Below are 57671 nucleotides of genomic sequence, written 5' to 3'. Positions count from 1 at the left end.
CCCTGCGCCCGCCGCGCCGGTTGGTCATTTCCGGAGGACAGATCGTGGCGCGTGACGGCGTGACGGAGGCGACATGGCAAACGGCATGAGGCGCACGGCTCTGACCGCCGCTTGGGTCGTCGGTCATGCAGGCGGCCAGCACCGTCTCTTCCGCAATGGTACGGTCGTCGTTGAAGGGGAAAAGGTGCTGCACGTCGGCGATGACTTCGACGGTGACGTGAGCGAAACCATCGATTTCGGAGAGGCCATGATTGGGCCGGGGTTCATCGACCTCGACGCGCTGGCCGACCTCGACACCACCGTGCTGGGTTATGACAATCATCCGCCCGAACTCAAGGGTCGGGTCTGGCCCGAGAGCTATATGCAGGCCGGGCCACGCGAGATGTATTCGCCCGAGGAACTGGCACTTCAAAAACGCTACGCCTTCTCCCGCCTTATTCGCAACGGCATCACCACGGCACTGCCTATCGCTTCGCTGTTTTACCGCGCTTGGGGAGAGACTGCGGAAGAGTTTGACGCCGCGGCGGATGCAGCAGCGGACCTCGGGCTGCGGGTCTACCTTGGCCCCGCCTATCGCAGCGGCAATCTGGTGGTGAATGCGGAGCGGCAGATCGGTTTTCACTATGACGAAGCGCGCGGGTTTCAGGGGCTTGCAGATGCCGAAGCCTTCATCACCCGCCATGAGAACACCCACGGCGGGCTGATCCGGACGATGCTGGCGCCCGACCGGATCGAAACCTGTACGCCCGACCTCCTGGCCCGAAGCGGTGCCGCCGCACGCGCCCATAACGTACCGATCCGGCTGCATTGCTGCCAGTCCCGGCTGGAATACGATCTGGTGTTGCAACAGCACGGCAAAAGCCCGCTGGAATTGCTGCGGGACACCACCTTCTTCGCCCCCGCAACGATCCTGCCGCATGGTCTGTTCCTATCGGGCGTCAACGGGATCACCCATGACGCGCCGGACCATGACATTCTGTGCCAATCAGGCGCGGCCTTGGTGCATTGCCCGCTGGTAATGGCGCGGGGCGGGAAGGTGATGCAGTCCTTTCCACGCTTCCGCGACCTTGGGGTGACCATTGGCATGGGCACCGATACGCATCCGGCGGATATGATACAGAATATGGCGATTGGCGTGATGACGGCCCGGATTGCCGAAGGGAATGCGACCTGTGTGAGCGCCGCCGATTTCTACAATGCCGCCACTTTGGGTGGAGCGGAGGCGTTGAACAGGCCAGATCTGGGGCGGCTCGTCCCCGGTGCGGCAGCGGATCTGAATGTGATCCGCCTTGATAACCCCGACATCGGCCAGCGCATCGACCCGATCCAAACCCTGCTGCTGAACGGCTCGGGCCGTGATGTGTCTGACGTGATGATTGCCGGGCGATTCGTCATGCGCGATGGCATCATCCCCGGTGTCGATGAGGGGGAGTATCACCGCCGCGCGCAGGCGCAGTTCGATGGCATGGTGGCACAATATCCTGATCGGACGCTGTTTCATCCGCCGGTCGAGGAGATCTTCCCCACAAGCTATCCGCTAGGTTGACGCCCCATTCCAAGCGGCACGGAAGGCTGCGTAGCCTCTCGCATAGGCTGGTTTGAGTGCGGGATTGGGGGCGATACTCTTGCGGATTTTCGGGGGCACAATCACTTCTGGTTGCGCCACCTCACCGCTGCCCAGCATCGCCAGCCGCGCCGCCCCAAGCGCTGCCCCCTGCGCGCCACTTTCGGGCACGTCGAGGGTCAGGCCAGTGATATCGGCGATCATCTGAAGCCAGGTTTCCGACTGGCTGCCCCCACCCGCCACGCAGACACGCTCAGGCAGGGAGCCACAGTGTTCGAGCGCACGACAGCAATCGGCAAATGCAAAGCCGACCCCCTCCATCACCGCTTGCACCATATCGGGCAACCCATGCGCGCGGCGCAGACCGTGGAAGGCACCGGTGGCATTGGGTGCGTTATGCGGGGTCCGTTCGCCCGAAAGATAGGGCAAGAAAGTGATTGGCGAGGGCTGCGCCACGTCCCCCACCATGCCCGCCAGCGCCGCCGGGTTCTGCCCGGTGATCTGCCCCAGCCAAGCCAACGCATCCGTGGCCGATAAGATCACGCCCATCTGGTGCCATGTCTCGGGCACCGCATGGCAGAAACTATGCACTGCGCTCTCAGTGTTACTGGCGAAACGGTCAGTCACGGTGAACAGCACGCCCGAAGTGCCGAGTGACAAAAACCCCTGCCCCGGTTGCACCAGCCCCAGCCCCACGGCGGTGGCAGCGTTGTCGCCTGCACCGCCCGCAACGGCGACATTGCTGACACCCCAGTCGGCGGCCAGATCCGCCCGAAGCCCGCCCGCCCGCGCGCTGCCTTCGACCAAGCGTGGCATATGATCACGGGTCAGGTCCGTGGCGGCGAGCAATTCATCAGACCAATCGCGGTTGCCGACATCAAGCCAAAGCGTGCCTGCCGCGTCAGACATTTCCGAGACATGTTCCCCCGTCAGCCAAAGACCGACATAGTCCTTGGGCAACAGAACTTTGCGGACCTGTGCGAAAACCTCAGGCTCATGCTTTTGCACCCACCGCAACTTGGGCGCAGTAAAACCTGCCATGACAATATTGCCGCCTAGCCCGCGAAAATCGGCGCGCGCTTCCAACTCCGCGCATTCGGCGTGGGCGCGGCCATCGTTCCACAAGATTGCCGGGCGCAGGGGCCGGTCGTTGGCATCCAATAGCGTGGCACCGTGCATCTGGCCCGACACGGCAATGCCGCGCAGCGCTGCAAAGTGCACGGGGGCCACCGCGCGGACCTGCGCAATCGCGGCCTCGCAGGCGGTGATCCATGATTGAGGGTCCTGCTCGCTCCACATCGGGTGTGGGCGCTGAACCTCCAACGGGGCATGACCCTCGGCCAAGGCTTTTTGGCCTTCGTCGATCAAAAGCGCTTTGACGCCCGAGGTGCCTAGGTCCAAGCCGAGATAGGTCATGCGGTACTCATTACTATACAAATGAAAGGGGGCCACCGGCGGGCTGCCGGTGGCCTTGGCCATCAGAACGGGCTGTCAGGATAGTAGAAATCCATCGCGTTCTCTTGGGTCACCAGAACCGAACCGATGACGAAAGTGCCCGAGACCGGCGCGTTGGAGGTGAGGCCCACGGCGGTCAGTTCAATCGCGGTGGCGATCATCGAAGGCGGATAAGTCACATTGGCCGGGATCATCGCGTCGCCATCGGCTGTGCGCTTGATCATCTCTTTCATGCCGGCACCGCCGAGTACGAATTTCACATCATCGCGCCCTGCGGCCTCAATCGCGGCCAGCACGCCAATCGCCATATCATCATCCGAGGCCCAGACCGCGTCGATATTGGGGTATTTCGACAGGAAATCCTGCATCACGGTAAAGCTGTCGTCGCGGTTCCAGTTGCCATGCTCCATGTCGAGCACATTGATGCCGGAGCCTTCGATCGCCGCGTTGAAGCCCTCGACACGCTCATTGTCGATGGTGGTGGGGATGCCGCGCAGCACGACGATATCGCCGCCATCGGGCATTTGCTGGGTCATAAACTCACCCGAGACCTTGCCAAAGCCGCTGTTGTCGCCCGCCACATAGAGGTCTTGAATGCCTTCAACCGACAGACCCCGGTCGACCACCGTCACCCATGCACCGCCGTCGGCCACAGCCTGCACCGGCGGGGTCAGCGGATCGGATTCGAACGGCAGCACCACCAGCGCGTCGATGTTGCGTGTGGCGACCATGTCTTCGATATCGTTGACCTGTTTGCCGGGGTCCGACGCGGTGGCGAGCACGAAGTCGAGGTCAGGATAGACCTCTTCCAACCGCTCGACGGTTTCCTTGGCGTGGAAGTTCATGCCCCCCGCCCAGCCGTGGGTCGCCGCCGGGATCGAGACGCCGATGACCTTGGTCTCTTGGGCAAAGGCGCCCGTACCGACAGCCGTGGCCAGCGCTGTGGCAATGAATGTTTTGGTAAATGTCATTTTTGCTCCTCCCATGAAGCATTCAACTACGGCTTAAAGCGCCGTCTTCCTTTCGCGCTGTAGGATCACAGCGAGAATGATGATAATCCCTTGGATCGCCCCGTTGAGATATGGCGATACGAAATCGGTGAGGTTCAGAATATTGCCGATGAGGCTTAGGATCAGCACGCCGATGACGGTGCCCCAGACCCGACCGAAACCGCCCTTAAGCACGGTGCCGCCTATGATAACGGCGGCGATGGCCTCCAGCTCCCACAGCACCCCGGTCGAGGCCGAGGCCGAGCCGAGGCGCGGCACATACATGATCGTGGCGATGCCCACCAAGATGCCCAGAGCGGCATAAGAGATCAGCCGCGTGCGGTTGACGTTCACATTGGAATAATGCGCGACATGTTCGTTGGAGCCCGTGGCGGCGCAGTGGCGGCCATAGACGGTGCGCGACATGATGATTTCGCCGATGATGACCACCAGCGCAAAAACGATGATCGGCCAACTGATCCCGAGGATCCCGTCAAAGTAAACGGGCCGGTAGAAACTGCGCAGACCAAAATCGAGCGACAGGGTGCCGCCATCGGCCAGCCACGTCACCAGCGAGCGGTAGATGCCCATGGAGCCAAGCGTGACGATGAACGCCTCAATGCCAAGCGCGGTGATCAAAAAGCCGTTCAACAACCCCGCCAGTAGCCCCGCGACGATGGCCGTGAACATCCCCAACAGGATAATCGGCACGCCGACGCCGAGGCTTGGCAAAGCGGCGTTCATCACCAAGATCATCAGCCCCGCGATAAAGGCCGCCATCGACCCGACAGAGAGGTCAAGCCCCCCGGCGGTAATGACAAAGGTCATCCCCACCGCGATGATCCCGATAAAGGCCGAGCGGGCAAGCACGTTGGTGATATTCGCCGCACTTAGGAAGTTGGAGTTCATCAGCGCGCCGATGACCAAAAGGACGATCAGCGCGATGATTGGCCCGAGGACGGACATCGACGGCATCCGGAAGCTTTTGGTGTGAGGTGTGGTTACATCTGTCATCTTCGTTTCCTTAGGCCGTCATCGGCATTTGTTCGGCGTGCAGCCCCATGGAGAGGCGGACAATCGCGTCTTCCGTGATCTCATCCGGGCCCAACGTGCCGCTGACCTCGCCTAAGCGCATGACCATCACGCGGTCGGCAAGGCCAATGAGTTCGGGCATTTCAGAGGTGATCACGATGATCGCATGGCCTGCGGCAGCCAATTTGCGCAGAAAGGCATAGATCTGTTGTTTGGTGCCGATGTCGATGCCTCGCGTCGGCTCATCGACGATTAGGATGCGCGGTTCAGAGAGCATGATCTTTGCCAGCAGGAGCTTTTGCTGGTTGCCGCCCGACATATTGCCGACACGCACATCGCGGCTGCCCGCGCGGATATCGAAATCGCGGATCGCGTCTGTAAGAGCGGCTTCTTCTGCGCTTCGATCAATTATGAAGCCGCCAAATTTATGCAGGTTTTGCAGAGTCAGGTTTTCACGCATTCCGCGTTCCAGCAGCAGCCCGCGCAGCTTGCGGTCTTCGGTAAGATAGCACAGCCCGGCCTGCTGCGCGTCACTGGGTTGTTTGAAATGTACCGGCAGGCCGAAGAGCGTGATACGTTCAGAAGTCGCCGGACGCAGGCCCGCCAGCCCTTCCATCACCTCAGTCCTGCCTGAGCCGATGAGCCCGCCGACACCCAAAATCTCGCCCTGTTGCAGAGAGAAGGATACGTTGCTGGCAAAGCCCGGCACGCTGAGGTTTTCGACCGACAGCACCTCGGCAGCGTCCGGTGCCACGCCGGGCTTGGCGGGATAGAGGTCGGACACATTGCGGCCCACCATGGCGGTGGCCATTTCGTCTTCGGTGATCTCAGAGGTCGAGCTGGATTGCACCACTTCGCCGTCGCGCATGATGGTGACATGGTCCGAGATCTCGGCCACTTCGTCCAGCTTATGCGAGGTGAACAAGACCGCGGTCCCTGCCGCGCGCAGGGCCGCGACCTGTTTGAACAGCACATCGGTTTCGCGTTTGGTCAACACCGCCGTCGGCTCATCCATGATCAGCACCCGCGCATCGCGCGACAGGGCTTTGGCGATTTCGACCATCTGTTTGTCGGAGTTCGACAGGCTCGACACCAGCGCGTCGGGGGAGACGTTGCAGGCCACCCGATCAAGATAGTCCCGCGTGCGTCGCCGCATCTCAGCTTTGTCGAGCAGCGGCCCGCGTTTCAACTCGCGGCCCAGAAAGATGTTCTGCTCAACTGTCAACTGTTCGGCCAGATTGAACTCTTGATGGATCATCACAATCCCGGCCATCTCGCCCTCGTACAGACTGTTGAAACGGGCGGTCGCACCTTCAAGTTCGACAGCGCCTTTGGAGGGCAGTTGATAGCCCGCCATGATCTTCATCGTGGTGGACTTGCCCGCCCCGTTCTCACCGATCAGCGCATGAACGGTCCCCGGCTCCAGCGCGAGGGTCACGCCGTGCAGCACTTCGATCGAGCCGAAGCTTTTGCTCACGTCGCGCAGGGCAAGAACGGGGGTGGCACTCATAGCTTGGTCCACGCCGCATCATTGGCCGAGGAGGTGACACAGGCGTTGATGAAACGCATCCCCGCCATGCCCGCAGTGATGCCCGGGAGCACGCCCATGGAGCTCTCGCGGCTGGCACCGCCCTGCACCGCGCGGATCGCATCGGCGGCTTCGTTATAGATTGTGGCGAACCCTTCGAGGTAGCCTTCGGGGTGGCCGCCGGGAATGCGGCTCACGGATTGCGACGCCTCAGACGCCCCTGCCCCGTTGCGGGTGATCAGGCGCTTTGGCTCTTCCAAGGGGGTGAACCACAAGTAGTTGGGATCCTCTTGCGACCATTCCAAGCCACCCTTGTCGCCATAGATACGCAGCTTCAGCGCGTTCTCATTGCCCGGGGCCACTTGGCTTGACCACAGCATGCCGCGCGCGCCACCGGCGAACCGCAGCATCATATGGGCGTTGTCATCCAGCTTGCGGCCCGCGCCCCAGCATTGCAGATCGGCGGCAAGGCTTTCGACCTCCAGACCGCTGACAAAACAGGCGAGGTTATGGGCATGGGTGCCGATATCGCCCACCGAGCCGCCCGCGCCCGAGCGTGCGGGATCGGTGCGCCATTCGGCCTGTTTGACGCCTTCTTTCTCCGCCGGGGCAGTCAGCCAGTCCTGCGGGTATTCCGCCTGAACGATGCGGATCTCGCCCAGATCACCTGCCGCCACCATGGCCCGTGCTTGGCGGATCATCGGATAGCCGGTGTAATTATGGGTGAGAATGAAGAGTGCGTCGGCCTCCGCGACGCTGGCCGCCAACGCCTCCGCATCCTCCAGCGTGGAGGTCAGGGGCTTGTCGCAGATCACATGGATGCCCTTGGCCAAGAAGGCCTTTGCGGCAGCGGCATGAACGTGGTTGGGCGTGACGATCGAGACCGCCTCGATCCCGTCTTCGCGGGCGGCTTCGGCCTCGGCCATCTCTTCGAAACTGCCGTAGGAGCGCGGGATGCCCAAAGCCTCTGCACTCGCGGCGGATTTCTCGGGGGTCGAAGACAGCGCGCCTGCGACCAGATCGAACCGGTCGTCGATGCGCGAAGCGATGCGGTGCACCCCGCCGATAAAGGCGTCATTGCCGCCGCCCACCATGCCAAGTCGAATACGCGCCATCAGTCGATCCCCAGCATCTTGCGGTTTGCCGCCTCATCGGTGCCGCCATCGGCGAAGTCGTCAAAGGCTTTGTCGGTTACGCGGATGATGTGATCGGAGACGAATTGCGCCCCCTCGCGCGCGCCGTCTTCGGGATGCTTGAGGCAGCATTCCCATTCCACCACGGCCCAGCCATCGAAATCATTCGCCGCCAATTTGGAAAAGACCGCGCCGAAATCAACCTGCCCGTCGCCCAGCGACCGGAACCGCCCGGCGCGGTCCGTCCAGCTTTGGTAGCCTGAATAGACCCCCTGCCGACCCGTCGGATTGAACTCGGCATCCTTGACGTGGAACATCTTGATCCGGTCTTTATAGATGTCGATGTTATCAACGTAATCAAGACATTGCAGCACATAGTGGCTGGGATCATAGAGCATGTTGGCCCGTACGTGATTGCCCGTGCGTTCCAAGAACATCTCATAGGTGATGCCATCATGCAGGTCTTCGCCGGGGTGGATCTCATAGCAGACATCGACACCGCAATCCTCGGCGTGGTTCAGGATCGGCAACCAGCGCGCGGCCAACTCGTCAAAGGCCGTCTCGATCAACCCCGCAGGGCGCTGTGGCCATGGGTAGACATAGGGCCAAGCCAAAGCGCCCGAAAAGGTCGCATGTGCGCCGATCCCCATGTTTTTCGACGCCGAAAGGGCCATTTTGACCTGCTCGACCGCCCATTCCTGACGCGCCTTCGGATTGCCGCGCACTTCCTCTGCCGCGAAGCCATCGAATGCGGTGTCATAGGCCGGGTGCACCGCGACCAACTGGCCCTGAAGGTGGGTCGAAAGTTCGGTGACCTCTACGCCGTTCTCGACTGCCTTGCCCTTGAACTCATCGCAGTAATCCTTGCTCGATGCCGCTTTGGCCAAGTCGATCAGCCGCGCGTCCCAACTGGGCACCTGTACGCCTTTGTACCCACAATCGGCAGCCCATTTAGTGATGCTATTCCAAGAGTTGAACGGCGCTTCGTCGCCTGCAAACTGCGCCAGAAACAGCGCTGGTCCCTTGATCGTTTTCATGGTGGTCCTCCCTTTCCCCGGCTCAAACGAACCGGTTCACGATATTCTCCAGAATTTCCTGCCGGCCCGAACGGGGCTGCGGATTGATGCCGTCTTTGGCGACTTGCGCCGCGATGCTGGCCAGATCCCCCTCCAGCATGGCCTTGGCGTTGGGGCTCTCCCACCCCGCGTAGCGTTCATCACGCATGGCCTCGAGCGTGCCATCCTCCAACATCGCGGCGGCGGCTTTGAAGCCCCGCGCGCAGACGTCCATCGCGCCTGCATGGGCCGCGACCAGATCGACCGGGTCAAGCGATTGCCGCCGCAGCTTGGCGTCGAAATTGGTGCCGCCGGTGGTGAAACCGCCCGCTTTGAGCACCTCGTAATAGGCCAACGCGACCTCGGGGACGTTGTTGGGGAATTGATCCGTGTCCCAGCCCGATTGGTAGTCGTTGCGGTTCATGTCGATGGAGCCGAAAATGCCCAATGAGGACGCCAGCGCCAGCTCATGCTCGAACGAATGGCCTGCAAGGATCGCGTGGCCCTGTTCGATGTTCATCTGAACCTCGCCCTCAAGCCCGAACTCCTTGAGGAAACCGTAAACCGTGGCGACATCGAAATCATACTGGTGTTTGGTCGGCTCCTGCGGCTTCGGCTCCACCAGAATAGCGCCCTTGAAGCCGATCTTGTGTTTGTACTCCACCGCCATCTGCAAGAAACGCCCCGCCTGCTGGCGCTCGCGTTTCAGGTCGGTGTTGAGCAGGGTCTCATAGCCCTCGCGCCCGCCCCAAAGCACATAGTTCTGCCCGTCCAGCTTGTGGGTCGCGTCCATACAGGCTTTGACCGTCGCCGCGGACCAGGCAAAGACCTCCGGGTCGGGGTTGGTGGCCGCACCCGACATAAAGCGGCGGTGACCAAAGAGGTTCGCGGTGCCCCAAAGCAGCTTGGTCTTGGAGCTTTCCATCTTGGTGCCGAGGTAGTCGATGATCTCTTCGAAATTACGCAGGCTCTCAGCGAATGTATCGCCTTCGGGGCGGATGTCGGCATCGTGCCAGCAGAAGAAAGGCGCGTTCAAAAGGTCGAACATCTCAAACGCCACATCGGCCTTGAGGCGTGCCATGTCCATCGTCTCGCCAAACCACGGGCGGTCGAATGTCTGGCCGCCGAATGGATCGCCGCCGGGCCACGCAAAGGAATGCCAATAGGCCACGGCAAAACGCAGGTGGTCTTCCATCCGTTTGCCCATGACCATTTCGTCAGGATTGTAGTGCCGAAAGGTCAGGTCAGACCCTTCTGGATCATAGGACAGGGGCTTAATATCTTTAAAGAAATCACTCATGAATCTTGGGCCTTCATCTGATCGGTCAAAGCGTCGGCGGGCAGATTGTCCCGCACATAAATCGTCGGCACGAGTTCCGGCATCGGCGGCAACTCCTTTTGGTCGATCAGGGCGCGCAGCACGGTAAAGGCGCGATTGATCTCCACATCGGGGCGCTGGTCGATCACCAGATCGATGTTCTGGTCGAGCAGCGCTTGGCGCGAGTGGGCGACCAGCTCATGCACCACACAGAAGGGCCGTTTGGCTTGAGCCTCTCGCAAAGCCGCGATCAAGCCGCTGTTCCCCGCCCCGACGTTGTAAAGCGCGGTAAGACCTGCCTGACGAAGCGCCTCTCGCGTCTGCGCGCGGAGTACCTGTGCATCATCCTTGGTCATGATAGGATCGAGCACCTCGATCTGCGGAAAATCGGCCCGCAACACTTCGCGAAACCCGGTTAGGCGCTCTGCATGGTCGCGGGCGTCAAGCGAGCCTGCGAAGGTCAGGACCTCACCGCCCTGCCCGGCATGCGCCAGCCCCACCATCCGCGCGGCGGTGCGCCCTGCGGAGATATTGTCGATCCCGATATAAGCGGCGCGGGCAGCCTGCGGCAGGTCGGAGACGAGCCCCACAACTGCTACCCCTTTGGCCCGTAGTGCCGCCAATGGCGCTTCCAGCGTGGCGCTCTGCAAACCGACGATAGCAATGCCATCAAAATCATGCTCAAGCAGGTCCGAGATACTGTCCTGCAGCCCTTCGACCGCGAAGGCCGCGATCTCGATCACTTCGGCAGTCACCCGTTCGGTGGCCTGATGGTTGGCGGCGTGCTGAATGTGCTGGCGTATGCGGTCGAAAAAGGCGTTGGAACCACGCGGGATCAGGAAGGCGAGCCGGTAAATGCGCCCGCGCGACAGATTGGCCGCGGCGACATTGCGCACATATCCAAGCGCCGACACAGCTTCGCGCACCTTGGCGATGGACTTTTCGGCCACATTGCCGCGGTTGTTGATCACCCGGTCCGCGGTGGCATAGCTCACCCCGGCAGCACGTGCGACATCGCTCAGTGTCGGACTTGTCATGATCCCTCCCCCATCGCGCCAACCCTCCCAAGCAGCGCCGCTTGGACCTATCTATCTGCATATTTTGATATACGTCAATCATTTTTGATAGACGTATATCATTTTAGGTTGTGTGAGGGGGTGGTGATGATGGCATTTCGTCCGAAAGAGTTGACACCCGCGGCACAATTGGCCTGCGCCCACAGGCCGCGGCCCCGGAAAACGCAACCCGAGGGCGGATCTACTGGAGGCGCAAATCATCGGTCATCAACACGACCTTCCTAGCGCGTTCGGCAACGGGATCACGGGTCGATACGGCAGAGAGCGGCGCCTAGTGGTGCTGTTTGAAAGCGCGTGTCATGATCGCAGAGCAATCAACGAAAACGAAGAGCCTATACAGGACGTTGTATCGCACCAGTCTAAGACGGCGGCTTCGCGCTGAGGCAAAACCCCGGCGGCAGGTCCTGCGTCAGAGACGTTGCCTGTCAGACCCAGACTTGATCCGGGTCCGGCAGCGGAATCGCATCCAGCAGCCTGCGGGTATATTCCGCCTGTGGCGCGGCAAAGAGGTCTGCGGTTTGCGCCTGCTCCACGATCTCTCCTTGATAGAGCACGATGATCTGATCACAAAGCCGCCGGATCACCGACATATCATGGCTGATAAAGGCCAAGGTCAGCCCCAATTCGCGCACTAAGTCCTGCAAGAGGTTCAGCACCTGCGCTTGAGAGGACACATCAAGCCCTGAGACGATCTCATCCGCGAGGATAAATTCGGGCCTGAGCGCAATGGCGCGCGCGATGCCGACACGCTGCCGCTGCCCGCCTGAGAGTTCATGGGGATAGCGATTGGCGAAACTGCGCGGCAGCCCCACCATGTCCAGCGCCTTTGTCACCTTGGCGGGGATGCCGTCATGCCCCTGCACCCGCAGCGGACCGGCGATGATGCCCCCGACTTGCCGACGAGGGTTGAGCGAGGACATCGGGTCTTGGAAAATCATCTGCATCTGCGCGCGCATCGGGCGCAAAGCGTCCTCCTCCAAATGGGTAATGTCGCGCCCGTTGAAGGTGATGCTGCCGCCCGTCGGCTCCAACAGCCGCAGCATGGCGCGGCCCAATGTGGATTTGCCCGAACCCGAACCACCGACGATGCCAAGCACAGCACCTTTCGGCACGTCGAAACTGAGCCCGCGTAGGATTTCGATCCGCGGGGCTGCGCCGAACAGCGGTTTGCGGGTCATGTCTGGGAAAGACAGCCGCAGGTCTCTCACTTGATACATCAAAGGCCCGCCCTCCGGTCATGGTCCGTCACTTCGCGTTCCACCTGATCAATCACCGATTGCGGCACCGGGGTCAGCGACCCTTCGGGGTCTTTGTAACTGGGCGTCGCCGCCAAGAGTGCAGCCGAATAGGGATGTATCGGATGCATGAAAAACCGCCGCATCTGCGCCTCTTCCACGACCTTGCCTGCATAAAGCACGCTAAGCGTGTCACAGACCTTGGACACGACGCCAAGGTCGTGGGTCACGAACAAAAGCGCCGTCCCATGGCGCGTCTGCATGTCGGCTATCAATCGCAGGATCTGCTTTTGCACCGTCACATCCAAGGCCGTCGTAGGCTCATCTGCGATGATGAGCTTCGGCTCGGCGGCAAAGGCCGCAGCGATCAGGATGCGCTGGCGCATGCCGCCCGACAGCTCATGCGGGTAGCTGCGCATCACGCGGGCGGGGTCGGGGATCTGGACCTCTGCCAACAGCTCCAGCGCACGCGCCTCAGCATCGGCGCGGGACCAGCCGAGGATATCCACCAGCCGCCGGGTGATCTGCGGCCCGATGCGCCGGGCGGGGTTGAGTGCAGTCAGCGGGTCTTGGGGGATCAGCGCCGCCAATGCGCCGATACGGCGGCGACGTTCAGCCGGGCGCAGGGTTTGCAGATCGACCCCATCAAGCCAGATCTCGCCTCGCGTCACCGCCAGCGCGCGGGGCAAAGTGCCCAGCACGGCCTTGCCGATCATCGACTTGCCCGCGCCGCTTTCGCCCACCAGCCCATGAACCTGCCCTGCCGCAACGCTGAGCGAGACATTGCGCAAGATCGGCGCGCCGCTTTTGAGCGTGACGCAGAGGTTGCGGATTTCCAAAAAAGCACTCATCGCAGCACCGGATCAAAGCGGTCTTTCAACCCTTCGCCCAGTTGAGAGAAGCTGAGCACCGTCAGAAACAACGTGACCAGCGGAAACACCAGCACCCACCACGCCTGATGGACCGAGGTGCGCCCTTCAGAGATCATGCCCCCCCAAGTGGGGCTATCGGTCGAGATCGACAGGTTCACGAAGCTCAGGATCGCTTCAACGATCACGGCAATGCCCATCTCAAGCGTCAGCAGCGCAATGATTGTGGGCAGCACATTCGGCAGTATCTCGGTCAGCATCGTTCCCATCCGCTTGCGCCCCGCCACTTGGGCAGAGGCGACATAATCCATCGCGCCTTGGGTCATCGCTTCGGCCCGGATCACGCGGGCAAAGCGGGTCCAGTCGATCACCACGATGGCGATAATGATTGAGGTGCGGCCCGTGCCCAAGACCGCGATCAGCAGAATGGCGAAGAGCACCGGCGGGAAGGCCATCCAGATGTCGACAAAGCGGCTGATGATCCGATCCGGCCAGCCGCGATAATAGCCCGCGATGAGCCCCAGAGCCGTGCCGATCACACAGGTCAGCGTGCCTGCCACCAGCGCCACAATCAGCGCCAAACGCGCGCCGTGGATGATACGGCTCAGCACATCGCGGCCCAGGGAGTCCGACCCCAGCCAATAGCCCGGCTCGGCCCCTGCCTCCCAAAATGGCGGCAGGCGTGACGTGAAGAGATCCTGCGCCAGCGGATCCTGCGGGGCGATCCACGGTGCCAGCAAAGCGGCCATCACCAGCAGGATCAGCCACCCGCCCGACAGCCAAAGCCGCAGCCCGATGGGGCGTTTTACATCACCTCTCGCATCACGCATGGCGCAACCTCGGGTTCAGCACGACATAGAGCATGTCGACAGCTAGGTTCACGAGGGTGAAAATCAGCGCGAACAGGATCACGATCCCTTGGATCAACGGCAGGTCGCGGTTGATCACCGCGTCGATGGCCATATTGCCCAATCCTTCGTAGCTGAACAGCCGCTCGATGATGACTGTGCCGCCGATCAGAAAGGTAAACTGCACCCCCACCAAGGTCAGCGTCGGCAGGATCGCGTTGGGCAACGCGTCGCGGGTAATGACATGGTGTTCGCCATAGCCATGAGTGCGCGATAGGGTAACGTAATCAAGATGCATGGTTTCTTTCAGGCTTTGCTTGAGCAGCTGCGCGATGATTGCCGACAGCGGGATTGCCAGCGCCAGCGCGGGCATGAACATATGGCCGATCAGATCGCCCAACACGTCAAAACGCAGCCGCAGCAGGGCTTCGAAAAGGTAAAAGTTGGTGGTGAAATCAATGTCGAGCGCGGGGGATATGCGCCCCGAAATATGAAACACCGGCCAGAGCACGCCAAAGAGCAGGATCAACACCAGCCCCCAAAGGAAATCCGGGATCGACAGGGCCATGCCTGTTGAGACATCAATGGCACCCTCCTTGCGGGTATTGCGCCAGCGCGTGCCGGTCAGCGCCATGGTGCCGCCGATCACCACCGCAATCACCAAGGCGATAATGCTAAGCTCCAGCGTAGCAGGCAGACGGTTCAGCACCAAAGCACTGACCGGCTGGCGCAGCGAGATCGATGTGCCGAAATCACCCTGAACCACCCCGCCCAGCCAGATCGTGAACTGCTCAAAGATCGATCTATCAAACCCATATTGCGCCTGAAGCCGTGCAATATCCGCCTCTGTCGCCCCGGGCGGGAGCATCATGGCGATGGGGTTGCCCGGCACGACACGGATCACCACAAAGATGATCACGGCCACACCAAAGAGCGTGATGGCGATGCTCAGCAGCCGCATCAATATATTGCGCAATAGGGTCATTTTGCCTCTGAAAGGTTGGGGTGACGGGGCGACAAGCGCCGCCCCGTCAAAGCCAGCTGGCGTTAAGCGCGCGTCATCAGATGCGGCAGCAACGCGCCTGAACGGTGTGGCACCACATTGACGGCAGAAACGTGCAGGATCGGCTGGACATATTGCAGCAGCGGGATCACCTCCGCGTTCTCGGCGATGTGGCGGTCAACGGCCTTCCAGCCCTCGATGCGTTTGGCCTCGTCCTTCTCGCCCCAAAGCGGCAGGATCATGTTGAAGGTCTCTTCCCCATCCCAAACCGAATGCGGCGAGGGGCCGAACATGGCAAAACCGGTCGAGGTTGTTGGATCACCCACCGAGTTACCCCAGTTGTAAAAGGCCGCAGGCGCCAGCGTATCGGCGGCGCGCAACTCATAGTGTTTGGCGATCTCATAGACCTCGATCTCGGCTTCGATCCCGACCTTGCGCCAGAGCCCGACAATGGCTTGCACCATCTCGTAGTCCTTGGGTTTGAAGCCCTTGGTGGTCTGGATGGTGAACTTCACCGGGTTCTCGGTGCTAAAGCCCGATTCCGCCAACAGCGCCTTGGCCTTTTCAATGTCGTGGCCGACAGTGATGGTCTCATCATAGGCGGCGTAATCGGGGGTTTGCAGCGTGTCGATTGGCACCCCATAGCCCGACAAGAGCCGGTCGATAATCAGCTTCTTGTCGATCGCCAAAGCGGCAGCCATGCGCACATTGGGGTCGGTCATCGCTTCGATATCGTTAAGGAAGATCATGCCGATGTCAGAGATCGGTTCGGCCACGCCTTCTATGCCGTCCTTCGCTTTCAGGCGGTCGAACTCTTCATAGGGCACTTCGAGCGTGACATGAGCATTGCCTGATTCAATTTCCGCCACGCGGGAGGCCGCGTCGGTCACAAATTTGATTGTCACGGATTTGAACTCAGGTGCGCCGCCCCAGTAATTCTCGTTCGCTTTCAGCCGCACAAAAGCGTTGCGCTCAAACTTCTCGACCATATAGGGGCCGGTGCCAATGGGTGCGGCCTCAAACCCGTCTGCGCCGACTTCCTCGTAGTATTTCTTGGGCAGCACATAGCCGGTAAGAAATGACATCCACTTAAAGAACGTCGGCTCATATTCCTTCACATCCGCCGTGACACGGTTGCCCTCGGCGGTGATGTTCTCGACCTTGCCCCAGATGAATTGGATCGGGTTGCCCGTCTCGGCATTGGCGGCGCGTTCAAGCGACCATGCGACATCTTCAGCGGTGAAGGGATCACCGTTGTGCCATGTCACCCCGTCGCGGATCTCCAACCAAATTTTCGTTTGATCGTCGTTCCAACCGTAATCGGTGATCAAGCCTTGGCCGAAGGACAGGTCTGGGTTCTGCGGGATATAGAGATCGAAAACCGACTGGTAGAACCCTTGGATCGTCGGGTTCACCGCCGAAGGGCCAACGGTCGGATCCCAGCTGGGCAGGTTGACGTTGTAGGCGATGACCAATTCTTCGATTTCTTGGGCAAAGCTGGGCAGGCCGACGGTGGCAAAGGTTGCTGCCGCGGCGCTGGTCTTGAGTAGGCTACGTCTGGATAGTTTCATTGTCTTTCTCTCCCTGAGAAATGGTTATTTTGGTTTTTATTGTTATTTTCCGGCGAGTTTTCGGGCGAGCAAGGTGCCGGGCCCTGCCCCCGTGCCACCTCCGGGCCAAACAGCGGCGCCGGTGTGGTAAAGTCCTCTGATCGGCGTGCTGCCATCGGCAAAGCCGCGCGCGGGGCGGTTCATGAAATGTTGGTGCAGGTGATGGCTGCCGCAAACCTGATCGCCGCCGATAAGGTTGGGGTTATCGGCCTCCAGCATCGTGGGTGTCACCACATGGCGGTCGAGGATACGGGTACGGGTGCCCGGGGCGTAGCGCTCCAGCAGATCAAGCGCGCGCTCAGCCATCGGCGTGGCGGCGCTCTCCCAATCCCGCGCCGCGATTACGCCCTTAGCGTCCCCTTTGATCTGCCCCGGCACCATTCGCACCTGAAGCCAGAGCACATGCTTCCCCTCTGGCGCACGGCTGGGGTCAACCACCGTAGGCTGGCCGCAGACGATCACCGGCTCGTCCGGCAGCATCCCGGCTTTTGCCTGCGCATAGGTGCGCGCCATCTGGTCCATCGATGGGGCAAGATGCACATAAGCGAAGCGGTTCAACTCGGCGGCAGGCCAGTTCGGTAGGTCGTCCATCGCCAGATGGATCATCATCGTGCCGGGCGCGTGTTGGAAGGACTTCATCGCCTTATCATGCCGCGCGTCGCCGCTGCCTCCGGTCAGGCGCAGCAGAGCCGACGGCGCGACATTAGCGATCACCGCCTTGTCGGCCCCGATAAAGCACCCATCGGCAAGTGTGACCCCGGTCGCCCGGCCACCGGCCTCTTCGATGCCCGTTACCTCTGCGTTGCAGGTGACGCTGCCACCGCGCGCTTCGATCATCCGCACCATCGCGCGGGTCACTTTATCCGCGCCGCCTTGGCCCAACACCATGCCGAAGGCTTGCGCCGCCATCGCTTCGAGATAGGGGAAAAGCGCGCCGCCCGCGATGTCAGGGGCGAAATCAAGATGCATGCCCCACGCAGCGAAAGTGGCTTTTACCCGGTCATCCTCAAAGGTCTGATCTAACCAAGCCCGCGGCGACATCAGCAAAAATTGCGCGAGATCAAGGCTGCCGCCCGCCCCGCGTTTTCGGAATGTCGACCAGCCGAGTTTGGCCATTGACCCTGCCCGCATCGGGCTGCCAAGCAGGGCAAAAATCGTCTCAGCCTCAGCAGGAAAATCATCGCTCAGCCGGTCCCACGCCTCGGCGTCCACCGTGCTAAACCCGGCAATACGCGCCCGGTTCAACGCGCGGTCATTTGAAATTCCCAGCCAACGCCCGTTCGGAAACAGGCTCGCAAAAGGGTTCGCCGTGGGCGCAAAGCCCAGCCCATGGCGTGCAAGCTCTTCGCCGTGTTCCGTATGGAACGCAGACCCTGCAAAAAGCGACAGGTTCATCGCCGCCCAGTCATGGCGGAACCCCGGTTGCGTGTAGGCGCCCGACTTTACCGCACCCCCCGGTTCAGCCGCTTGCTCATAAACTGCCACACGCCAGCCCCGCGCCGCCAGATGGCAGGCACAAGCAAGGCTATTGTGCCCCGCGCCAATGATGACAGCGTCAACATTTGATGTCATTACCCTAGTCTCCCTGAGCAAGATAATTGCAAACGCATATTTTTTTGTCTAGCTTTGTTTCAAATATCTTGAACGTCATGAAACATTTGCGGAAGGATTGGGCATGGCCGATGTCGATCACATCATCATTGGGTCCGGCATCAACGCGCTGGTCGCGGCGGCCTTGCTCTGCCGCAAGGGCGACAGCGTGCTGGTGGTTGAGCGCGAAGACCGGATCGGTGGCTGTATGATGACCGAAGAGGTCACCCTGCCCGGCTTTCATCATGACGTCATGGCCGCGACCTTCGTTCTATTTCTGACGGGTCCCGCCTATGGGGCATTGGGCGAAGATCTCGCCAAACATGGGCTGGAATTCTGCCATAGCCCGCATCCTACCGCCGCCCTGCGCCCCAATGATCAAGCCCTGCGGCTGGAGATGGACCGCGCGGCGAATGTCGCGGCCTTCAACGCGCGCGCGGCGGGGGACGGGGATCAACACGCGGCGGATGTGGGCGCGATTGAGGCGGACGCGGATTTTCTTTTTGCGCTTTTGGGGCAGCCGCTCTGGTCGCGCCAGTCTGCATGGCTGTTGACAAAACAGGCATGGAAAAAAGGGCTTGGCCCGCTTAAAGCATGGTTCGGTGAGGCGTTGGAGCCGGGCCGTGCGTGGCTTGAGACGCGCTATGAAAGTGACGACGTTCAGGCGCTTTGGGCGCCCTGGGTTTTGCATGTCGGACTGACACCCGAGGCCAGTTATGGCGGGCAGATGAGCCGGGTCATCGCCTTCGCGCTGGAAGCCGCAGGCGCGCCTGTGGTCAAGGGCGGCGCGGGACAGATGGCGGTAGCGTTCGAGAAATTGATTGTAGCAAACGGCGGCGGAATCCGCACCGGCGTCGAAGCCAGCCGTATCCTTGTCGAGAACGGAGAGGCGCGCGGGATTGAGACGTCCTTAGGCGAGAGGATCAACGCCAAGAATGTCATCGCATCCGTCGCGCCGGGGCAGCTTTACGACGGCTTGTTAAAAGATCAACCGCGCCCCGAAAATCGCCGCAAATTCCGCCACGGGCGGGGTAATTTTCAACTGCACTATGCGCTGGATGGTGACCCCGATTGGGTTGCCAATGGGCTAGAGGATGTCGCTTTGATCCATCTGACCGACGGGATCGACGCCGTCTCGCGCGCCTGCAATGAGGCTGAGCGCGGGCTGCTTCCGGCGGTGCCTACAATCTGCGTCGGGCAACCGCATCGCCTTGATCCCAGCCGCTGTCCTGAAGGGAAAGCGGTGCTCTGGCTGCAAATCCCCGACGCGCCGCGCGCAATCAAGGGCGATGCCGCGGGAGAGATCGAAACCACCTCTGAGTGGACCGAGTCGATGCGGGAGGCCTTCGCCGACCGGATCGAAAGTATTTTGCGCAAAAGCATCCGCAACTTCGATGAAATAAAACTTGCCCGGCGCGCCTATTCGCCTGCCGATCTGGCCGCGATGAACGTCAATCTGGTGGGCGGTGACCCCTATGGCGGGGCCTGCACCTTGGATCAGTTCTTCCTCTGGCGGCCATTTGCGGAACAGAAGAACTACGCCACTCCGATTAAGGGGCTGCACCATATCGGTGCCTCGACCCACCCCGGCCCGGGTTTGGGCGGGGGTTCGGGGTTTAACTTGGCGAAAGGGATGGGCGCTTAGCCGCGCGCGCCCCAAGTGTCTGACAGGCGGTAACCGCCGGGCCACGGATCGTCGGGGTCAAGCATGTGCTGGTGAATGCCGGTAATCCATCCCCTCCCTGAGAGTTCGGGAAGGATGGCCGGATGATCGCCGACGCGGGTCTCGCCCAAGATCCGCCCAGTAAAGGTTGAGCCGATCAGCGAGACGGTGGTCAGGCTGTCCTCCAAACCCATCTCCCCCCGCGCGTGCAGCAGCGCCATCCGCGCGCAAAGCGCTGTGCCGGTGGGGGACCGATCCACCTTACCTGGTTGGATCGCCACCGCCGCCCCGGCGCGCAGGCCGGTCTCGTCACGGGTCACTGGTCCGGCGAAAAGGCAGAAAGAGAAATGCTGCCAATCGGGGTTATCGGGAAGCTCAAAGCGCATCGCGGCATTGGCGGCATTGGTGATCCGCACCCCGAGACGGGCAATATCATGGGCCTCATGCGCCTCGAGCGAGAACCCCATCGCAGCGGCATCAACGACGACGAAACTGTCTCCGCCATAGGCGGTATCCACGGTGAGCGTGCCCAGCCCTTCGACCTCCAGCGGAACATCAAGGCGGGCCGCGAAGCTTGGCAGGTTCTGCACAAAGATGCGCTCCGCCTTGCCATTGCGACATTCGGCGCGGACCTTCACCAGCCCTCCCGGCGCTTCGAGGGTCAGTTCGGTCACCGGCTCAGTCATCGGCAGGATACCTCCGTCAAGCAGGACGGTGGAAACGCAAATCGAGTTGGAGCCCGACATCGGGGGCGTGTCTTCCGGCTCCATAATGATGAAGGCCGCATCGGCGCGGGGGTCTTTCGGCGGCACCAGCAGGTTCACATGGCGAAACACCCCGCCACGCGGCTCGTTCAACACGAAGTTGCGCAGGGTCTCATCCCGCGCGATCCAGCGGCTTTGCTCCCAGAGTGTGTCGCCCGGAGGCGGGGTGACACCGCCCACGATCACGTCGCCAACCTCGCCCTCGGCATGGGCCGAGATCACATGAACGGTTTTGCTGCTACGCATTACTTGTCTCCTCTTCGGCCAGCCAAGTCGGTAAGGCCTCTCGCGCCTGCCCGGTCAGGGCGGCTTCTACACAATCGGCGATGCTGCCAAAACGCACCGCGCGGCCCGAGAGACCGGGGGCGTAATGGGCGTATTTGCCAGAGTTGGTCATCAGCACTTGGGCCGCGGGCGGAAAGACCGGCTCAGAGATCGAACACCAGCAGATGTCGGGCACGACCTGCACGCCCGCCGCTTCGAGCCGCGCCACCGTGCCGTCGCCCCGCGCTGCCGAGAGCGTGTCATGGCCGAGCGTTACGATAACCGCTGTATCGGGATGACGCTTGCGCCCTGCAAGGGCGGCGTCGAGCGCACGGCATTCCGCGTGGGAGAAATGCGGGCTGCCAAAGGCGATGAGATCGACCTTTGCAGGCCCGGCGTTGAACTGCCGCCAGACGCGGCGCAGATCGTTCGATGTTACGCGCACCGTCTCCGCCTCCGCAACAGGCGGCAGATCGGCCTCGGGCGTGATGCCGGCCACATGCAGCATCGGCGCGGCAGAGGTGGTGCCGAAGGCCGCGCAGAGCGCCTTGCGGTCATCTTCGTTCGGGGCGGCACTCTCCAACCCGCGCAGCAGTGGGATCCGGTCCGGGGCCGCCTGCCCCGCCAGCCAGCCCAGCATCGGCCAAATCGCCTCGTCATACTGCGCGGGCAGTTGCACATCGATCACCCGACGCGGTGCGCGGTGGGCATCAAGGTAGACCCCCGACAGCGGGGCGCGCCCGGTCAGCGCGATGCAAAGGTCGAGGAAATCAGGATGTTTCACCGTCCGCGCGCCGAGCACGCTATTGGCATAGATCACCGCGTTAGATTCCGACCACGCGATGAACTCGCCACGCTCGGGCGGGGCGGGCAGTTGGTAGGGCGCGCAGGTAAAACTGGGCCGCGCGCCCATGGTAACATAGGCGTCGGCCAGACGGCTGGCGGGCAGGCCAAAGTCCGGCGGCACGCCTTGGGCGCGCCAATTGCCGTGATCGACCGAGATCGCATTCATCGTTGTCGGCACACGTACCTGCGAGCCCATATCGGCCATGGTTTGCGCGAAAAGCAGGTTGGCGGGGCTCGCGTAGATGCAGCCGTCGATATGCACGCGCGTCACGTCGACCAGCCTCTCGGCCCCCTGCCCGCGCGCCATGGTGCAGGTGATCTCCATCGCCAATTGAACTGCCGGACCGTCGGCCCCATCAAGCATTGCCTGATCCTCAGCGGTAAGATGCAGATCGCGGGCGGGCCTGTCGGACAGGGGCAAGTCCCACGCATCGGTGCTGAGCATTTCTGGCGTGATCCGCGCGTTGCGCGCCTTGGCAAGCAGGTCGTAGTCCTTTGCGCCAAGCCGCAGCACCGCCAGCGGCTTGGCGAACATCTTCCCCGCGATCAAGGCACCCAAGGTCAGGATATCTTCGGCCTCGCGAAAGACCAATGCGGCGGGGGCATGACCGTTCATTGCCAGCTCCAGCAGGACGCCACTGCCGGTGCAGGAACCGCGGCTCGTGGGCATCAACACGATCTTGCCTGCCAGCGACTGCCCGCACAGCGGATGATGCGCGTCGATGACCTTGCCTGTGGCCGGATCGACGCCGCCCCAGAAACTCAACCCCTCGGTCGAGACGAGCACCGCGCCTTGGGCCTCGGCGGGAACGATAATCTGCGCCATGGGCAGCCCTTCCAAATCAGGTAACAACGAAACCGTGCGCGAAGGGGTCGCGCTCGTCGATGAAGATGGTGTTAAAGCCGGTGACCCGCGCCCAACCGGCGATGGAAGGGATGATCGCAGGCTTGCCCGCCACCTCCGCCGCCGCCTCGACACGGCCTTTGAACATCGACCCGATGATGGATTCATGCACGAAGTCGTCGCCCACACTCAGCTTCCCCTTGGCCGCGAGCTGCGCCATCCGCGCCGAGGTGCCTGTGCCGCAGGGCGAGCGGTCGATCGCCTTGTCACCGTAGAAAACCGCGTTGCGGGCGTGGGCCTCGGGCGCTTGGCCAGCACCGGTCCAGAGGATGTGGCTCAGCCCGTTGATCGCCGGGTGTTCGGGGTGGATGAATTCGTATTTCGCATTGAGTGCTTCGCGGAGTTTTGGGCTGAGGCCGACCAGCTCGGAAACCGAGAAATCCGCCATGTCGCGAAAATTATTCTGCGGCTCGACGATGGCGTAGAAATTGCCGCCATAGGCCACATCAACCACCACTTCGCCCAAGCCCTCGACCTCGGCCATCAGCCCTTCGGCGTGCAGGAAGGCTGGCACATTGGTCAGCCGTACTTCTTCGACGAAACGCCCCTCTTGGCGGTAGGTCACATCGACCCGCCCGGCGGGGGTCTCAAGGCGCAACTGTCCGGGAGTGGCGGGCGTGACCAGCCCGTTTTCAAGCGCGATGGTGACAGTGCCGATGGTCCCGTGACCGCACATGGGCAGGCAGCCTGAGGTCTCAATGAACAGCACCGCGATGTCGCAATCATCCCGCGTCGGCGGATAAAGGATCGCGCCCGACATCTGGTCATGCCCGCGCGGTTCGAACATCAGACCGGTGCGAATCCAGTCGTACTCCGCCAGAAAATGCGCGCGCTTTTCCAGCATGTTCGCGCCCTTGAGCAGCGGCGCGCCGCCGGTGACGAGCCGTACCGGATTGCCGCAGGTGTGGCCGTCGATACAAGGAAATGTGTGTTGCGTCATGTCAGCCTCTAAAAACGCGCGGGAGAGAAGGGGGCAAGGTCGATGCCGGGGTCTTGGCCGGTCATCAGGTCCGCGATGATGGCGGCGGTGCCCGCCGATTGGGTGAGACCCAGATGCCCGTGGCCGAAGGCGCACAAAACATCTGGCCGGTTCGGCAGCGCCCCGATGGCGGGCAGGCTGTCGGGCAGCGAGGGGCGAAAACCCATCCACTGCGTGCCGCCCGAGGTATCGAGCCCCGGCAGAAAACGTTTGGCCTTTTTCAGCATCGCATCGGCGCGGGCAAAGTTCGGCGGCAGGTCGAGCCCGCCGAGTTCCACCGCCCCGCCGACGCGCAGGCCGTTGCCGACTTTGCTGATGACAAAGCCATGGCCGCCGAAGGTGATCTGTCGTTTTAGATCAAATGCGCCTGCAGGCAGTGTCGTGTTATAACCGCGTTCGGTTTCCAGCGGGATTTTCACGCCAGCGGTCCGCGCCAGATGATGCGAATGCGCACCGGCGGCCAGCACCACGTTGCCCGGCATCATGCCAGCAGCGGTCTCGACCCCGCCCGCGACCAAACGCTCGGCGCGGGTGATGGTGATCTCACCGCCCCCTGCGCGGAAGCGGTCGGCCATCGCCAGCACATAGTCGCGCGGGTCAGAGATGGACTGCCATTCCGGGGTGAAGGTCGCATGGGTGAAGCTGGGCGCAAGACCGGGCTGATAGGCCGCGATCTCATCGCCCTTGAGATGGATGAAGGCGATCCCCGCCTCTTCGCGGGCCTGCCAGCCGGGGAGCGATGCGCGGAACTCGGCCTCGCTCTCATAGACCTGCATCTGCCCGTCGTGCCGCAGCATATGCGCCAGACCGCTCATCGCCAGATGCGGTTCAAGGGCGGCTTGCGAGAGCTTCATCAACGCCGTCTGCGCCACGGTCGAAGCCCGCACCTGCGCGGGCCAGCTCGCCTTCCAAAAGCGCCACATCCACGGGGCGATCCGCCCGGCATAGCGCGGCGGCACGGACAGCGGCCCTAAGGGATCCAACAGCCATTTCGGCGCTTGCCGGATCATCCGGGGCGAAGCCAGCGGCAGTATCTCGGTGAATGCAAAGGCACCCGCATTGCCCGCCGACGCACCCGCTGCCGGGCCTTCACGGTCGATCACCCGCACGGGCAGCCCGCGCGCTTGAAGCGCCAGCGCGATGGACAGGCCCACCACGCCCGCGCCGACGACCGTCACCGGGGTTTGGTTCATTACCGGACGCTCGACAGGAATTGGCGGGTTTCTTCTTGCTGCGGATCGCCAAAGATCTGATCCGGCGCGCCGATCTCGGCCATGACGCCCTTGTGAAAGAACGCCACCCGGTCCGACACATCGCGTGCGAAACTCATCTCATGGGTGACACAGATCATCGTCATCCCCTCATCTGCAAGCAATTTGAGCGTATCGAGCACCTCGCCCACCAATTGCGGGTCGAGCGCCGAGGTCACCTCGTCAAAGAGAATGTAATCGGGCGACATGGCCAATGCACGTGCAATCGCCATCCGCTGTTGCTGCCCGCCCGACAGGCGGCTGGGGTAGACGCCCAGCTTGTCGGCGAGACCGACGTGCGAAAGCTGTTGCACCGCGATTTCTTCGGCTTCCTTGCGGCCCATGCCCTTTACCTTGCGGGGGGCAAGTGTCACGTTTTCCAGCACCGTCAGATGCGGGAAGGCGTTGAACTGCTGGAACACGATGCCGATTTTACGGCGCAGCTTGTTCAAGTCAGTATCGCGGGCGTGGACTTCGGTGCCGTCGACCACGATGCGGCCCTTGTCGATCGGCTCCAACCCGTTGATGCAGGTCAAAAGCGTCGATTTGCCCGAACCTGAGCCGCCGATCACCGAGACGACCTCGCCCTTTTGCACGGTCAGGTCGATGCCCTTGAGCACCTGAAGCGCACCAAAGGATTTGTGGACGTTTTCAATCTCAATCATTTTCTTGCCACCTTTTTTCCAAGCGGCTGCCAAGCCGGGCAATGGGGAAACTGAGCGCGAAATAGATCGCGCCGGTCACGAGCAGGATGAACATCGGCTCTTGCAGGCGTGTCACCAGAATTTGCGAGGCGCGCAGCAATTCGATGATGCCGAGCCACATCACCAGCGCGCTGTCTTTCATCACGCCAAGCGTGAGGCCGATCCAACTGGGCAGACCAACCCGCAGCGCCATGGGAAAGACGATCTGCGTGAGGTCTTGGCCCCAAGTCATTCCGAGCGAGCGCGCCGCACGGCGGGTGACCGAAGGCACCGCCTCAATCGCGCCGCGCACGATCTCAGTGCAATAGGCCGAGGTATAAAGCGCCAGCACGATGCAAGAGGTCACAAAGGGTGAAATCCCCCAGCCCGCGATGGCCTGAAAGGCGTTGGCAAGGATCAACTGGATCAGCAGCGGGACCGAGCGGAAGATATCCAGCACAAAGGTCAGCGGCAGCGCAGCCCAAGGGCTGATCTGGCTGCGCAGCACACCGAAAAAGAGCCCCAGCAGCGTGCCGCCCACCACCGCGAAGGCGGTGACCGAAAGCGTCACCCCCGCGCCTTTGAGCATGAACAACAGGTCGTTGAAGGTCAGAGCCGTATCAAACATCTATTCTCTTCCTTCAGTAGCGAAACAGGCGGGCGGCCAGAAGCCGTGCGCCGAGCATCACGGCTTTGGCGATCACGTAGTAGATCACCGCCGCCAATGCGAAGAATTCAAAGGTTCGGAAGCTGCGCGCGTTGAGGTCTTGCGTCACCCCGGCGAGGTCCGAATTCAGCCCCACCGTGACCCCCAGTGAGGTCATCAGGATCGCCCAGATCATCTGGTTCGTGGTCGGCAGGAAGGAGATGCGGAACATCTGCGGCAGGATAATCAGGCGAAACGCTTTGGCCTGCCCCATGCCCAGTGACCGCCCGGCGCGTAGCTGCGTGTCCGGAATGGCGCGCATCGCGCCGCGGAACGTCTCGCAGAGGTAGCCCGCGTTGTTGAACGCGATCCCGGCCAGAAGTGCGGCATAGGGGCTGAGGTAAATCCCGAAAGACCCAAGCCCGAAATGCGCCATGTAAATCTGGAAAAGCGCGGGCGTGTTACGTGCCACTTCGACCCATGCGGTCGCAGGCGCCCGCAGCCAGCGCGACTTGGCATCGCGGCCTACGGCCAGCAGCACGGCAATGGTCACGCCGATCAACATCGACAGGATTGATATCTGTAGCGTAACCAACGCGCCTTCCAGCATCTCTGGAAAAGCGCGAAAGGCCTGTCGCCATTGAAAGGTGTAGTTGCCCATCTCTTGCTCCGATCAGCGGTTATCGGCAGTGGGGGCCGCAGACTGCGGCCCCCGCATCCATCAGCGATAGGCTTTGGCGATGGTCAGGTCGGGCGCGTCGCCGCCGACCCATTTGTCAAAGAGTTCCTGATAGCGGCCCGAACGGACCTGCTGGTTCACAAACAGATCGAGATAGTTCAGCAGGCCGTATTCCTGACGCAGGCCGATCAGACCGACATAGTCCACGTCAAAGGGCGCATCGCCCGCGATGGTCAGACCTTCGAATTTGCCGCCGTTAACGATGGAGGAGGCCACGGTGGAGGTCACGACCGTCGCATCAATCTGGCCTTGGGACAGCGACAGGAACACATCGGCTTGGCTCTGATAGGAGCGGAAGCTGCCCTCGTCCCATGCGTCGACCTGCTCTTCGAGCGCGATGGCCTCAAACGTGCCCGCGACGGAGCCGACGGTTTTGCCCTTGAGGCTTTCAAAGCTGTCCACGCCCGCGCCTTCGCGCGTCAGCACAACGTTGGTGAAGGCGAAGTACGGGACCGAGAAGCCAACGGTCTTAGCCCGCTCCAGCGTGTCGGAGGTGGAGGCAACGCCCACATCCGCGCGGCCCGAAACGAGGGCGGGGATACGGTCAGGGAAGGGCGTCTCAACGATCTCGGCTTCGACACCCAAAGCGGCGGCCAGATCGTTGCAGTAGTCCACGTCAAAGCCGACCGGCGTGTTGCTGTCATCGCGCGAGCCCATGGGTGGGAAGTCCAGCACCACGGCGCAGCGCAGCGTGCCCGAAGAAATGATGTCGTCCAGTTTGTCGGCCTGAGCGGCGGTGCCGATCACGGTCGCAGCCACGAGGCTTCCGGCGAGTTGCGTGAATTTCATAGATATCTCCCTCTTGGGTTGGTCGCCCCCGACTCTCTCTGGGCGGGGTACGGGGTGGTATGAAGGAACTATGTCCTCATTAAAAATACAATATGTATTTTTAACTTTTATCGGTATGTCGACATATTTTTGAACTATTGAGACGCTATCGTCGTTGTTTGGGGATGGGATAGAGCCGCAGCCGCTCCCTTTTCAGGCTGAAATGAGAAAGCCAGACACACGGCCCGGCTTTCTCGGTCTGGTGTCACTCCGCCGTGTCTTCGGGCAGAAGCGCCTCCGGCAGGTTCTGATAGGAAACAGGCCGCAGGAAACGCCGGATCGACAGGGTACCTACGCTGGTCGCGCCAAAGTTGGTGCTGGCCGGGTATGGTCCGCCGTGCACCATGGAATCCACCACTTCGACCCCCGTGGGGAAGCCGTTTGCCAACAGACGCCCGGCTTTGCGTTCCAGCACAGGCATCAGTGCTCGCGCGGCCTCAACATCCGCGTCGTCCATATGGAGGGTAATGGTCAACTGCCCGTCCAACTCAACCGCCAGCGCGCGCATCTCTTCCAGCGAAGAAACCCGCACCACCAATCCAAGTGGGCCAAAGACTTCTTCATGCAGTGCTGGATTGGCTTTAAACTCTGCGCCTGTGGTCTCAAACAGTGCCGGGGCGGCCTTGCGGCCTGAACTGTCGGCCAGATGCACTTGACGCAGGCTTGGCTCGGCCTTGAATTTATCGCGACCAGAGCAATAAGCCTGCGCGATGCCGTCGGTCAGCATGACTTGTTCGGCCACGTCTTTTAGCGCGGTCGCCGCACTCTCTACGAACCTATCAGCTTCTGCCCCGTCAATCACGACCGCGATGCCCGGATTGGTGCAGAACTGCCCTGCGCCCATGGTCAGGGACGCGGCCCAGCCTTTGCCCAGATCCTCGGCCCGTGCGTCCATCGCGGCGGGCAGCATGAACATCGGGTTGACCGAGCCCAACTCCCCAAAGAACGGGATCGGCTCTGGCCGTGCGGCGCAAAGATCAAACAGCGCCCGGCCCCCGGCGAGAGAGCCGGTAAAGCCCACGGCTTTGATCAGCGGATGCTGCACGACGGCCTGACCAACCGCGCGGTCTCCGCCTTGGATCAGGGAGAAGACCCCGCGCGGCATGCCGCAGCTTTCGATCGCCGCATGGATCGCTTCGGCAACAATCTCACCCGTGCCGGGATGGGCGGAATGCCCTTTGACCACGACCGGACAGCCTGCCGCCAGCGCCGCCGCCGTGTCACCACCCGCAACCGAGAATGCCAGCGGAAAGTTCGACGCGCCAAAGACGGCGACAGGGCCGATAGGGCGTTGTAGCATGGTGATAGCGGGACGTGGTGCGGGCTGACGCTCAGGCATCGCCGCATCAAACCGGCGGTCGAGATACTCACCCTTTTCGATATGCGAGGCGAAGAGGCGCAACTGGCCTACCGTCCGGCCCCGCTCCCCTTCAAGGCGCGCTTCGGGCAGGCCGCTTTCTTGGCTGCCGATCTCGGTGATCTCAGCCCCGCGTGCGTCGATCTCATCGGCGATGGCGTTCAGAAATTTCGCGCGGGTCGCCCGGCTGGAATAGCCATAGTCCCAGAACGCGGCTTCGGCGGCTTGGCAGGCTTGGTCGACCAGCTCCACCGTGCCGACCGAGAATTCATGTGCGCTTCCATGCGCGGGACTGGAGCTAAAACGCGCGTCGGTGGCGATCCACTCGCCAGCGATCAGGTGTTTGCCATGGGGGGTAAAGGCCATCGTCTTATCCTTTCATGCGGGCCGCGGCCCGGTGTCAGCTTGCGTCTTTCCGTCACTGCATACATGATGTATGCATGATTGCAACCCATGCTGCACGAGGCTCCAAATGACCGATACCACCCTGTCCCACGACGAACTCAATGAAATCGTCATTCGGATTTTCGAAGGTGCGGGCCTTTCCCCGCTCAACGCGTCAGCCTTGGCGCGGGTGATCGTGGCGGGCGAAGGCGACGCTTGCAAATCGCACGGCATCTATCGGATCGAAGGCTGCCTGCGCACGATCAAAGCGGGCAAAGTCACACCCGACGCCGTGCCGCAGGTGAGCCATGACGAAAGCGCCATCGTACGCGTGAACGCGGGCGGCGGATTCTCCAACGCTGCGTTTGACGCAGGCGCGCCGTTGCTGGCCGAACGCTGTCGCGCCACCGGGATCGCCGCGATGGTGATCAACGACTGCACCCATTTCGCCGCCCTTTGGCCTGAGATCGAGGCGCTGACGGATATGGGCCTCGTTGCCATGGCCATGTGCCCCAGCTATGCCAGCGTTGCCCCTGCGGGCGGCACCGATCCGCTGATGGGGACCAATCCCTTCGCCTTTGGCTGGCCCCGCGCGGGGGGCGACCCTTACGTCTTTGACTTTGCCACCAGCGTCGCCGCGCGGGGTGAGATCGAACTGCACCGCCGCGCGGGCACCCCCCTGCCCGAAGGCTGGGCCATTGCGCCCGACGGCGGCCCGACCACCGACCCGGAGGCCGCCCTCGCCGGGGCCATGCTGCCCTTCGGCGGGCATAAAGGCTCGGCCATCTCGACGATGATCGAACTGCTCGCCGGGGTGATGATCGGCGATCTGACCAGCCCGGAAGCGCGCGATGACTTGGGCTCTCTCACCCTCGCGCCTGCGCATGGCGAATTGATCATTGCCTTTGATCCGGTGAAGTTTGCCGCCGGTCGTCCCGGCGATCCCCTTGCCCGGGCCGAAACGCTCTTTGCCGCGATCGTGGGACAAGGCGCGCGCCTGCCCTCGCAGCGTCGCTTCAAGGCGCGGGCCGAAACAAACGCCAAGGGCATTCCGTTGACGGAAGCAGAAATGGACAGTCTTGAGCGCCTGCTGGCCGAAGGACTGGACGCTGTCTAACCAAACTGCCCGTACCAGCCCCGCTTCGCGCGGGGCTGAAGTCTAGCCGCTCTCCTTCAAAAGAGAGCAAAAGGAACACTAGCGTTCCGGTGCAAAATTCATGCTATGGAAATTTACCGGGCCTCCTTCGACCAAGAGATTCGCCGCCCCAAACGCGCGCTCCGAAGCAGGCTCATTTCCGAAGGACCGAAGGAATGCTTGCACTACACACGATGCCGGCTGCATTCAGCAAAAGCGAATGCGATGCCATCATCAAACGGATCTCTGACGTGCCAACAGATGACGCGCTGTTGGTGGGCCGCAACCGGGATCACAATCTGCGCAAATCCCAACTTGTCTGGACCGACGAGGTGGAAGGCACGGAATGGGTGATGGATCGGATGATCGATCTGGTGCGCAGCGCCAACCGTAAGCATTTTGAATTCGACCTGACTGAGTTTGCCGAAAGCCCGCAAGTCGCGATCTACAAGGCCTCGGACAGCGGGCATTTCGTCTGGCATTCCGACATCGGCAGCGGGCCCGCGGCGGGCAAACGCAAGCTGACCCTCGTGCTTCAACTCAGCGAAAGCGACGCCTATGAGGGCGGGGATCTGGAAGTGATGCCAGGGGCGCATACGCTGACGGCCAACCGCGAACAGGGCTGTGTGAGCATCTTCCCCAGTTTCACGCTGCATCAGGTCACTCCGGTTACCCGGGGTACCCGTTATTCGATGACCGTCTGGGCGCACGGACCTGCGTTCAGGTAATAGCGGGCGCCGGGCAAGTCTATCACGCGCCGGCCTGCGCTTTATGCACCGCCGAAAGCGAAGCTGAATGCCGCAATAGAGTGGCGATCTTAGGCGAAATTTTGGGCAACTGGCAAAGAACGCAGGGCAAATCGGCGGTTTCCCGCGCTGCTGTGCAGCAATTTGCTGAAAATCTCAGATTCAAGTTTTCAGCGGTGCCGAAACGATTAAGTAGGGGGCAAAATTGCACACTCTTAACGTGTCTCTTGGAGTATAATATTGTCGATTTCCAGCACTACTCGACCGAAAGAATTGAAGACCGATGGCTTGGAGAGACGTCAATTCCTGACCCTCTCAGCTGCGTCCTTTGCCGCGGCGCTGATGCCCCTGCGCAGTCACGCACAAGAAGTAGCGACGGCGTCCTTCACTTTCGATAATCTTGTCAACGAGATGCGGGAATTGGCGCAATCGTCCTACGCGGCCCCGGAGCCCGTCGAAGGTTTTTTGGCAGAGCTTGATTACGACGCCTACCAGCGGATCCGCTTCCGCCCCGAGCAGGCGCGTTGGCAGGAAAAGGGCGTTGCCTTTAGGTTGCATGCTTTCCATCCCGGCTGGCTCTTCAAAGAAGCCGTAAAGATCAATGAAGTCAAAGGCGACGCGGTCGAACCCATGGGGTTTACCACGGCGGATTTTGAGTATGATGATGACAGTTTGGCCAGTTCGATCCCGCCCAATGCCGGGATGCCGGGCGTTGCCGGTTTTCGGCTGCACACCCCGCTTAACCGCGCCGACATTTTCGATGAGCTGATCGTCTTCCAAGGGGCCAGCTACTTCCGCGCCTTGGGAAAAGACACGCTCTATGGGTTGAGCGCGCGCGGGCTTGCTGTGAATACCGGTCTCTCTGAAGGTGAGGAATTCCCCCGTTTCAGCGAGGTCTGGCTGCGCCGACCCGCGCCGGGCGATGCCACCGTGATGATCTATGCTGCGTTGGATAGCCCGTCGGTTACCGGCGCTTATCAATTTGCCATCACACCGGGAGAGACGACTTCAGTCGAAGTCACCATGCGTCTTTTCCTGCGCAAGGACATCAAACAGCTTGGCATTGCGCCGCTCACGTCGATGTTTTTGCACAATGGCGCGGACAAAGGCGCCTTTGACGATTTTCGCCCCTCAGTTCACGACAGCGAAGCCTTGGTGCTGAATGCAGGCAAGGATGCAACCCTGTGCCGACCGCTCAATAATCCGCCGCGCCTTGCGAGTTCCTATTTCGGGGCTGAGAGTCCGCGCTCTTTTGGACTGGTGCAGCGCAACCGGGATTTTGAACATTACCTCGATGCGCAGGCCCATTACGAGCGCCGACCGTCGCTGATGATTGAGCCTATGGACGACTGGGGCAAAGGCACGGTCCGGCTGGTCGAAATCCCCTCCGATCTCGAAGGCAACGATAATATCGTCGCCTATTGGATCCCTGAGGGAGAGACCCGCGCCGGGGATGAACTGGCCTATAATTACCGCATGCACTGGGGGATGAACCCACCGGGCGCAACACCGCAAACCCTTGGCCGCGTGGTCCGGCTGCGCTCGGGTCATGGCGGGGTTGCGGGTGTTGAGGCAGATACCGAAACGCGCAAATTCGTCATCGACTTCGCCGGGGGTCAGCTTAGCGATATGCCGGGCGATGCCAAGCTGGAGCCAATCGCAAGCGCGCAGAACGGTGAAATCGTTGAGGCGATCCTGAGCCGCGTGGATGGCAGAGATGAATGGCGGCTGGTGCTGGAACTGCGTGCAGAGCCGGACGCCATCGTCGAGATCAAAGCCGTTCTCTCGGGATATGACCGCAATCTTACAGAGACATGGGTGTACCAATGGATCAACGCGTAAGCTTTAACGAGGGGGAGACCCCCTATTCGGCAATGACGACAGAGGTTGAGAACTGGATGCCCCCTGTCGCCCCGCTTGCAATGCCCCGGCAAACCTTGGAACGCCGCGCCCATCGGGCTGGGCTGGCCGAATTGACCCGGGCCCTCTTGCTGCGCCGCAAGGCCTGAGTTCAATGACCCTTCAGCAAAGGCAGCTTGCGGCGGATAGCCCGACCCGCTTCGCGCGGGCGCTTGCCCTGGGCATTTCGCTTGGATGTGCCGCCATCGCTTCGACGCTACTGGCGGAGGCTGCCGCGCGGGATGGGTTCAGCGGTTGGGACGGCATCCGCGCCGTTCTTGTCTTTGCCACGACCGCTTGGCTGGCATGGGGTGCATCGCTGGCGCTGATCGGGCTGTTCGGAGGCAGATCAAATCCCCGCCGGCCCGCGCTGCAGGCCCCGCAACCCCGTACCGTGATCGCGGTGCCCATTTGTAACGAGGACCCGCTGACAACTTTTGCCCGTATCGCGGCAATCGACCGCTCAGTCACGCGAGCCGGTGTCAGGGCGGATTTCGTCGTTCTATCTGACACACGCGATGAGGGTTTGGCAGGCAAAGAGCAGTTCGCCTTTGCACGCTTGCTGCGCGAGACAGACGGCACGGGGCGCATATTCTACCGCAGACGGCGCGATAACGCGGGCCGTAAGGCGGGCAATATCGAAGAGTTCATTCGCACATCCGGCGGCGCCTATGAGCTTGCGGTGATCCTAGACGCAGACAGTCTGATGGAGGGGGACACGATCCGCGCCATGATCGCCCGTATGCAGGCCGACCCGCAATTGGGGCTGTTGCAAACCCTCCCCAAGATCATCGGCGCGCGGTCCTTCTTTGGCCGCGCCTTGCAGTTCGCCTCGTGGTTTCACGGGCCGATTTTCACCCGTGGTCTTGCCCGCATGCAAGGACCGACCGGCCCTTTCTGGGGCCATAACGCGATCATTCGGGTCAGCGCTTTTGCGCAAAGCTGCGGCCTGCCAGAGCTTTCCGGCCCGCCCCCCTTGGGCGGCCATATCCTGAGCCATGACTATGTTGAGGCGGCGCTGCTTGCCCGCGCGGGTTGGAAGGTCGAAGTGGATGAGACCTTGGGCGGATCCTACGAAGAAGGCCCGGAGAACGTCCTTTCCTTTGCCCGTCGCGAGCGGCGCTGGTGCCAGGGCAACCTGCAACATGCCCGGCTGATCTTTGCCCCCGGACTAGCAGGGTGGAGCCGATTTGTCTTTCTGCAAAACGTCACCGCCTATGTCGTTTCGCTCCTCTGGGCGGCGTTCTTGATTACCTCGGCCATCAGCACCCTCTACGCGCCACCGCCGCAGTATTTCCCCGGGCCCTATCAACTTTTTCCGGTTTTTCCCGACACCAGCACGCGCGAAATCACGCTGCTGGCTCTGGGCGTTCTGGGTCTGCTGGTTGTGCCCAAGATGCTGATCCTGACGCATGCAATCCTGACCGACCGCGCGCGCGACTTTGGCCGGGCTCTGCGGATGGCACTTTCGGTTCTGACCGAGATCATCCTGACCACACTTCTCGCCCCGCTGATGCTGCTCTATCACAGCCGTGCGGTGCTGCAGGTTCTGTCAGGCCAGGACGGCGGATGGCCGGCTAATCAGCGCAACGAAGGCCAGTTGAGCCTGCAAGACGGCTGGGCGGCGGGCCGCTGGATCGTATTCATTGGGGTTGCGATCATCGCGGCGGTTCAATGGGTGGCGCCCGATCTGACGATCTGGCTGCTTCCGGTGGCTGTCCCGATGCTTTTTGCACCCTTTCTTATCACATGGACATCACGCCCGCTTAGCCCCGTTCTTTTCACGGTTCCAGAGGATGCAGGGCCGCTTGATGTGGTCGCGGAATACGACAGAATTTGCGATGTCTGGCGTCTGACTTGGAACGACGAACACCTAATGCCCAATCCCAATTCGGCGGACCTGACCCATGCCACAGCTTAACGCCGGTCTATCACCTGCAACGGCCTCCGCGCGGGCCGCACCGTTGGGCAAAGCGCCCCGCGACCCGCGCATCGATGTGTTCCGCGGATTGGCACTAGTGATGATTTTTATCAATCATGTGCCGGGCAATCCTTACGAATATTTAACTATCCGAAACCTAGGCTTTGCCGACGCGGCAGAGGCGTTTTTTCTGATGTCCGGAATCGCGGCGGGATTGGCCTATACGCCCCGATTCATCGAGAGAGACCGCGTGACCTACGGCCTGTGGCGCGCGGTCGCGCCATTGTGGAAACGGGCGTGGTCCCTCTATGTGGTGCAGATCGTGCTTTCGGCGGTGGCCTTGGGCATCTTCGCCACTGCCTTTCAGATCATCACGGAGGCTGAGTTTCTGACCAAGATCAACATGCGGCAGGTGTTCCAAAACCCGACCCAGGCCTTGATCGGCATCCCTCTTCTGACCCATCAGTTCGGCTATGTGAATATTTTGCCCGCTTATTCGGTCTTGCTGATCTGCGCACCGGCGGCGATCATGCTGGGGCTGCGTTGGCCGTGGCTGCTCTTTGCGTTGTCGCTCACCCTTTGGCTGCTGACCGGTGTCTTTCGCCTGAACCTGCCGAACTACCCCAACCCCGGCGGTTGGTTTTTCAACCCCTTCGCCTGGCAGGCAATCTTTGTTTTCGGTCTGCTGGTTGGTCTCAGCCAACGCCAAGGCTACCGCTTTTTCCCCGCGTCCAGAGCGCTGTTTTGGCTGTCAGTCGCGGTACTGCTGGGAATTCTTGCATGGAAATATGTGCCGGGGCTGGGCAAATTCCTGAACCTGCAAATGCATCACCTGAGAGAGGCCGGAGTGCCGTTCAACCTCACCTCGCATGACAAAACCTATCTCTCCGCGCCGCGGTTCGTCCATATTCTGGCATTGGGGTATTTTCTGTCGCAGTTGCCGAGTGTGACCCGCTTCGCCGCGCATCGGGTGGCAAGCCCGTTTCAGCTGATCGGGCGGCATGGGCTGCTGATTTTTGCCAGTGGTACGGTGCTGGCGCTGATCTGCCAGACTGCGATGCTGGCGCAGCCCAAGGCTGTTTGGATGGTCTGGGTTCTGCCTGCCTTAGGGACGGCCGCGCTCTTTGCCATCGCCCTTCTGGCCGAGACGTCGCGCCGGGTACTCTCCGCACCCACAACGCCGTTAGAGCGCCAGCCTGTGATCAGCGGCAGCGGTTTCGAGAAGACATCCATTGTCGAGGCGCGACCATAGATCAAAGGGCGTCGCTAGTCGCGGCGCCCCCATTTCTTCCAAGCCAGCCACGCAACACCCAAACCGCCTGCAATAAGCGCCATATGGCGCGGGCGGATGCCACGCCCGGTCGAGGTCACCTCCCCCGGATGATAACGCGGATCAAGCAGACGGGTGTTGGCGAGAAACCCGCCAATCACGGTTTCGCTGCCCCGGAAAACGGCGCGCAGACCACGCCCCTCTTTGCCGTTCAAGGTCTCAATCGTGCCGATCATGGACCCTTTCTGGGCGATCACCTCGGCCACACGCTCAGGTGTTTGACCAAGATGCTCAGCGATCAGACGGGTTCTGAAACCTTCGATAACCTGCGATGGCTGTTCAATCGCCACGTCGCATTCCGTATCAAACCCCATGGAGCGATTGTTGAGATTGCTTGACCCCAGCCGCAACAGATGGTCGTCGATGATCATGATTTTCGCGTGAACGTAGATCGGGTCACCCTCCTTGGTGACCGGGAAATAGATACGGAAGCGGTTTTGATGGTCCGCGCGCTTTAGCTCTTCGACCAGACGCTCCCGCAGCACATGCATGGCGTCATCTTCCAACTGCGATTCCGCATCGCGCGGGTTGATAATTACAATCTCTGGCCCGTCCGTTTCAGCCAGCCGCGCCTTCAGCGCCTCGCAAATTGTCTCTGCCGCAAGATACTGAGATTCAATGTAGATATAGCGGCGCGCTGATTTGATCCCCGCGAGGTAAAGCTGTTCGATCTCATTGATAAGGGGTTCTTCATCAAAGGGCGGCTCGGTCCGCGCGATTGCCACATCGACACCTTCAGCATCCACTGGCAGCCTGTCGGGCCATTCGGACATCAGCGCGCCCTCAGGCCGTTCAATCTCATCGCCCGTGGCCCGCAACCAACGGCGGCGAGAGAGTTCGCCCAAGGCCGCAGCGGCAGGACCGGAAAGTGCCGAAGTCGCGTCATGCCATGGATCAGAAGGGGTACCGTCCTTGCGGACCCGGCGTGGGTCTTCCGGCAGGTGATCCGGCGTGTCCCAGCGATCCTCGGTCGCGTCGATCCCCCCGCAAAATGCCAGCGCATCATCGGCGACGACAATCTTTTGGTGGTGGCAGGCGCCAAAGGGATGGTGTCCGTCCAAGGCAAAATGAATGCGATCCCCACCAAAAAGGCTCAGCGCCAGCGATGGCACCAAACGCCCCGGCGCGGCCAGCACGGCCCCGTTCCATTTCAGCAGATAAACGCTGAGTTCAGGCGTCCGCTCAACCACTGCTTCGACAAAGGCACCAAGCTGATTGGGGTAGCCGTCCGGCGCATTGCCGTCTTCGTCGCTCTCGCCCGGCAGCATTTCGAGCTCAAAGTCAAAATCCCAGCCGATCAGCATCAACTGCTGTCGCGCCCCGAGGAAAATTTCGCGCAAAACCCGGAAGTAATCCGCCGCATCCACAATCAGACCAAAACGGTCAGCCCGCGCGACGCGCCATGTCGTGCTATCATTGAAAAGGCTCTGGCTGTTTGCCCCATCAGTCGGAAGCCCTTGGTCCGCCTGTGCCAAACTCAAATCGCCGCGCACGCTCATGTCCCTTCCGCTTCGGTTCTACATGGCTAAACGCCCACCACGGGGGGAAGTTGCATGGGCGGAGAAAAATCGCTCCACGCCCCTAGATCGTCTGCGCCTCGGACATTTCGCGTTGCAGGCGCGCTTCCTCTGCCGCCTTGGGCGTGGTGAAACGGGCCAGCAGGAAATAGGCGACCGGCGTGAGATAGAGGGTTGAGAGCGTGGCCATCCCCAAACCGCCGACGATCACCCAGCCAAGCGCCTCGCGCGCCTCGGCCCCCGCGCCCGAGGACAGGATTAACGGCACACCCCCCAGCACGGTCGAGGTCATGGTCATCATCACCGGACGCAGGCGGATCGTGGAGGCACCAAAGATCGCCTCGTGAATATCCGCCCCTTGATCGCGTAGTTGGTTGGCAAACTCGACGATCAAAATACCATTCTTAGCCATGATCCCGATCAGCATCACCAGACCGATCTGGCTATAGACGTTCAGGCTTTGCCCCGTCATCAGCAGCGCGAAGATGGCGCAGGCAAGGCCCAAAGGCACCGTGGCCATGACGACGATGGCAGAGACGAAGCTCTCAAACTGCGCAGCAAGGACGAGGAAAACCACGAGGATCGCGAAGCCGAAAGTCACGAAAAGCCCCGCGCTCGTCTGATCCAATGCAGCGGCTTCGGCCAAGGGCACGATCAGGTTCTCATCACCCAGCATTTCTTCGCCGACCTCCCGGACCTGCAGCAGCGCGTCCCCCAGCGACAGGCCCGGCGTCAGCCCGGCGGAAATCTCGACCGAGCGGTTCTGGCCCTCCCGGTCCAACTCAGGGGCGACGGCGCGTTCTTCGAGGGTGACAAAACTGGCCATTGAGATCATCTGACCGGTGCCCGATTGGACAAAGACGTTCTCAAGGTCGCGCGGGTCGTTCACCGGGTCCGAGGTCGACAGCATCTGCACTCCATAGCTGGTATCGTCGATAAAGACCGACGCCACCTCACGCCCATCGAGCATGGCCTGCAAGGCTTGGCCCAGCCCGGTGATATCGACGCCCAGATCTGCCGCCAGCGTCCGGTCGATCTGGACGAAAAGTTGCGGTTGCGTACGTTCATATTCCAGCCGGACTTGGCCCATCGCAGGGTCGGTGCTCAGCCGGTCCACCATGGCCTGCGCAACTTCGGAAAGCTGCTCATAGTTGTTGCCGGTGATCGCGAAAGACAGCCCCCGCCCTGCGCCGCGAATGCCAAGGGAGTTGGGCTGGATTGCAAAGGCCCGCACGCCGACTATGCCCCGCAGCTTGCCGTTGATCTCACCCACGATCTCATCTTGGCTCCGCGCACGGTCCGCCCATCCGGCAAGGGTGAAGACCATGAAGCCGCGATTATCCGCGCCAAACCCGGTGATGGAGAAGATGTTCGTCACCTCCCCCGCCTCTTGCAGCGGGGTGATCAGATCTTCGATCTCACGCATCTTGCCTTGGGTGTAATCGAGCGAGACGCCCTGCGGGGCCGAGACGCTGAGCAAGGCCACGGCGCGATCCTCGCGCGGGGTCAGTTCTTGGCGGATGTCGCCTGAGACCAGCACCGCCGTCAGCGCCACGAAGGCGGCGATGAGCACCACGACATAGGGCATCGCCAGCGCCCATTTAAGCGTCGCGGCATAGAGCCGGAAAAGCCCGTTTCCAAGCGCGACCACCGGACCGCGCGGGTTGTCCGGCGCCGCTTTGGTGAGCAAGCGGCTGGCCAGCACCGGGCAAAGGCTAAGCGCCACGACCGAAGACAGCATCACCGCGATGGCGAGGGTGAAACCGAACTCCCGAAACAACCCGCCCGCCTGACCCGGCAGGAATGACAGTGGGATAAAGACCGCGGCCAGCGTGGCCGTGGTGGTGACCACGGCAAAGAACACTTGCGATGTGCCCAGCACCGCCGCCGCCCTTGGGCCCATCCCCGCCGCCCGCTGGCGCACAATGTTCTCCAGAACCACAATCGCATCATCCACCACCATGCCGGTGGCCAGTACAAGTGCCAAAAGAGTCAGGATGTTGATCGAAAACCCGACCAGATAGATCGCCGCCAAAGTGCCGATCAGCGCCACCGGCAGGGTCAGCGCCGGGATCAGCGTGGCGCGGAAATCGCGCAGGAAGATAAAGATCACCGCCACCACGATGCCAACGGCAAAGGCCAGCGTCGAGAGCACCTCGCGGATAGAACCCGAGATAAAGGTCGCATCATCAGAGGTGACGAAAATACGCACATCATCGGGCAGGGTCTCATTCAACTCTCCCACCACGGCGCGCACGTCGCGCGAGATTTCGAGTGTGTTCGAGGTCGCCTGCCGGATGATCCCGATGCCCAGTCCTAACTGCCCATTCGCGCGCAGGATCGTTTCGCCTGCGGCGGGGCCAAGTGTGACCTTAGCCAAATCGCCGATCCGGACATTCTCCTTGATCTCCATCGCCTCAAAGGCCTGCGTGGTGGCGACGCTTGCAGTCGTCCGCACGTTGATCGACTGGCGGTCGCCCGCCAGATCGCCCGCCGGCGCGTCATAAGCGACATGGGCCAAGGCGCGCTGGATGTCGCCCAAGGTCAGGCCCCGGCTGGCCAATTCCAACTGATCGATGTCGACGCGGAAGAACGGCTCCCTGTCGCCGTAGATCTGCAAATCCGCGACCCCGTTGACCGAGATCAGCCGGTCTTCGACGCGATCCTGCACCAGTTTGGTCAATTCCTCCGGTGAGCGGCCCATGGAGGTCACGGCAATGCGCATCACCGGCTGCGCGTTGGCGTCGGCCTTGACGATCTGCGGCTGCTCGGCCCCGTCGGGCAATTGGTTCACGATCCGCGCCACGGCGTCGCGCACATCGGTGGCGGCCACGTCGATATCGGTGCTGTCGTTGAACTCCAAGGTGACCCGGCTGCGTCCGAAACGAGAGTTCGAGGAAATCGCCCGCACGCCCGAGACGCGGCCCACGGCCCCTTCAATCCGACCGGTCAATTCCTGATCGACGGATTCCGGTGACGCGCCCGAGAATGTCGTGGTGACCGTGACCACGGGGCGGTCGACATTGGGAAGCTCACGCACCTCGGCACCAAAGAGCGCGGCAATCCCCGCCAGCACGATCAGCGCGTTCAGCACAAAGGCGAGGATAGGCCGCCGTACGAAAAGCGCCGTGCCCGACGCGGTGACAGGCGGCGGGGTGCCTTCATCAGAGGGCGGGGCGCTCATAGGGTTGTCTTTTCAGAGATGGCGGCACCCGATTGGGCACGGCCCGAGCGGTTGGCCTCGCGCACCTCTCCCCCTTCGCGCAGGGTTTGCACGCCTTCGGTCACCACCACATCTTCGGCAGTCAAATCATCCGACAAGACAAGAACAGAATCGCTATTGCGCTGCGCGATCTCGACCGCGACCTGATGCGCCTTCCCTTCGCGCACTGCCCAGACAAAGGGACCGTCCGAAGACCATTGCACCGCCAGCGGCGGGATCGCCAGATACGGATCGCCGACAAAGGTAAGACTAACGGAGAACGCCATGCCAGCGCGCAATCGGTCGTTTGCGTTTGGCACCCGGCCCTGCACCAAAAGCGTGCGGCTGGCACGATCGATTACACTGTCGATGGCGCTGACTTCGCCCGTGAGCGTGAGGTCGCGCATGCCAAGCGGCGTGACGGTGATCTCCTTGCCCAAGGCCAGCTTGCCCACCACCCGCTCTGGCACGCGAAAATCGATCAGGATCTCGCTGCGATCGGTGATGGTGGCCAATTGATCCTGCGCATTGACCCGATCGCCTTCTTCAATGTCGGTGATCCCCACCCAGCCCGAGATCGGTGCGAGGATGCGGCGTTGCGACAGGTCAAATTGCGCTTGGCTAAGCGCGAGTTCGGCGCTTTGCAGGGCGAGCTCCGTCTCACGCAGGCGCACTTCGCTGACCGCACCGGTGTTTTGCAGTCGCTCTACACGTACCTGTTCCGTGCGGGCATTCTCTAACTGCAATTCAGCTTGCTTAAGCGCGATCCGCTCGGCCTCATTCTCTAACAATGCGATCACGGTGCCTGCTTCGATCAACTGCCCGGCAGGTAGGTTGAGTTCGGTGATCACGCCCACCGCGTTGGAGCGCAAGGTGACCGAACGGCGCGCGCGCCCGTCGCCGATGGCAGTAATGCGGTCGGCCAAAGTCTCTTCGCCCACCTCGGCAGTGACAACGAGCGACGGCCCGCCGCCGCCCCAGCCGCCACCGGACGCCTCAGGCTTTTCGGGGGTCGCGTCAATCCCCAGAAGGTCCAGCAAGCCGGTCTGCGCCACGAAGGGACGCGCGGCGGGGACATAGGTTAACAACACATAGAGGCCAGCAACGAGAACTAGCAAAAATACGATAAATTGGCGCAGGGCTTTCACGAGGATGCGCTTTCAAATTGCGTTACAAGGCGCATAATTGAGCATCCCCCCAAAAAAGGCACGTCAAATCTGCTTGAGTATTGGCTGGGCATTCCACGATGGCGCCGCTGGCTGCTACCACTATGGCGCGGAACCTTACCCGGTGGAAGAGCGTCAGGGTTGGTTACTGGAATTTTTTAAATCCGCCGCACATATTTTGGGACCAATGGCCAAACGGCCACCGGCCACGGCCGGATTTAAGACCTGAGAGGACATCATGCGCTCTGCTGTTATGCCACTTGTAACTTTGCTGCTCGGCTTTTCGCTTTTGCAGATGAGCAATGGGTTACAGGGCACGCTATTGGCCATACGCGCGGGGCTTGAGGGGTTTGGCGGGGTGACCACGGGCCTCATCATGTCAGGCTTTTTCGCGGGGCTGAGCATCGGGTCGTTCGTCGCCCCGCGTCTGATCTCGGGCGTGGGCCATATCCGCACCTTTGCCGCACTGGCCTCTGTCGCCTCGGCAGCGGCGTTGATGCATCTGGCCTTTATCGACCCATGGGTATGGATCGCCGTGCGCTGTCTGACGGGCTTTGCCTTTGCCGGATTGATCATCGTGACGGAAAGCTGGCTCAACGCGTCGGTCAGTTCCGCGCAGCGGGGCAAGCTATTGGCGGTTTACGGCATGGTCGGCATGGCCTCGGGAGCGGCGGGGCAGTTTCTGCTCAACCTCGGGGATCCGGCTGAGTTTATCCTATTCGTGCTTGTCTCGATCGTGATGTCGCTGTCGCTCGTGCCGATCTCGCTCACCCGTGTGGAAGGGCCAATGTCCGAAGGCGCGCAAGAACCGCCGTCCTTGCGTCGCCTGTGGGGTCTGTCTCCCTATGGCGCGGTAAGCGCGGGGCTGGTGGGGGCCTCTATCGGGACGTTTTACGGGCTCGCGCCGCTGTTCGCACAGGAGATGGGCTATGCTCAATCGCGTATCGCCTTGCTGATCGCGGCCTTCACCATCGGGGGGCTGGTGTTGCAGTTCCCGCTTGGCTGGATGTCTGACCGGGTGAGCCGCCGGGGCCTGAGCGTCGGGCTGGCGGCAGCAGGCGGCGCGCTGATGATGTTGACCCTGCCGATCCCTGCACCATCAAGTACAATGCTGTTGATCTTGGGCTTTGCCATCGGCGGACTGGTCCTACCCGCGCAGTCCATCGTCATCGCCCATGTCAACGACCGTGCGCCGGGGTCGGCGGTGGTCGCTGTCTCGGGCGGTTTGGTGCTGATGCAAGGCATCGGGGCGGCGATCGGGCCGCTGCTGGCCGGCGTGTTGCTGGATACGCTGGGCCCGCGTGGCCTGCCGCTTGCGCTTGGCGGCTTTCAAATCGCCATCGTCGCATGGGGGCTGCTGCGCATGACCCTACGCAGCGATCCCGAGACCCGAGAGCGTCACGCCGCGCCGCCGCTGACCCCGAACTTTGTCGAAGGCGAATTGAGCCGCGAGGAATAGCGCGGCTTAACCTTTCGGCCAGCACTCGGGCACGTTGCTGCGCAACTCGTCCAACCACGGGGTCGCCACAGAGTCCGACGGCGCACGCCAGTCGCCGCGCGGCGACAGCGCGCCCCCGGCGCTGACCTTGGGCCCATTCGGCAGGGCCGAGCGCTTGAACTGGCTGGTGGCAAAGAAACGGTGCAAGAATTTTTCGAGCCAATGACGGATCGTTTCGAGGTCATAGGCATTGCGTTTGGCCTGCGGGAAACCATCCGGCCAGCGCCCCTCCTCGATGTCATGCCAAGCGTGCCACGCCAGAAAGGCCACCTTTGACGGTGCCAGCCCGTAGCGCATCGTGTGAAAGAGGAAGAAGTCGTTCAACTCATAGGGGCCGATCATCGCCTCGGTGCTTTGAATCTCCTCACCCTCTCCGGCGGGGACCAGTTCGGGGGAGATTTCGGTCTCCAGAATGGCGTCGAGAACCTTGTCGGTCTCAGCATCGAACTGGCCCGAGCGTGTGGCCCAGCGGATCAGGTACTGGATCAACGTCTTTGGCACCCCGGTGTTCACGGCGTAATGGCTCATCTGGTCGCCCACGCCATAGGTACACCAGCCAAGCGCCAATTCGCTCAGATCGCCGGTGCCGATGACGAAGCCCTGCCGCTGGTTGGCCAGCCGAAAAAGGTAATCCGTGCGCAGCCCGGCCTGCACGTTTTCAAAGGTGATGTCGTAAACCGGCTCCCCGTCTGAGAAGGGGTGATCCATATCCTCCAGCATCTGCCGTGCGGCGGGGCGGATGTCGATCTCATCAGCGCTGATGCCCATGGCGCGCATCAGCCTCCATGCGTTCGACTTCGTGCCCTCGGACGTGGCAAAGCCGGGCATTGTGAACCCCAAAATACGGTCGCGCGGGATGCCCATCCGGTCACAGGCTTTGGCCGCCACGATCAACGCATGGGTGGAATCGAGCCCGCCAGAAATGCCGATAACCATGGTCTTGCTCTTGGTCGCCTCGAACCGGCGGCGCAGCCCTTCGACCTGAATGTTGAACGCCTCGTAGCAATCCTGATCAAGGTGGCTTTCGCGGTTCGGCACATAGGGAAAACGGCGCAGCGGGCGGATCAGCCCAGCATTCTCATAGTGCGGCTGATGGGCGAAGGTCACCCGGCGAAACTCTGGCGCGCGGTGCCGTGCGGCGTCATGAAAACTACCCGTCCGCATCCGCTCTGACTGGATGCGGCCACAGTCCACATCGGCGATGGTCAGTTCCGGCTCAAGCGAGAAGCGGGTGGATTCGGCCAAGAGGTCGCCCAATTCATGGATCATCCCCTGCCCGTCCCAAGCCAAATCGGTCGTGCTCTCCCCCGGACCGGCGGCGGAATAGACGTATGCGGCAAAGGCGCGCATGGATTGCGAACGGCAGAGAAGGTGGCGGTCAGAGGATTTACCGATCACGATATTCGAGGCCGAGAGGTTGGCGAGGATCAACGCCCCCCCAAGTGCGGCATCCGACGAAGGCGGCGCGGGCGTCCAGAGGTCTTCGCAGATCTCGGCATGGAAGATCAGGCCGGGCAGATCCGTCGCCTCAAAAATCAGATCATCGCCAAAGGGCACCCGGCGGCCCGCGACGGTGATCTCTCCCCCGGTGTCCCGGCCATGGGCGAACCAGCGTTTTTCATAGAACTCACGGTAATTCGGCAGGTAGGACTTTGGCACAACGCCCAGCACCTGCCCGCGCGAGATCACGACAGCGCAATTATAGAGCCGCCCCTCCCGGCGCAGCGGCGCGCCGAGCAGGATCACCGGTGTCATCTCGGCACTGGCTTCAATGAGCACGCCAAGCGCCTCTTCCACCGCATTTAAAAGCGCGTCCTGCATATGCAGATCATCAATGGCATAGGAGGAAAGCGACAGTTCAGGGCAAACCAGCAGATCCACACGCGCCGCATCGGCACGGCGCATCTCATCCAGCAGGCTATCGCGGTTGAAGGTGACATCGGCAGGCCGCACATGCGGCGTGCAGGTCGCCACCCGGACAAAGCCATGACGGTGGTAGGCGCTAAAGGCGGCGGCTTGGCTCGTGCTCACGTCAGGGTTTCCTCCAACATATCCAATATCGTTTCAAGGCATCGCTGCCGGATCGCATCGCGGCCAATGGCCCCAAAGGACTCGGCCCGATGAACCGTGTTACACCCCTCGCGCGCAAGCGCAAAATGCACAAGCCCCTCTTCGTCCTCAATGCCACCCGGCCCGGCAAAACCGGTGGTCGAGACGGCGATCTGTGCCCCTGATCGTGCCATCGCGCCTTCGGCCATGGCAAGTGCAACGGGACGAGAGACTGCACCATGGTCGTTTAGCAACTGCCAATTGACCCCCAAGAGTTCATGTTTCGATTGATCAGTGTAGGTGACAAAACCGCGCTCAAACGCATGCGAGCAGCCCTCGATGTCCGTCAACTGGGCGGCGATGAGCCCGCCAGTGCAGCTTTCCGCCGTGGCGATATGCATCTCGCGTTTACAGAGCATTTGCATAACCGATTTGGCGCGGCAGGCCAGTTCCGGCGACGAGTGGGCATCGTTGTTTCGCATCTTCATCCCCCTGTACTGCATCCCCCTGTACTGCGTCTTGCAGATAAACCGGCTGACTTGATCGCGGTTCCTTGCGTTGACCCACCTGATGCGCCTGCTTAACATTGCAAGAAACTGATGCGCGCGCATCTTAAATGGGACCAAATGCGATGATCGACCTTTACACATGGACCACCCCAAACGGCCGCAAGGTCTCGATCCTGCTCGAAGAGCTGGGGGTCGACTATAACGTGCACGCCATCGACATTGGCAAGGATGAGCAGCACAGCGCGGGATTTCTCAAAATCAGCCCCAACAACAAAATCCCCGCCATCGTCGACCATGACACTGGGGTGAGCCTCATGGAATCCGGGGCAATCATGGTCTACCTCGCCGATAAACATGGCCGCTTTCTGCCCGAAGGTCAGGTGGCGCGGGCCGAGGTCATGCAATGGCTGATGTGGCAAATGGGCGGCTTTGGTCCCATGGCCGGGCAGGCGCATCATTTCTTGCATTTCAACCCCGGCAAAGCCGCCTATGCCGAAGAACGCTTCGGGGCAGAGGTCAAACGCCTCTACGCGGTGCTCGACAAACGGCTTGAAGGGCGCGCGTACATCTGCGGCGAATATTCTATCGCCGATATGGCCTGCTGGCCTTGGGTCTCACGCTATGAATGGCAGCAGATCGACCTTGCGGATTATCCCAACGTCCGGGCGTGGTACCAACGTCTGCGCGCGCGCGACGCGGTGCAAAAGGGCTACCATGTGCCCAAGGTGATGGGCGAAATACCCGAAGGGTGACCCCAAGCTCCCCTCGCCTTTCGCGAAGCCGCAACGCGGGCGGGAACCAACTTAACGGTTGAACGGTTGCACTCCCGTGGGCAGTGCTGCCGTTTGCGCGCGCTGCCCCAATCATGAATGGGGGTGAATCGTGGCGCATGATCTGGTGGTTCCAATCCTGACCGACTGTCGGATCCTGTCATGAACAGTGCCCCGCGTTTCGATCCTTTCCCGCCCAGTTCACAGACCCCCACCCTCACGGATGCCGCCCGGCAAGAACTGCACACGGCAGCGCGGGCCGAGGAGAGTGGCGAGCGGCCAATCAACACCTCCATCGACATACTGCGCGACGCCGGGCTGATGCTGGAGGATGGTGCGACCTCCCCCTTGCGCGTGGCCCACGCACTGATGCGGATCGGTGCTGTCAATCTTAGTGTTGGCCGCCTGTGGGAAGGTCACGTCAACGCGCTCCGGCTGATCCGGCTTTACGGCAGCCCGGTACAGGCCAGACACGCAGAGCAGGTGATCCGACGGGGCGGTCTTTTGGGGGTTTGGGGGGCCGATGGCGGTACACCTGCGACGTTCGAGGCTGGTGTGTTGCAGGGTGAAAAGGCCTTTGCCTCCGGTCTCGGCACCGTAACCCATGCGGTTATTTCGTTGAACTCCGGCCCCGAAGTGCAGCTTGCGCTGATGGATGTGACCGACCCCGAACGCGGCGATGCGACGCGATGGGACATGTTGGGAATGCGCGCCACGGCTTCGGGCAAGTTCGATTTCTCTGGCCTGCCTCTTAGAGATGAGAACCTTATCGGCGCTCCCGGCGACTATTTGAAAGAGCCGCATTTTGTCGGCGGCGTCTGGCGGATCGCGGCACTTCAGGCCGGGGCGGCGGCGGGGCTGATAGATGCGGCAGCAGCCGATTTGCGTGACATGGACCGCCTCGACGCAGAGGCGCAACTGGCCCGGCTCATGCAGGTCTTGATGCGGGTTTGGGCCGGCATGGCCTTGGTCGAGCGCGCGGCGCTTGCCAGTACAGGCGATGCAGGAGCGGAAACCATCGTTAGCACCTCCATCGCCGCACGCATCTATACCGAAGAGGTTGCCCTTGAGACGATCACTGCGGTCGAACAAAGCCTTGGACTGCGGCACTTTACCGCCGCCTCCGAGACCGGGCGCATGGCGCGCGATCTGTCGGTCTATCTGCGCCAGGCGGCGCGGGACGCTTTTTTGCAACGCGCCGCCCGGCATGCGCTCTCAAGCGGAGAAACGATCTGGGGTGTCTTCAAATGAACGGGAACGCGGCCCTTTCCCAAGCCCTTTCTGGCCGCGAGAAGATCGCGGTAATCGCCCCCCATCCTGATGATGAAACACTCGCCTGTGGCGGCCTTTTAAGTCGGGCATTTGCAGGCGCGGGGGCCCATGTGATCTGCCTCACCGACGGCAGCGCCAGTCACCCCGCGTCCCGCGTATGGCCCCCGGCCCGGCTGGCCAAAGAGCGCCGCAAGGAGCTGGTTTCGGCCCTGCAAATTTTGGGCGGCACGGCGGAAGACCTGACATGGCTCGGCCTGCCCGACAGCCGGTTGCATGAGATCGCGGCGATGGAGGTATTGGCGGCGCTGGCAAAGGCGATCGACAGCCAGAAAGCGCGCCATGTCTTCGTTCCGGCCCGAGAAGACAAACACTGCGACCATCAAACTGCCGCGCAACTGGCTGCCGTCTTACGCACACAGCGCCCCGATTTACAGTTCCACAGCTACCCGGTTTGGAGCCGTTTCGACGATCCGGAATTTGCACATAACACCGCGCGATACGACCCCGTCCCCCTCGACACGGCCCCCAACCGAAAGGCCAAGACCAATGCGATCCGGGCCCATCGCAGCCAGCTTGGACAGATCGTGCAGGATGATCCCAACGGCTTTGTTCTGCCCGAAGCCATGGTCGATCTTTTCGTGCAGGAAAACGAGCTCTTTTGGAGGATGCCGTGATGGGCGTGGGGTTGGATCATCTGCAGGGCCTCTATGCCGACACGAGCGACCCTTGGAGGTTTGAGCATAGCGCCTATGAACAAGCCAAATTCGCAGCGACTCGGTCGGCGCTTTCGCAAGATGGCTACCGCTCCGCCTTTGAGCTGGGCTGTGGCAATGGCCAATTGGCGCGGCATCTGATCGACATCTGTGCGCGCTATACCGGGATGGACGCCGTGGCCACCGCTCTGACCGCCGCCCGAGAGGCCGTGCCACAGGCTCGGTTTGTGCAAGGCTTCTACCCCGGTCCGCTGCCTGAGGGGGATTTCGATCTGCTGATCCTGTCGGAAGTGCTCTATTTCCTAAATCATGCCGGGCTTGAACACCTCGCTACCGACATCGCCACCCGCTGGTCGCGGGCCGAAATCATCTGCGTGACATGGCGCGGCGACACCGGAAACCCGCTTCAGGGGGAGGAGGCGTTGGAGGGGTTTGCCAAGGCCCTCACCACCCATGATTTCACCCGCGTCAGCCAGACCAAGGACTACCGCATCGACCGCGCAATGCCGGGGGGGAGCAAATGAGTTTCGAGCGCTGCAAGGATACCGCGATCATCATACCCGCCCGGAATGAGGCAGAAAGGATCGAAGACTGCCTGATGGCCTTGGCCCCTCAGTGCAACGAGCGGGTGCGGGTGATCCTTGTGGTGAACAACACCGACGACGATACTGCCGCACTTGCGCAGGCGGCAGCGGCGCAGCAGGGGTTTGACCTGACCCTGCTCAATCTTACCTTCCCTCCGGGCGTGGGGGTCGGTGCCGCCAGGCAGCACGGTTGCGCCTTGGCGTTAGAGCAGATGCCCCACCTGCGCCATATCCTGACGACCGATGCCGATTGCCGCGTAAGTCCCGATTGGGTGGCGCGAAGCATCCAGCATCTGCAGGGTTTCGACGCGGTCTGCGGTAGGGTCACCTTGAACCCCGTCGAAGCCGTCTGTCTCGCCGGGCTGGACCCCAGTTTCCACGATCTAGAGATGGCCTACCGAGACTTGGTGCTGGAGTTCTACGCCCGCCATGCCCCCAATTGCACCGAGCTGCGCGGGAGCCACGGCGGGGCTCCAGGTGCCAGCCTTGGCTTCACCCGCGACGCCTATGAGGCCGTCGGCGGTTTTGCTCCGATCCCCTGCGGCGAAGACCGCCAGATCATCCGCGCGTTGAGGGAGCTGGGCAAACGCGTGCTCCACGCGGATGACATATGGGTCGAAGCCTCCTGCCGCCTTGTGGGGCGGGCCGAAGGCGGCATGGCAGATACGCTGCGCATCAGGCTTGCCGGTGCAGGTTATCTGGCCGACGACTGCCTGCCGAATGCCGCTTATCTGCTTGAGCAACAGCGGCAGGGTGCGATGGGATGCTGGCCGGCGCAAGTGCCGCCCTCTCAGCGCGTGCCAGTGCGTGATCTGTCGGTCCATATCACCACGCTCGCGGCGTTTTTGCAGAGTGCAAAGGGCGATTATATGCCTAAGCCGCATCCGTCGCGTGCCCGTTCCCTGCCCGGCGAACAGTTTTGCGCTCCGGTCACGAATGCCACGGAACCCGCGGCCTTTGAGGCGGTTGAACTTTCATAGATGGGGCATTTGCGACCCCCTCTGGAGCGGCCAGTCGGGCCAGCCACGTATTAGCAACAAATCCTCCCGACCATATTCCGGGGGCGCTGTGGAGAAAGATCATGACAGATAAAGAACTTGGCAAAGGCGGTGAACCCCGCCAGCAAACCACGGACCGCGAAAAGACGATGACGACTGCGCAGGGCGGTCCGATCGCGGATGATCAGAACTCGCTCAAAGCAGGTCCGCGCGGGCCGGTCTTGATGGAAGATCACATTTTTCGCGAGAAGATGTTCCACTTTGACCATGAGCGCATTCCAGAGCGTGTCGTTCACGCGCGCGGCTACGGGGTGCATGGGCATTTCGAGCTGACCGAGGCGATCCCCGAACTCTCTGCCGCTGACATTTTCCAGCGTGTGGGCGAAAAGACCCCGACATTCACCCGTTTCTCGACCGTCGCGGGCAACAAAGGGTCCTTCGATCTGGCCCGTGACGTGCGTGGCTTTGCGACCAAATTCTACACCAAAGAGGGCAACTGGGATTTGGTTGGTAACAACATCCCTGTGTTCTTCATCCAGGACGCAATCAAATTCCCCGATCTCGTCCACTCCGTCAAAGCCGCCCCCGACCGGGGCTTCCCACAGGCGCAATCGGCGCATGACAACTTTTGGGATTTCATTTCGCTCTCACCCGAGGCAATGCATATGACGGTTTGGCAAATGTCCGACCGGGCCATCCCGCGTTCCTTCCGTTTCATGGAAGGCTTTGGCGTGCATACCTTCCGGCTAGTCAATGCTGAAGGAAAGTCCCATTACGTTAAGTTCCATTGGAAGCCAAAGCAGGGCGTTCAATCGGTGGTCTGGAACGAAGCGCTCAAGATCAACGGCGCGGACCCGGATTTCCACCGCCGCGACATGTGGGATGCGATCGACGCGGGCGATTTCCCGCAGTGGGATCTGGGCATTCAGGTCTTTGACGATGAATTCGCCGATAACTTTGAGTTCGACATCCTCGACGCGACCAAGCTGATCCCCGAGGAACAGGTGCCGGTACGCATCATCGGCACGCTGACGCTGGATGCAAACGTGGACAACTTCTTTGCCGAGACCGAGCAGGTCGCCTTTTGCACCCAGAACATCGTGCGTGGGATCGACCACACCAACGACCCGCTGCTGCAGGGGCGGAACTTCTCGTATCTCGACACGCAGATCAAACGCCTCGGCGGGCCGAACTTCACCCATATTCCGATCAACGCGCCGAAATGCCCGTTCCACCATTTTCAGCAAGACGGCCATATGGCGATGCACAATCCCAAGGGCCGGGTGAACTATGAGCCGAACAGTTGGAGCGACGATGGCGGCCCGCGTGAAAACCCCGAGATTGGGTTCAAAAGCTACCCCGAAGAGGTCAGCGGCACCAAGCAGCGCGTGCGCTCTGAGACATTCGCCGACCACTACAGCCAAGCCCGGCAGTTCTACATCAGCCAGACCGAGATCGAACAGCAGCATATCGCGGCGGCCTATACGTTCGAGCTGTCCAAATGTCAGGAGGAGCGCATTCGTCTTCGCATGCTGTCGCATTTATTGAATGTGCATGACGACCTGGCCAAACAAGTGGCCGAAGGCCTTGGCGTAACCGAGATGCCCGAACCTGCGATCCCGGCGCGCAAGCCGATTACCGATCTGCCTGCCTCTGATGCGCTGAGCATTCTGAAGAACCCGCCAAACACATTTGCGGGGCGCAAATTGGGTCTGTATCTGACTGATGGTGCCGATGCTTCTGTGGTCGAAGCGCTGGAGAAAGCCTGTGCCGATGAGGGCGCGATGGTGGCCATCGTGACGCCTCATATCCAAGGGGTCACCCTGTCGGACGGCAGCACCCGCGCGGGGGATGAAAAGATCGACGGTGGGCCGTCGGTTGTGTTTGATGCCGTGGCACTGGTCTTTGGCGATGAGAAAGCCGACAAGATCGCCAAGAACAAACCCTCGCAGGATTTCGTCTCGGACGCTTTCGCGCATAACAAGTTCATCGCGTGGACAAAGGCCGCCGATCCGCTGCTCAAAGCCGCCGGTGTTGAGAAGGACGAGGGCACCACGGAGATCACCGCCGACAATGCCGGAGATTTTCTGAAGTCCTGCCGCAAGCTGCGGTTCTGGGAACGCGAAGAAAAGCTGAACTGGGAATAAGAAAACATTGGCCGGGGCCACATAGCCCCGGCTTTTTAACGTCTGTGTACCTGTGACGAGGGCGAGATGGCATTCGCAGTGTCTTGCAGCCGCGGCAAGATCTCCGCCCTGATCCGCTCACGCGTCCATGTATGGGCCGAGACCGAGCATTGCACCGCCGCAAAGGCACGCCCGTCGGGGCCGGTGATTGGGCATGCCACGCCAATCTCAGACAGGATCATCTGATCGCTGGAGATCGCATGGCCCTGCTGCACCGCCTCATCGATGCTGTTGCGGATCGTCGCGCGGTCCAGAGTGGTGCGCGCGGTGAAGGCTTTGAGCGGCCAAGTCTCAATCGCCTCTTCCCGATCCTCGGGCGAGAAGGTCGAGATGATCGCCCGCCCCGCCGATGTCGAAAGCGCAGGCAGCCGCCGTCCGATGACCGTGGCCGCGAAATAGGTCCGCTGACAGGGCAAGCGGCTAACGTAGATGATATGGTCCTTGGAAAGTTCGGCCAGATTCACCGTCTCACCGATCTCTTGGCTGAGGTCGATGAGCTTGGGAATCGCCTGCCCGACCAGTTGATCTGACCAGTAATAGGCATAGGCCAGTTCGAGCCACGCATGCGAGGGGCGATAGCGCCGAGTGACTGGATCCTTCTCCAACATGCCCTCGATATGCAGCGTATTCGCAAGGCGTTGCACGGCACTTTTGTCCAGCCCGCTGCGCGCGGCCAGCTCTACCAGTGACAATTCCGTATGCGATTCATCAAAAGCGCGGAGCAGTCGCAGCCCCTTGGCCAGTGATCCCACATAGAGCGTATTTTGCTTCTTTTCCAATCACCTACCCCTGAAACCGGCCCAATTGCTCAAACCGGGGCTTGACGTATGCCAAGCTCATTGCGTTTACTAATCGTATAGCGATATCAAGTATTACTATATGATACGCTCCGCAAGTCAAAAACGATACGGAACCGAATTCGTAAACCAACAGGGGAGTTGACCATGAAATCCACGGTCCTGAAATCTACCATCACCTGGCTTGTCCTTGCCGCCGCCACGGGTGCTGCTTGGGCGGACAAGGCAGACGACACGCTGAACGTCGCCTTCACCAAAGAGCTTGAGAACGTCGACAGCTACTTCAACTCATCGCGCGAAGGCGTTGTGCTGCAGCGCGCGGTCTGGGACGGGTTGATCTACCGCGATCCGGTCAGCAACGAATACATGGGCAACCTCGCCACCGAATGGGAATGGATTGACGACACGACCATCGAATTCAAACTGCGCGAAGGTGTAAAATTCCACGACGGCTCCGACTTCACCGCCGATGACGTGGTGTTCACCGTGAATTACGTCGCCGATGAGGCCAATGGCGTGAAAACGCAGCGCAACGTGAACTGGATGAAATCAGCTGAGAAGGTTGACGACTATACCGTCCGCATCATGCTGAAGGAAAAATTCCCGGCGGCCATCGAATTCCTGTCCGGCCCCGTGTCGATGTACCCCAGCGACTACTACGAAGAAGCCGGCCCCGAAGGCATGGGCCTCAAACCCGTCGGCACCGGCCCCTACAAAGTGACCGAAGTCGTGCCCGGCCAGCACTTCAAACTGGAAGCCTATGAAGGCTACCACGACAGCCCCAAGGGCAAGCCCAGCATCAAGAACGTCGACATCCGCACGATCCCGGATGTGAACACCCAGATGGCGGAACTGTTCAGCGGCTCGCTCGATATGATCTGGCAAGTGCCCGCGGATCAGGCCGAAAAGCTGGCCGAGCGGGACGAGTTCCAAGTTTCCAACGAATCCACCATGCGCGTCGGTTATCTGACGCTGGATGCGGCGGGCCGTTCGGAAGACAGTCCCTTCACCGACATCCGCGTGCGCAAGGCCGTGAACTACGCGATTAACCGTCAGGAACTGGTTGACGCACTGCTCAAGGGTAAGTCCAAGGTCGTCTACACGCCCTGCTTCCCCAGCCAGTTCGGCTGCGACGAAGAGGCGGCGGTCGAGTATGAATACAACCCCGAGAAAGCCAAGGAACTGCTGGCCGAGGCGGGCTATGAAGACGGTCTGACCATCGACTTTTATGCCTACCGCGACCGTGAATATGCCGAGGCGATCACCAGCTATCTCAACGCCGTGGGCATCGATACCAACTTCAAGATGTTGCAGTATTCCGCCCTGCGCGAGCAGAACATGAAGGGCGAGACAGCCGTGTCGTTCCAGACATGGGGTAGCTATTCGATCAACGACGCCTCTGCGATGGTCAGCCAGTTCTTCAAGCACGGCTCTCTTGACTATGCGATGGACGATGAGACGCTGGAATACCTCAACATCGCTGACAGCTCGACCGATGAGGCCGTGCGCAAAGAGAACTACTCCAAGGCGATTGAGCGCATCACCGAGGAAGCCTATTGGGCACCGATGTTCTCCTACAACACCAACTACGTGACCACCAATGAGGTGGAATACACGCCCACATCCGACGAAGTTCTGCGCTTCACCACGGCCAGCTGGAAGTAAACCAACCCGCAGGGGCGCCATGTTCGGTGCCCCTGCCCGGCTTTTTTCCGCACCCCACCCAGACCCACGCGGCAGGCCATTCGTCTGCGGCGCAGCCTCAAGGTAGTTGCACCCGTGCTTCAATTCATTCTCAAACGATTGGGACTGGCCATTCTCGTGGCCTTCACCGTGTCGTTTATCAGCTTTAGCCTGCTGTTCCTGTCGGGCGACCCCGCCGCCGCGCTGGCCGGTGAAACCGCCAGTGGCGAAGATGTCGAGGCCCTGCGCCGCCTCTACGGTTTTGACCGTCCGATGCTGGTGCAATATGGCGAATGGCTGTTCTCGGCCATGCAGGGCGATTTCGGCGAAAGTTACTATTTCCGCCTGCCGGTTGCCTCACTCATTGCCGACCGTCTCAGTGTCACCATGACCCTCGGCGTCTGCGGCATCACCTTCGCGCTGCTCACTGCCGTGCCGCTTGGCGTGGTCGCCGCGATCCGCCCCAATTCGATCATTGACCGCGTGGCGCTGTTCATCTCGGTCGCCGGGCAAGCGATGCCAAGCTTCTGGTTCGGCCTGATCCTGATCGTGGTCTTTGCGATCCAACTGGGTTGGCTGCCGCCTTCGGGCACCGAAACTTGGCGTCATTTCATTCTGCCGACCATCGTGCTGGGCTACTACGCGATGCCCGCGATCATGCGCCTCACGCGCGCCGGCATGCTGGACGTGCTGAACTCTGACTACATTCGCACCGCCCGGGCCAAGGGTGCAAACGAGACCCGCGTGCTGTTCCGCCACGCGCTGCGCAATGCGATCATCCCGGTGGTGAGCCTTGCCGCCGTGCAGATGGGCTTCATGCTGGGCGGCTCCATCGTGGTTGAGTCGATCTTCGCGCTGCACGGCGCGGGCTATCTGGCGTGGGAGAGCATCGCCCGCAACGACCTGCCCACGGTGCAGGCGCTGATCCTGATCTTCTCGATGTTCTACATCGTTTTCACCTTTCTGGCCGACGTGCTCAACGCATGGCTCGACCCCCGCATGAGGAGCAGCTGACATGATCACCGCCAGCACCCATGACAGTCTTCTGGACGAAATCACCGGCCCGACTCCGGCACAGATGCTGCGCAAGCGCATCTTTGGGCATCAGGGTTTCCTGATCGGTGCCATCGTCCTGATCTTGCTAACCATCGTAGCAATCCTCGCCCCTTGGCTCGCCCCGCATGACCCCTATGCGCAAAGCCTGATGACCCGCATGGAGCCGCCGGTCTTCATGGGCGGCGACTGGGAGCATCCCTTGGGCACTGACCATCTGGGCCGCGATTACCTGTCGCGTCTGATCTACGGCGCGCGCATCTCGCTGCTGATCGGCGTGGTGGCCGCACTGATCTCGGGCGTGATCGGCACCGCCATGGGCGTGGCCGCGGGCTATTTCGGCGGCAAGGTCGACGCGGTTGTCACCTTCCTAATTAATGTGCGTCTGGCGATGCCGGTGGTGCTGGTGGCCCTGGCCGTGGTGGCGATTCTTGGCGGGTCATTGCAGGTGGTGATCGTGGTGCTGGGGCTGCTCTTGTGGGACCGGTTCGCCGTGGTCATGCGCGCCTCGACCATGCAGGTGCGGCGGCGCGAATACGTGGCCGCGGCACAAGTCATCGGCGCCTCCACCCCGCGCATCCTGCTGTCCGAGATCATGCCCAACATCGCCAACAACCTGATCGTTGTCGTGACGCTGGAGATGGCCCATGCGATCCTGCTCGAAGCAGCACTCTCCTTCCTCGGCCTCGGGGTGCAGCCGCCGACACCAAGCTGGGGTCTGATGGTCTCCGAAGGCAAGAACATGATGCTCTTCGAGCCTTGGCTCGTGCTGATCCCCGGTGCCGTGCTCTTTGTGCTGGTGCTGGCGATCAACCTGATGGGTGACGGTCTGCGCGACGTCACCGCCCCCGAAAACCGGAGCTGACCCATGACAGAACCACTTCTGAGCGTCCGCAACCTGCGGCTCGACATTCCCACGGGCAGCGGCACCCTGCAGGCGGTGCGCGGGATCGACTTCGACCTCGACCGTGGCGAAACCCTCTGCATCGTTGGCGAAAGCGGGTCGGGCAAATCGCTGACCTCGCTGGCGC

Annotated in this window: 49 protein-coding genes (2 of these 49 cut by a window edge); 20 read left to right on the top strand and 29 right to left on the bottom strand. The window is 61.5% G+C overall.

Annotation, left to right across the window (positions count from 1 at the left end):
- A protein-coding gene (locus K3759_RS18040; protein WP_259985956.1) for an amidohydrolase family protein crosses the window boundary here: on the top strand, positions 1-89 show its 3' end. The gene continues 1117 nt to the left of window position 1, outside the view; only the last 89 of its 1206 coding nucleotides appear in the window; its start codon lies off the left edge, out of view; its stop codon occupies positions 87-89.
- Entirely contained in the window at positions 74-1546 is a 1473-nt protein-coding gene (locus tag K3759_RS18035; RefSeq protein ID WP_259985954.1) for a chlorohydrolase family protein, read from the top strand. Before K3759_RS18040 ends, K3759_RS18035 begins: the two co-directional genes overlap by 16 nt.
- Here K3759_RS18035 and xylB read toward each other — a convergent pair.
- The 14 genes from xylB to K3759_RS17965 form a co-directional block, all read right to left on the bottom strand.
- Positions 1538-2980, bottom strand: coding sequence for a xylulokinase (gene xylB, locus K3759_RS18030; protein WP_259985952.1), 1443 nt, complete (start codon positions 2978-2980; stop codon positions 1538-1540). The two genes, K3759_RS18035 and xylB, sit on opposite strands and share 9 nt — an antisense overlap.
- Before the next feature lie 62 nt (positions 2981-3042).
- The gene (locus tag K3759_RS18025) at positions 3043-3990 is read right to left on the bottom strand and encodes an ABC transporter substrate-binding protein (protein ID WP_259985950.1); all 948 of its coding nucleotides are present in this window, start codon (positions 3988-3990) and stop codon (positions 3043-3045) included.
- Positions 3991-4023: 33 nt separating this feature from the next.
- Positions 4024-5022 carry an ABC transporter permease gene (locus K3759_RS18020; protein ID WP_067624941.1) on the bottom strand — a complete coding sequence of 333 codons (999 nt, stop codon included), beginning with the start codon at positions 5020-5022 and terminating at the stop codon, positions 4024-4026.
- Positions 5023-5032: 10 nt separating this feature from the next.
- Positions 5033-6550, bottom strand: coding sequence for a sugar ABC transporter ATP-binding protein (locus tag K3759_RS18015; RefSeq protein WP_259985947.1), 1518 nt, complete (start codon positions 6548-6550; stop codon positions 5033-5035).
- Complete coding sequence (locus K3759_RS18010) at positions 6547-7683, bottom strand: Gfo/Idh/MocA family protein (protein ID WP_259985945.1); 1137 nt, start codon at positions 7681-7683, stop codon at positions 6547-6549. The genes K3759_RS18015 and K3759_RS18010 overlap by 4 nt, the downstream gene beginning before the upstream one ends.
- Positions 7683-8738 (bottom strand): sugar phosphate isomerase/epimerase, encoded by a 1056-nt coding sequence (locus K3759_RS18005; RefSeq protein WP_259986216.1) that lies wholly within the window; start codon positions 8736-8738, stop codon positions 7683-7685. The genes K3759_RS18010 and K3759_RS18005 overlap by 1 nt, the downstream gene beginning before the upstream one ends.
- 22 nt (positions 8739-8760) lie before the next feature.
- Positions 8761-10056 (bottom strand): xylose isomerase, encoded by a 1296-nt coding sequence (gene xylA, locus K3759_RS18000; RefSeq protein ID WP_259986215.1) that lies wholly within the window; start codon positions 10054-10056, stop codon positions 8761-8763.
- Entirely contained in the window at positions 10053-11111 is a 1059-nt protein-coding gene (locus K3759_RS17995) for a LacI family DNA-binding transcriptional regulator (protein ID WP_259986213.1), read from the bottom strand. The genes xylA and K3759_RS17995 overlap by 4 nt, the downstream gene beginning before the upstream one ends.
- A gap of 464 nt (positions 11112-11575) precedes the next feature.
- The gene (locus tag K3759_RS17990) at positions 11576-12367 is read right to left on the bottom strand and encodes an ATP-binding cassette domain-containing protein (protein WP_259986212.1); all 792 of its coding nucleotides are present in this window, start codon (positions 12365-12367) and stop codon (positions 11576-11578) included.
- Positions 12367-13236 carry an ABC transporter ATP-binding protein gene (locus tag K3759_RS17985; protein WP_243263748.1) on the bottom strand — a complete coding sequence of 290 codons (870 nt, stop codon included), beginning with the start codon at positions 13234-13236 and terminating at the stop codon, positions 12367-12369. Before K3759_RS17985 ends, K3759_RS17990 begins: the two co-directional genes overlap by 1 nt.
- Entirely contained in the window at positions 13233-14084 is an 852-nt protein-coding gene (locus K3759_RS17980; protein ID WP_259986209.1) for an ABC transporter permease, read from the bottom strand. The genes K3759_RS17985 and K3759_RS17980 overlap by 4 nt, the downstream gene beginning before the upstream one ends.
- The gene (locus tag K3759_RS17975; RefSeq protein WP_259986207.1) at positions 14077-15087 is read right to left on the bottom strand and encodes an ABC transporter permease; all 1011 of its coding nucleotides are present in this window, start codon (positions 15085-15087) and stop codon (positions 14077-14079) included. Before K3759_RS17975 ends, K3759_RS17980 begins: the two co-directional genes overlap by 8 nt.
- Positions 15088-15149: 62 nt before the next feature.
- Positions 15150-16676, bottom strand: a complete 1527-nt coding sequence (locus K3759_RS17970; RefSeq protein ID WP_259986205.1) for an ABC transporter substrate-binding protein — start codon at positions 16674-16676, stop codon at positions 15150-15152.
- A gap of 42 nt (positions 16677-16718) precedes the next feature.
- Complete coding sequence (locus K3759_RS17965) at positions 16719-18287, bottom strand: NAD(P)/FAD-dependent oxidoreductase (protein ID WP_259986203.1); 1569 nt, start codon at positions 18285-18287, stop codon at positions 16719-16721.
- A gap of 103 nt (positions 18288-18390) precedes the next feature.
- Here K3759_RS17965 and K3759_RS17960 point away from each other — a divergent pair, with 103 nt between their 5' ends.
- The gene (locus tag K3759_RS17960; RefSeq protein WP_259986201.1) at positions 18391-19950 is read left to right on the top strand and encodes an NAD(P)/FAD-dependent oxidoreductase; all 1560 of its coding nucleotides are present in this window, start codon (positions 18391-18393) and stop codon (positions 19948-19950) included.
- Here K3759_RS17960 and K3759_RS17955 read toward each other — a convergent pair.
- From K3759_RS17955 to K3759_RS17915, 9 genes are all read right to left on the bottom strand, one after another.
- Positions 19947-20978 (bottom strand): trans-3-hydroxy-L-proline dehydratase, encoded by a 1032-nt coding sequence (locus K3759_RS17955; protein ID WP_259986199.1) that lies wholly within the window; start codon positions 20976-20978, stop codon positions 19947-19949. The two genes, K3759_RS17960 and K3759_RS17955, sit on opposite strands and share 4 nt — an antisense overlap.
- On the bottom strand, positions 20971-22668 hold the full coding sequence (locus K3759_RS17950) for an aconitase family protein (protein ID WP_259986198.1): 1698 nt from the start codon (positions 22666-22668) through the stop codon (positions 20971-20973). The genes K3759_RS17955 and K3759_RS17950 overlap by 8 nt, the downstream gene beginning before the upstream one ends.
- Before the next feature lie 16 nt (positions 22669-22684).
- Positions 22685-23686, bottom strand: a complete 1002-nt coding sequence (locus tag K3759_RS17945; RefSeq protein ID WP_259986197.1) for a 4-hydroxyproline epimerase — start codon at positions 23684-23686, stop codon at positions 22685-22687.
- A gap of 8 nt (positions 23687-23694) precedes the next feature.
- Positions 23695-24918, bottom strand: a complete 1224-nt coding sequence (locus K3759_RS17940) for an FAD-binding oxidoreductase (RefSeq protein ID WP_259986196.1) — start codon at positions 24916-24918, stop codon at positions 23695-23697.
- Positions 24918-25640, bottom strand: a complete 723-nt coding sequence (locus K3759_RS17935) for an amino acid ABC transporter ATP-binding protein (RefSeq protein ID WP_259986195.1) — start codon at positions 25638-25640, stop codon at positions 24918-24920. The genes K3759_RS17940 and K3759_RS17935 overlap by 1 nt, the downstream gene beginning before the upstream one ends.
- On the bottom strand, positions 25633-26286 hold the full coding sequence (locus tag K3759_RS17930) for an amino acid ABC transporter permease (RefSeq protein WP_243263737.1): 654 nt from the start codon (positions 26284-26286) through the stop codon (positions 25633-25635). Before K3759_RS17930 ends, K3759_RS17935 begins: the two co-directional genes overlap by 8 nt.
- A gap of 13 nt (positions 26287-26299) precedes the next feature.
- Positions 26300-26965 carry an amino acid ABC transporter permease gene (locus tag K3759_RS17925; protein WP_259986194.1) on the bottom strand — a complete coding sequence of 222 codons (666 nt, stop codon included), beginning with the start codon at positions 26963-26965 and terminating at the stop codon, positions 26300-26302.
- A 60-nt stretch (positions 26966-27025) separates the two neighbouring features.
- Positions 27026-27832, bottom strand: coding sequence for a transporter substrate-binding domain-containing protein (locus tag K3759_RS17920; RefSeq protein ID WP_243263735.1), 807 nt, complete (start codon positions 27830-27832; stop codon positions 27026-27028).
- Between the two features lie 244 nt (positions 27833-28076).
- Positions 28077-29594 (bottom strand): aldehyde dehydrogenase (NADP(+)), encoded by a 1518-nt coding sequence (locus tag K3759_RS17915; protein ID WP_259986193.1) that lies wholly within the window; start codon positions 29592-29594, stop codon positions 28077-28079.
- Between the two features lie 106 nt (positions 29595-29700).
- Between K3759_RS17915 and K3759_RS17910 the strand changes: the two genes are divergently transcribed.
- From K3759_RS17910 to K3759_RS17885, 6 genes are all read left to right on the top strand, one after another.
- A complete protein-coding gene (locus tag K3759_RS17910) occupies positions 29701-30729 on the top strand; it encodes an Ldh family oxidoreductase (protein ID WP_259986192.1) in 1029 nt (342 codons plus the stop codon).
- 194 nt (positions 30730-30923) lie between these two features.
- Positions 30924-31475 (top strand): 2OG-Fe(II) oxygenase, encoded by a 552-nt coding sequence (locus K3759_RS17905; RefSeq protein WP_259986191.1) that lies wholly within the window; start codon positions 30924-30926, stop codon positions 31473-31475.
- A gap of 360 nt (positions 31476-31835) precedes the next feature.
- Positions 31836-33335: a glucan biosynthesis protein gene (locus K3759_RS17900; protein ID WP_409202529.1), complete on the top strand. Its 1500-nt coding sequence runs from the start codon at positions 31836-31838 to the stop codon at positions 33333-33335.
- Entirely contained in the window at positions 33320-33502 is a 183-nt protein-coding gene (locus K3759_RS17895; RefSeq protein ID WP_259986189.1) for a hypothetical protein, read from the top strand. Before K3759_RS17900 ends, K3759_RS17895 begins: the two co-directional genes overlap by 16 nt.
- 5 nt (positions 33503-33507) lie before the next feature.
- Complete coding sequence (mdoH, locus tag K3759_RS17890; protein WP_259986188.1) at positions 33508-35313, top strand: glucans biosynthesis glucosyltransferase MdoH; 1806 nt, start codon at positions 33508-33510, stop codon at positions 35311-35313.
- A complete protein-coding gene (locus K3759_RS17885; protein ID WP_259986187.1) occupies positions 35300-36565 on the top strand; it encodes an OpgC family protein in 1266 nt (421 codons plus the stop codon). Before mdoH ends, K3759_RS17885 begins: the two co-directional genes overlap by 14 nt.
- A 14-nt stretch (positions 36566-36579) precedes the next feature.
- On the opposite strand, the gene K3759_RS17880 is transcribed toward K3759_RS17885, so the two are convergent.
- The 3 genes from K3759_RS17880 to K3759_RS17870 all read right to left on the bottom strand — a co-directional run bounded on the left by K3759_RS17880 (position 36580) and on the right by K3759_RS17870 (position 42510).
- Positions 36580-38142 carry a phospholipase D-like domain-containing protein gene (locus tag K3759_RS17880; RefSeq protein ID WP_259986186.1) on the bottom strand — a complete coding sequence of 521 codons (1563 nt, stop codon included), beginning with the start codon at positions 38140-38142 and terminating at the stop codon, positions 36580-36582.
- 82 nt (positions 38143-38224) lie between these two features.
- Positions 38225-41344 carry an efflux RND transporter permease subunit gene (locus tag K3759_RS17875; protein ID WP_259986184.1) on the bottom strand — a complete coding sequence of 1040 codons (3120 nt, stop codon included), beginning with the start codon at positions 41342-41344 and terminating at the stop codon, positions 38225-38227.
- Entirely contained in the window at positions 41341-42510 is a 1170-nt protein-coding gene (locus K3759_RS17870) for an efflux RND transporter periplasmic adaptor subunit (RefSeq protein ID WP_259986182.1), read from the bottom strand. The genes K3759_RS17875 and K3759_RS17870 overlap by 4 nt, the downstream gene beginning before the upstream one ends.
- Positions 42511-42766: 256 nt before the next feature.
- Here K3759_RS17870 and K3759_RS17865 point away from each other — a divergent pair, with 256 nt between their 5' ends.
- Entirely contained in the window at positions 42767-43987 is a 1221-nt protein-coding gene (locus K3759_RS17865; RefSeq protein WP_259986181.1) for an MFS transporter, read from the top strand.
- Between the two features lie 6 nt (positions 43988-43993).
- Here the strand turns inward: K3759_RS17865 and K3759_RS17860 are convergent, their stop codons facing one another.
- The gene (locus K3759_RS17860) at positions 43994-46057 is read right to left on the bottom strand and encodes an NAD(+) synthase (RefSeq protein ID WP_259986180.1); all 2064 of its coding nucleotides are present in this window, start codon (positions 46055-46057) and stop codon (positions 43994-43996) included.
- Positions 46054-46557, bottom strand: a complete 504-nt coding sequence (locus K3759_RS17855; protein WP_259986179.1) for a CinA family protein — start codon at positions 46555-46557, stop codon at positions 46054-46056. Before K3759_RS17855 ends, K3759_RS17860 begins: the two co-directional genes overlap by 4 nt.
- A 149-nt stretch (positions 46558-46706) precedes the next feature.
- Here K3759_RS17855 and K3759_RS17850 point away from each other — a divergent pair, with 149 nt between their 5' ends.
- The 6 genes from K3759_RS17850 (at position 46707) to K3759_RS17825 (ending at position 53068) form a co-directional block, all read left to right on the top strand.
- A complete protein-coding gene (locus K3759_RS17850) occupies positions 46707-47336 on the top strand; it encodes a glutathione S-transferase family protein (RefSeq protein ID WP_259986178.1) in 630 nt (209 codons plus the stop codon).
- Between the two features lie 180 nt (positions 47337-47516).
- Positions 47517-48605, top strand: a complete 1089-nt coding sequence (locus K3759_RS17845; protein ID WP_259986177.1) for an acyl-CoA dehydrogenase — start codon at positions 47517-47519, stop codon at positions 48603-48605.
- Entirely contained in the window at positions 48602-49300 is a 699-nt protein-coding gene (locus K3759_RS17840; RefSeq protein WP_259986176.1) for a PIG-L deacetylase family protein, read from the top strand. Before K3759_RS17845 ends, K3759_RS17840 begins: the two co-directional genes overlap by 4 nt.
- Positions 49300-49863 (top strand): trans-aconitate 2-methyltransferase, encoded by a 564-nt coding sequence (locus tag K3759_RS17835; protein ID WP_259986175.1) that lies wholly within the window; start codon positions 49300-49302, stop codon positions 49861-49863. The genes K3759_RS17840 and K3759_RS17835 overlap by 1 nt, the downstream gene beginning before the upstream one ends.
- On the top strand, positions 49860-50903 hold the full coding sequence (locus K3759_RS17830; RefSeq protein WP_259986173.1) for a glycosyltransferase family 2 protein: 1044 nt from the start codon (positions 49860-49862) through the stop codon (positions 50901-50903). Before K3759_RS17835 ends, K3759_RS17830 begins: the two co-directional genes overlap by 4 nt.
- A gap of 101 nt (positions 50904-51004) precedes the next feature.
- Positions 51005-53068 (top strand): catalase, encoded by a 2064-nt coding sequence (locus tag K3759_RS17825; protein ID WP_259986171.1) that lies wholly within the window; start codon positions 51005-51007, stop codon positions 53066-53068.
- 35 nt (positions 53069-53103) lie between these two features.
- On the opposite strand, the gene K3759_RS17820 is transcribed toward K3759_RS17825, so the two are convergent.
- On the bottom strand, positions 53104-53886 hold the full coding sequence (locus K3759_RS17820; protein ID WP_259986169.1) for an IclR family transcriptional regulator: 783 nt from the start codon (positions 53884-53886) through the stop codon (positions 53104-53106).
- 165 nt (positions 53887-54051) lie between these two features.
- Between K3759_RS17820 and K3759_RS17815 the strand changes: the two genes are divergently transcribed.
- The 4 genes from K3759_RS17815 to K3759_RS17800 form a co-directional block, all read left to right on the top strand.
- Positions 54052-55569, top strand: coding sequence for an ABC transporter substrate-binding protein (locus K3759_RS17815; protein WP_259986164.1), 1518 nt, complete (start codon positions 54052-54054; stop codon positions 55567-55569).
- Positions 55570-55683: 114 nt separating this feature from the next.
- A complete protein-coding gene (locus tag K3759_RS17810; protein WP_259986162.1) occupies positions 55684-56601 on the top strand; it encodes an ABC transporter permease in 918 nt (305 codons plus the stop codon).
- 1 nt (position 56602) lies between these two features.
- Entirely contained in the window at positions 56603-57505 is a 903-nt protein-coding gene (locus K3759_RS17805; RefSeq protein ID WP_259986160.1) for an ABC transporter permease, read from the top strand.
- A gap of 3 nt (positions 57506-57508) precedes the next feature.
- Positions 57509-57671, top strand: partial view of an ABC transporter ATP-binding protein gene (locus tag K3759_RS17800; RefSeq protein ID WP_259986159.1) — the 5' portion only. It continues 836 nt past the right edge of the window; only the first 163 of its 999 coding nucleotides appear in the window; the start codon lies at positions 57509-57511; the stop codon falls past the right edge of the window.

Source organism: Sulfitobacter sp. W027 (assembly GCF_025143985.1).
Classification (GTDB): Bacteria; Pseudomonadota; Alphaproteobacteria; order Rhodobacterales; family Rhodobacteraceae; genus Sulfitobacter.
This window is presented reverse-complemented; position numbering and strand designations above follow the sequence as displayed.

Bases quoted from the DNA above. Each gene is read 5' to 3' on its own strand.
- K3759_RS18035 (WP_259985954.1), top strand. From the start codon at position 74: ATGGCAAACGGCATGAGGCGCACGGCTCTGACCGCCGCTTGGGTCGTC.
- xylB (WP_259985952.1), bottom strand. From the start codon at position 2,980: ATGACCTATCTCGGCTTGGACCTAGGCACCTCGGGCGTCAAAGCGCTT.
- K3759_RS18025 (WP_259985950.1), bottom strand. From the start codon at position 3,990: ATGACATTTACCAAAACATTCATTGCCACAGCGCTGGCCACGGCTGTC.
- K3759_RS18020 (WP_067624941.1), bottom strand. From the start codon at position 5,022: ATGACAGATGTAACCACACCTCACACCAAAAGCTTCCGGATGCCGTCG.
- K3759_RS18015 (WP_259985947.1), bottom strand. From the start codon at position 6,550: ATGAGTGCCACCCCCGTTCTTGCCCTGCGCGACGTGAGCAAAAGCTTC.
- K3759_RS18010 (WP_259985945.1), bottom strand. From the start codon at position 7,683: ATGGCGCGTATTCGACTTGGCATGGTGGGCGGCGGCAATGACGCCTTT.
- K3759_RS18005 (WP_259986216.1), bottom strand. From the start codon at position 8,738: ATGAAAACGATCAAGGGACCAGCGCTGTTTCTGGCGCAGTTTGCAGGC.
- xylA (WP_259986215.1), bottom strand. From the start codon at position 10,056: ATGAGTGATTTCTTTAAAGATATTAAGCCCCTGTCCTATGATCCAGAA.
- K3759_RS17995 (WP_259986213.1), bottom strand. From the start codon at position 11,111: ATGACAAGTCCGACACTGAGCGATGTCGCACGTGCTGCCGGGGTGAGC.
- K3759_RS17990 (WP_259986212.1), bottom strand. From the start codon at position 12,367: ATGTATCAAGTGAGAGACCTGCGGCTGTCTTTCCCAGACATGACCCGC.
- K3759_RS17985 (WP_243263748.1), bottom strand. From the start codon at position 13,236: ATGAGTGCTTTTTTGGAAATCCGCAACCTCTGCGTCACGCTCAAAAGC.
- K3759_RS17980 (WP_259986209.1), bottom strand. From the start codon at position 14,084: ATGCGTGATGCGAGAGGTGATGTAAAACGCCCCATCGGGCTGCGGCTT.
- K3759_RS17975 (WP_259986207.1), bottom strand. From the start codon at position 15,087: ATGACCCTATTGCGCAATATATTGATGCGGCTGCTGAGCATCGCCATC.
- K3759_RS17970 (WP_259986205.1), bottom strand. From the start codon at position 16,676: ATGAAACTATCCAGACGTAGCCTACTCAAGACCAGCGCCGCGGCAGCA.
- K3759_RS17965 (WP_259986203.1), bottom strand. From the start codon at position 18,287: ATGACATCAAATGTTGACGCTGTCATCATTGGCGCGGGGCACAATAGC.
- K3759_RS17960 (WP_259986201.1), top strand. From the start codon at position 18,391: ATGGCCGATGTCGATCACATCATCATTGGGTCCGGCATCAACGCGCTG.
- K3759_RS17955 (WP_259986199.1), bottom strand. From the start codon at position 20,978: ATGCGTAGCAGCAAAACCGTTCATGTGATCTCGGCCCATGCCGAGGGC.
- K3759_RS17950 (WP_259986198.1), bottom strand. From the start codon at position 22,668: ATGGCGCAGATTATCGTTCCCGCCGAGGCCCAAGGCGCGGTGCTCGTC.
- K3759_RS17945 (WP_259986197.1), bottom strand. From the start codon at position 23,686: ATGACGCAACACACATTTCCTTGTATCGACGGCCACACCTGCGGCAAT.
- K3759_RS17940 (WP_259986196.1), bottom strand. From the start codon at position 24,918: ATGAACCAAACCCCGGTGACGGTCGTCGGCGCGGGCGTGGTGGGCCTG.
- K3759_RS17935 (WP_259986195.1), bottom strand. From the start codon at position 25,640: ATGATTGAGATTGAAAACGTCCACAAATCCTTTGGTGCGCTTCAGGTG.
- K3759_RS17930 (WP_243263737.1), bottom strand. From the start codon at position 26,286: ATGTTTGATACGGCTCTGACCTTCAACGACCTGTTGTTCATGCTCAAA.
- K3759_RS17925 (WP_259986194.1), bottom strand. From the start codon at position 26,965: ATGGGCAACTACACCTTTCAATGGCGACAGGCCTTTCGCGCTTTTCCA.
- K3759_RS17920 (WP_243263735.1), bottom strand. From the start codon at position 27,832: ATGAAATTCACGCAACTCGCCGGAAGCCTCGTGGCTGCGACCGTGATC.
- K3759_RS17915 (WP_259986193.1), bottom strand. From the start codon at position 29,594: ATGGCCTTTACCCCCCATGGCAAACACCTGATCGCTGGCGAGTGGATC.
- K3759_RS17910 (WP_259986192.1), top strand. From the start codon at position 29,701: ATGACCGATACCACCCTGTCCCACGACGAACTCAATGAAATCGTCATT.
- K3759_RS17905 (WP_259986191.1), top strand. From the start codon at position 30,924: ATGCTTGCACTACACACGATGCCGGCTGCATTCAGCAAAAGCGAATGC.
- K3759_RS17900 (WP_409202529.1), top strand. From the start codon at position 31,836: ATGCCCCTGCGCAGTCACGCACAAGAAGTAGCGACGGCGTCCTTCACT.
- K3759_RS17895 (WP_259986189.1), top strand. From the start codon at position 33,320: ATGGATCAACGCGTAAGCTTTAACGAGGGGGAGACCCCCTATTCGGCA.
- mdoH (WP_259986188.1), top strand. From the start codon at position 33,508: ATGACCCTTCAGCAAAGGCAGCTTGCGGCGGATAGCCCGACCCGCTTC.
- K3759_RS17885 (WP_259986187.1), top strand. From the start codon at position 35,300: ATGCCACAGCTTAACGCCGGTCTATCACCTGCAACGGCCTCCGCGCGG.
- K3759_RS17880 (WP_259986186.1), bottom strand. From the start codon at position 38,142: ATGAGCGTGCGCGGCGATTTGAGTTTGGCACAGGCGGACCAAGGGCTT.
- K3759_RS17875 (WP_259986184.1), bottom strand. From the start codon at position 41,344: ATGAGCGCCCCGCCCTCTGATGAAGGCACCCCGCCGCCTGTCACCGCG.
- K3759_RS17865 (WP_259986181.1), top strand. From the start codon at position 42,767: ATGCGCTCTGCTGTTATGCCACTTGTAACTTTGCTGCTCGGCTTTTCG.
- K3759_RS17855 (WP_259986179.1), bottom strand. From the start codon at position 46,557: ATGCGAAACAACGATGCCCACTCGTCGCCGGAACTGGCCTGCCGCGCC.
- K3759_RS17850 (WP_259986178.1), top strand. From the start codon at position 46,707: ATGATCGACCTTTACACATGGACCACCCCAAACGGCCGCAAGGTCTCG.
- K3759_RS17845 (WP_259986177.1), top strand. From the start codon at position 47,517: ATGAACAGTGCCCCGCGTTTCGATCCTTTCCCGCCCAGTTCACAGACC.
- K3759_RS17840 (WP_259986176.1), top strand. From the start codon at position 48,602: ATGAACGGGAACGCGGCCCTTTCCCAAGCCCTTTCTGGCCGCGAGAAG.
- K3759_RS17835 (WP_259986175.1), top strand. From the start codon at position 49,300: ATGGGCGTGGGGTTGGATCATCTGCAGGGCCTCTATGCCGACACGAGC.
- K3759_RS17830 (WP_259986173.1), top strand. From the start codon at position 49,860: ATGAGTTTCGAGCGCTGCAAGGATACCGCGATCATCATACCCGCCCGG.
- K3759_RS17825 (WP_259986171.1), top strand. From the start codon at position 51,005: ATGACAGATAAAGAACTTGGCAAAGGCGGTGAACCCCGCCAGCAAACC.
- K3759_RS17815 (WP_259986164.1), top strand. From the start codon at position 54,052: ATGAAATCCACGGTCCTGAAATCTACCATCACCTGGCTTGTCCTTGCC.
- K3759_RS17805 (WP_259986160.1), top strand. From the start codon at position 56,603: ATGATCACCGCCAGCACCCATGACAGTCTTCTGGACGAAATCACCGGC.